This is a genomic window from Sinorhizobium sp. KGO-5 (assembly GCF_036245905.1).
In the GTDB taxonomy this organism is placed as follows: Bacteria; Pseudomonadota; Alphaproteobacteria; order Rhizobiales; family Rhizobiaceae; genus Sinorhizobium; species Sinorhizobium meliloti_A.
Genome location: NZ_BDIZ01000009.1, coordinates 1 through 55435 on the forward strand (window position 1 = coordinate 1; position 55435 = coordinate 55435).

Below are 55435 nucleotides of genomic sequence, written 5' to 3' on the forward strand. Positions count from 1 at the left end.
CGATGCAGTGCGACATAGTTGTCGCGGTAGGCGCGACCGACTTGGGCGTGCCGGACAATGTCGTGCGTAGCGGACGCACCGGTGACGTCATTCGTCCGGACCCAGCGGGTGAATGGTACGACCTTCCTGGGGCAAGAGCTGCGTTGGGCATCTGATGGACATCTTCACCCAAGCCGAGATCATCCTTCGCGACGCACAGTATGAAACCTGGACGTGGACTGGCTCGGCCAGCCCGGTGACGTGTTTCGAGAACGCGGCGCTGATGGGATTCGTCCACGTCTTCGACAGTGCAGATGCTCTCCTCGGCACCTGGCAGGAGAACCAGCAAGTCGCGCTCGCTCGGCATGCAGCTTCGTTGCGCGGCGCCGGAGCGAAGGCGTGGAACGTCTATTCGGTCTTTCTAACCCCGGATCAAGATGCTCACCGAGGGCGCGAGATCGAGCGCATCGAAGAGGACTTCTCTTTGACCCGAAAGATCGCGAGGGCCTCCATCACCACACCTGATGACGTCGAGAAGGCGCTCCTACCGCTGCTGTCGATACGCTCCAAGCCGTTGCTCGGCGCGTCTAACTTCGAAACGAGACTGCGGACCAGGCTGAAGGAAATCCCCCCGGATGCCGTTACCGCGTTTCTCAGCGAGACCACGCCGGCAGAGATCGCTCGCATCTTGGGAGCGACATCATGAGGCTCGATTTCATCGAAGTATGCGGCTTTCGTGGCTTCAGAGATCTCGTCCGGATCAATTTCGGACGGGGCTTCACCGTCATCACCGGTCGCAACGGCGTGGGCAAGAGCACGCTGTGCGATGCGGTCGAGTTCGCGATCACAGGCTCCATCGACAAGTACGCCGTCGAAAAGGCAGCGAAGGAGAGCCTCAGCGATTACCTTTGGTGGCGCGGCGAAGGTGTTCCCAACGCCCACTACGTGACAGCCTCGTTCGTCGACGATAGCGGGAACCCATTCACCATCACGCGGACGCGGGAAAGCGGCTCCGATCGCTCACCGGAGGAAATCCACACCGCGCTTTGCCGTGGACCTGCGCCAGACGACGCACTTCGACAGCTCACCCGGACGTCGATCATCCGCGACGAATGGATCGCCGCGCTCAGCCTCGATCTCACCGAAACGGAGCGATTCGATCTCGTGCGCTCAGCGCTCGGTGCGTTGGAAGGCTCGGAAGCCGGTAGCAGAGCCAAGGAGGTGGTGACTGCCGCGGAAGCCGCGCACGCTAAAGACGAGGCCGCCTACGAGTCTGCACGCTCGCGACTAGCGGACAGACTGATGCAGCAATCCGAGACACAAGCCGCGCTCAGCCGATCAGGGGACGTGTCCGGCGCGCTTCAGGTGATCGCAGCCGCGGCGCCGGACGCGCCCACCGAGCTGACGGCACGACTGGCTGCAGGTCGAAACGCGCTCGCAAACGGACGAGCCAGATTGGGTCGGATGGGCGAAGCGCTTCAACTCGGTCGGGAGATTGCGGAGGCGCACGCAGTCTACAACGCTCCGGAGGCTGTGGCGAACCGCCAGGCCGCATCGGCAGCGCATGAAGCTGCGCAGCGCGAGCACGAGGCCGCACAGCAAGTCGTCTCGGAAGCCGAACAACGCCTCTCGCGGGAAGAAGAGATGGACGCGATGGCGGCGTCGCTGAGTCTCCTCGTCGAACACGGCGAGCGCCTCGGGCTGCACGACGATCATTGCCCGCTATGCGCAGCCCATCGGACATCAGACGAGTTCGCCGCCGGCTTGGCCGCCGCGCGGCGACGGATTACATCACTGGCGTCGGGTGTTCAGGCCGCTCGCGATGCTCTCGCCAACGCGAAACAGAACGCGCGGCAACCCAGCCTCACGTTGCAGACAGCCACCGCCGCGGTCCAAGCTCATGCGAACGAGCTGCGGCGTCTGCGCGACCAGGAAGCGGCGCATGTGGATTTCTACAATCAGTGGGGGCTCGATCACCGCTTCATTCAGGATCCTGACGGGCTGGAGCAGGCTATTTCTCCGGAACGCGACCGGTTGATCGACCTCGAGCGCGCGCTACTCGTACTGGAGGCCTCGCAAGCGATCTCGCGAATGTCGTCGATCGAAAGCAACATATCGGCGCTGCGAGCTGAAATCGAGAAGCTGGCACAGGCGGTCAGCCAGTCACAAAATGCCGTCACAGCGGCCCGTGAAATCGAACGCTCTGTCAGACGCGTGAGCGGGGAAATCATCGATGAGCGCCTTGCTCAGATCAGTCCTCTGCTCAACGAACTCTATCAGCGCCTGCGACCGCACGCCGACTGGCGGACAATCGACTACAGCATCCGCGGTGACGTCCGACGTTTTCTTAGCCTCAAGGTGGGCGACGGGCTGAACCCCCAATTCGTCTTTAGCAGTGGTCAGCGTCGCGCCGCCGGTCTCGCTTTCCTTCTCTCGGTCCATCTTGCGCGGGCGTGGACACCGCTCAGGTCCCTTCTGCTCGACGACCCCGTTCAGCACATCGACGATTTCAGGGCCCTTCACTTGGTCGAAGTACTGGCCGCTCTACGATTGGACGGGCGCCAGATAATCTGCGCCGTCGAAGACCCCGCGCTGGCCGATCTGCTGTGCCGGCGCTTGGTGAGCACCTCGACGGAGGGAGGCCGGCGTCTCGACATCGACCTTGGACCGCTCGGCGCCACAAGCGTGGTCATCGACCAGGAAATCAATCCGATGCCGGTGGGTGTTTTACGTGGTTTCGCCACCGCATGACGGCTGAGAGCGCGCAAATCGAGCTGCCGGCGCCGCGCGAACGTCGAGCGCACGGCCCCTGGAGCGATCTGGCGCTCCACACCATTGGCTGGCGCGCGTTCCAGGATCTTTGTTCGCAGGTATGCGAGGTCGTGCTCGGCCGACCCGTAGAGATCTTCCGTGAAGCACAGGACGGCGGCCAGGACGCGGTCTTCCTCATCCCCTCGGGAACAGACGCACAGCCTATCGGCACGGTCCAGTGCAAGCATACGTCTGATGCCATGAGAGCCTTGAAGCTCAGCGATCTCACCGCCGAGCTTGAGAATGTCGAGGAACTGGTCAAAGCCGGTCAGGCGGACACCTACACCTTCATGACGAACATGAGCGTAGATGCGCCTGTCGCGGCCGCGATGCGCGCCAGGCTTCGGGCGCTCGGCGTGCGCAAGCCGCACGTTCTCGGTCGCCAGTATATCGTCCGGGTCATCAGGAGCAGCGCGCGGCTGCGGGCCCTCGTCCCGCAGGTCTACGGCTTGGGGGATCTCACCTCGATCGTGGACGAGCGCCTGAGTGAGCAAAGCCGGGCGCTGCTTGACAGTTGGATTCCAAAGCTCCGCACCTATGTGCCCACAAAAGCCCATCGCGATGCCGTCAATGCCATTTCCAACCACGGCGTAGTGCTGCTGTTGGGCAATCCATCAAGCGGCAAATCAGCGATCGGCGCGATCATCTCGACGATCGCTTCGGAAAATCCGGACAACACCGTTCTCGCTTTGACCAGTCCCCGCGATTTCGAGGCTGGATGGAATCCAAACGATCCGGGCCGCTTCTTCTGGATCGATGACGCCTTCGGCTCTAATGTGCTACGCGACGATTATGTGCAGGACTGGGCGTCGGCCTTCTCGAAGCTGCGGGCCGCGATCAAGCACGGCAACCGCTTCCTCCTGACCTCCCGCAAGCATATCTATGAAGCGGCGCGGCGTCGGCTCGGACAGCGCAACCTAGCCCAATTCGCTGATGGCAGCGCCGTCGTCGATCTCGGCGAACTGACGTTCGAAGAGAAGGCGCAGATTCTCTATAATCATGTGAATTTCGGCGAGCAGAGCCAGAGCTGGCGATCAAGCGTCAAGCCACACCTAACCGCAGTCGCCGCCGTTCGCGACTTTCTTCCTGGAATTGCCGAACGTCTTGGTGACCCGAATTTCACGAAAGGGCTCGCGCCTCGCGAAAGCTCCCTCGTTCGCTTCATGGAAGAGCCGACAGAGCATTTGATTGATACGGTCAACGCCCTGGATGATCAGCTTCAAGCCGCGCTCATCTTGGTTTACGTCCATCAAGCCGGTTTCGATCCCAACGACCACGATGTGTTGGCTGCTCAGACGGTCGCGGAGCTGACGGCGTACAGCCTCACTAAGATCCAGGATTGTTTCGCTGAGCTGAAAGGCTCGTTCCTGAAACTCTCCGGATCAAAATGGACCTTCGCCCATCCGACAATATCCGACGCGCTGACGGAGATTCTGCGCCAGAAGCCGCATATGATGGCGGCACTCATACGGGGCGCGACGATCGACACCATTCTCAACAGTTTCACGTGCGAGGGCTCGCCTCTCATTCGAGACGCGCTTGTCATCCCCACGACGCTCGACGATGCTCTGGTCGCCCGGCTCGGCCACACCCCCGATGAACGGCACCGCAATTGGATGCTATTCCACTTCCTGTCCTATCGGGCGAGCAGTCCGGTGTTCGCCAAAGCGGTCCAGCAATTTCCAGATTTACTTCGAAGATCCTGCTGGCGAACCGACGTCGCCGGCAATGATCCCCAGATCGCGGTTTACGCCCGAGCCCATCACCTCGGCGTCTTGCCGGACGATCTGCGCTGGGAGGCGGCTGACACCCTCGAATCGGCCGTGCTTACGAACCTAGATGCTTCCGTCTTCGACGAACCAGAGATGCTAGCGCTCATATCGCCGCTAAGACTGGTCGGCATGGGGCTGGCACTGCGAACAACTGTGCTACCTTCGCTCGAAGAGCGAATCGACGAGATCGTCGCCGACGCTGACTTGGACGAGGAGCCTGACAGTTACTTCAAGAAGCTTCTTGGCGTGCTCGATCGCATTGAGGCGATCGGTGTCGACGCGGATGCAACAGCCCTGATCGACGACGCGCGCAATCAGGTGAAGCAGTCAGTCAAGGGACTGGAAGAGCGCAAGAGCGAGCAGGAGAAAGGCTCAGAAGACGAAGCGGATTGGACGCACATCGTGACGCAAAAGAAGGAGGAAGCTCCGGCTCCCACTCGGGTCGCCACGAAGCGCTCGGTGTTCGACGATGTCGACAAATAGTCATGGAGATACCTAGCGGTTGAGCTCCAGCCCGTCAGACCCGCCCTTGACCAATTCGGACTACCAAATCGTGTCCGTAGCCACAGTGCACAGTGATTGAACGGGTCCGTTCACGAGCGCGTTGGACGGCTTGTTGCTAGGATGTTCACGTTCTGGGCCGAGAAGATCGCATAATGTATCGAGTGGAACGACAGAACGCCGCGGACGGCCGGAGGTGCTGACGTTCTCAGCGCGTGACCAGCTCAACGCGGCGCGCCGGAACTTGGGTCAGGAATGAGACGATGGCGGCTGCGATCTTGCTCCCGCCCTTTCAGAGGGCTTGGCATCGGCAAAGTCGCTGTCTTCATTGCAGATGACGCGGAGGTCGATCACTCACGCACGCTCCGCGGCGGCGCGTGTAACACAATCATCGAGGGTCGAGAGCGCTGTTACGGCAATCCGCCTCTGATCGGCGGCCGAAGCTTCCCTACGCCAGCTTGACAAGCACGAACTCCGAATTTCGGCGGTGGAGAAGCAGGCGGCTGAAGCGGCTACCTCAATGAAGGCCGTCGAGAACACGCTCAACAGCCTATCCATAGATACGCGTGTGATGCGTGATCCTACAGCGTGTCGAGGCCAGCCGGCGCGACGGTGCGCAACTGCGGCGGTGACTCATAACGGGCATCGTCCCGAAGGGAGGGCATACGGCCACCAGGAACCGTTCATCATCCCCCGCGTTTCTGAAGCCAGCGACATTGACAGGGGAACTCGCAAAATGGAACCGGCGGTCACGGTACTCGTCGTCGAAGACGAGGCAATGCTATCACTGGACTACGAGAATGCGCTCGCCGAAGCAGGTTTTGCCGTTATGGTGGCTACCAGCGGAGCCAAGGCGATAAGGCTCTTGAATGAGGACCACCCGGTACAAGGTGTCGTTACTGACATTCGTTTCGCGGAACCGCCTGACGGATGGGAGGTAGGCCGCGCCGCCCGCCGCATCGATGCGGGAATCCCGGTAGTATACGTTAGCGGCCATGCCGCCGCCGATTGGCCTGAAAAAGGCGTCCCCAACAGCATTATGCTGGAAAAGCCGTTCGCAATGGCGCAGCTGGTAACGGCAATGGCACAACTGTTGAACGATAGGCCACCGAGAGAGAGCTAGAGGGCAGATCGGACGAAAAGCTCTGCCCGGCTTCTCATAGCCCAGGCTGTGTCAGAGGCGGCACCTTATTTGCCGGATTTGGCTTTACCTTTGGCGCTGTTTCCGCCCTTGCCGCCCTTCGTGCCATTTCGGCGGGGCGACCCGAGAAACGGTGATGGAGCATCTCGGTAAAAAAGTAGCTTGAACGCCGTCACAGTTTCGCGAGAACGTCGACCTGCGGAACCGGGGTAGGTCCTTCGGTGCGATGCATCTGAAGCAGCTTCACTTCGACGTGCAGGCCTCGATAGGCTGCCATGCGAATGGCGTCGTTGAAGATCCGCATTGACTCGCGCAGATTGTCGGCGGCTTCACGTTGTTCTTCTGTAACTGTTACTGTGATAGCTCGGTTATTCCGTGCGTCGCTCGCGCGGTCAATGGTGCCTGGGTCGTCGGTCCGGTTTTCCAATCGGGCCGATGCTCGAAGCAGAACCAATTTGGCTCCGACCGGCCGGCGGCGAAACCAAAGCCACCCCATTTCATGCAGCCAGGACGCTCGCAGTAGTGGACATACGGCCCGGCTTCGTAATGGGGTTTCGCGCCCTGTTCGTCACTCATCCGCTTGATCCTCCTCCTCGGCCGGCGCCGAACTGCTGCTCGAAGGCGTCTTCCCAATTCGGATGGCAGGAGGCGCCAACGTGCTTCAAGGGCTCGAAATGGTATCGCGCCAGCAGCGCGGCCGAGATTATCCGCGCCATCTCCTTTCGCGCGCCTTCTGCCTTCAGCCGGTCGCGGTCGCAGGCGGCGCGCCGCAGTTCAAGCGGGATCGAGTAGAGCGTCTGCGTAACGTATGGCGCAATCGCCGGAGACCGCAGCACCGTTTCGACATCGAAGATGGCAAAGGCACCGAAGGATTCGGCAATTCCCTTAGCGAGTTCCTGGACGCCGCGCACCTCGACGGGACGGCGATACTGGTCGAGGCCGGCGTAGGCCCGCCTTTGGTGCGGAGGCATTACCGCAAGATCAACTTCAATCGCGGTTCCTATCTGATCGGCAAGTGTTCGCATGACGCGCGTCTTTCTAGTTTCCGCCCCTGATTGATGGAATGGCGCCGCATCGCCGTCGAATGTTCCTAATATGTTCTCGCTCTCCCCGGAGTCAATGCGGGTCTCTGGCGAGAACACAGCAATAGATCGAAAAGGCCGCACGAAATCGAAAGCGGCTTGCTCAGCGCGCCAATAGGACTAGCGTGCTTCCCCAACTTCGAAGCAAGGAAGCGTAGTGGCCGTCGCCTCTGAATTGGAAATAGGAGGCGGCGGCTCACCGCAATGCGACGGTTGACGCTCCTGTGCGTTAGTGGCCTGATGACCAAGGCATCCTCAAAGATGTCTCGCGATATCGCTCCGACCGATCCCATGCCGGCGCGTATCGACCCCTGCCTTGCGACGCTTGTCGATAAGCCGGCGAAGGGGCCGGACTCGGTCTACGAGGTGAAGTGGAACGGCTACGAGCTAGCTGTGCACATTGAGCCGGGCCGGGTCCGGATACTCACGCGCGGCGGCTACGATTGGACCGAGCGCTTTCCGACGATTGCCGACGACGCAAGGCGCCTTGCGGTGAAGACAGCGATCATCGATGGGGAAGCCGTTGTGCTCGGAAAATGGCCGGTCGGACTTCGGTATGCTGCAGCTGGCGCTGGGGCGCTTGCCGTCGGCGGTGGAGGCTGGAGCCATCGTCTTCTATGCTTCTATGCCTTTGACCTCATCTATCTCGACGGCCGCGATCCGCGCCGGTTGCCGCTGCGCGCTCAACATACAGGTTGAGCCCAATGCTTCGTCATGCCGATGAACATGGCTAGCCAAGGATTCCCGTCCAACGACATTTCTGAATCGATCACCGCACACCGATTCAAGAATTTGATGCTACGTTCGGCAACGCCAATCGGGGGGCCATCTGGCAAAGGGGTCACCTGCAAGACCCTCCTGAGAGCAGAACATTCCGGCCTGATCCCGTTTCCACTCCGCCCGCTGGGCGGAGCGAAGCAGGCGGAGCCGGAACGCGCTTCCCAATTTGCGCCGAAGAGAGGCCGGAGCCTTGTGGTAAACGGGTTTAGGTTGGCTGCCGTATTTCTCATTCTCCACGCCATGCGCCTTGGACGTGAAAATGAAGATTGCTTAGCCGCCTTCCGACACGCTGTTGGTCACAGCGTCAGCCGCTGGTTCGCCTGGCGTCATGCGTCTCAGAAGCCGGATCAGATCGCGCATGGTGTCTTGAGGCAATTCTTCGACAAGCTTCATCAATGTCAGGCGGTCTTCTGCTTCTTCAAGCGTCTTGCCCCACAAGTGCGGCGCTGTGTCAAAAATCAGGTCGAGAGGCATAAAGCCCATGATCTCACAGAGATGTATCAGGCGCGGGAGCGACAACCGAGCTTCTGAGCCTCGCTCGTACCTCCCGTAAACAGATACGGAGAGCCCTAGCAAATGCGCTAAATCGGCGCGGGAGATACCCTTGGCTTCACGCGTTTTCTTGAGCCAGGCCGAGATCTTTTCATCCATCTCCTTCGCGGTAAGGGTGCCGTCGAAACCCGGCTGGCGGAAGACCGGCCTGTCGAATTCCGGATCGGTTATTTCAACCAAACCCTGTGCACTCATTAAACTCATTGCATCAGTCACGGACCTTACCCTTTTTTCGATTCCGCCGTTCAGCGGTTACTATGCACCGCATTGAAGCATTTAGGAGCAGGCACCTCCGAAGAATCACAGTGCATTCCCCGCTTTTTTAGGGGAAATTTAGCTCACGGACTCCTCTTGAGGCGATGAAACAAAATGCTTCAGGACACGCCCCAGGATTCGGGCAGCAAATTCGGCTCTAGAGATTGTGAAGCAGCCGACAAAAAACCATTAGCGATTCTTTGCCGCTATCATCTTCCAGCCGCCGCCTTCCTCTTGAAAAACCGCTTCAATTTGCGTTTCGCCGTCAATCCACTTGAGCTGCGCGGAAAGCTCGCAAGCGATCTCCTTATCCGCAATTTGAATGCAACGCTTGACGATGACCTTGGATCCGTTGCCATGCCTGTTTAGATCCCATTTGGATAATGCGAATAGCTGGGTCTTGGCCTGATCGTCTGTAGGCCACGTATGCTTTTCGGGCGCGGCACTCGATGCATTCACTTGAGGCAAAATGCTCCTCGAGACGTTTGCCATCCCGAGCGTTGGACGGCCAAGATGAGGCGCAACATACACGCCGAGGACGCAGCCAACGGCCACGCCAAGGAGGAAGCCGCGGCCTAACATCGGTCAATAGCCGTTATCTTTGAGGAACTGGTCGATCGCGGCCTTCATGATGGCCGTCATCTTCACGTCGTTCTCAATGGAGGCCTTTTGCAGCCGCATCTTCGTGTCGTAATCTAGCGGGCAGTTGACGTAGTGCTTGGATTCCCGATCGCGCGCCCTCTTCAAGTCGCGTAAGCGAACTCTCGAATCCTCTCGCTGCAATGCTCTCGCGGTGGCCCGTTCTCGTCGAGCTTCTTGTGTCGGAGCGATCAGACGATTAGCGGGCTGATCAGCCTCAGTCCCGAGCGGAGCAGGCTCTTGAGGCTGATCTGCATTCCTGGTTTCTGTCGGCGTCGCAGCCGCTTTCATTGCTGAGTCCGCCTGTGTCGCAGCTTGCTCCACTGAGCGGCTGCGACGCGGCGCGACTGCAAAGTCAGAGACGGTCGTTTGACCCTTAGCCATTCGCTGCTACCTTATTCTTTCCCGCCAAGATCGCTTCGATGTCCCGAACCAAGCTCATCACTTCCGCTCTCGCTTTTTTCACCGACTCTGTGAGCTCGAGCATTTGCACGGTGCCATAGCCGTTTCGAATTTCGCGATAGCAATTTCGCTCCATTAGCTCGGTCTCGAGGAGATAGGAGTCGTAGCCCCCTTCCTGCAGGTTCTGCACGAACGGCCTGATTAGGCGGTAGGCTTCCAGCAGCTTCGCCGGCATGGTGATCCTGGTGACGAAGTTGGCGTGGGGGATTAACCGCCCCACCTTGTCGGAAATATCGGCAGTGTCGGCCGCTGCCTGTCCTGCCGCCTTGATCTCGTCCTGGTTCGGCTGGATCGGCGTCAGCACAATATCGGAGCCGGCGATGATCGTGTCCCTTAAAACCGTGTCCTGGCCGGGCGAGTCCATCAAAACGACGTCGAACTTGTTCGCCTCGTTCTCCAGGAGCTGCTGAACGGTGGTCTGACGGGCAGCGGTTATAAGCTCGATATTGTCAGGCAGGTTGTCCTTTGCGTCACAGCGCTTCCACCATTCCTGCAGATTTTGGCGGCCGTCTGCGTCGATGAGAAGCACACGCTTTCCCTGAAGCGCATACTCCCCGGCGATCAAGATTACTGCTGTTGTCTTCCCAGCCCCGCCTTTGCCGCTCACGGCAGAAATAAACCTTGGCAAGCGTCGCAACTCCTCTGATGGCCGAAAGTCATTCCGGCAGTTCGCCGTGTGCTTGCAGGGAGTTTCCGCGTAGGACCTGCACACGATGCGAACAATTGCTCATACGATGGGGAATCATCGCACCACCACACCGTGTAGTCAATCGAGCCAACTAAACCAAGCCTGCATGATGTGAACAATTTTCCGCACGATGTGAAACCACTGCAGAGTCGGCCCATAAACACATGATGTGCAATAATCGTGCTGCTAACTCGTGTGAAGTATCAACACGACATTGGCATGTGACTGCCGCGGTGCGGCGTCAACCCAAAAGCTCCGCCCGATCAGTGAACCCCGGAGCCGCGTAAGGCCGCCCTTGACGCTCGCACGGAAGCGGCAAGGGCGGAGAGCGGAGCATCCCTTGCGGCTGAGTACGAGGGGGCACAGAAAGGCCTTCGAAAGCGGATTTCGGAGGTGAACCCTGGTGAGCGTTCCCTCGTTCTATGACCGGGGCGAGTCCCGGTCCGCAGAGCAGAGGCCGAGCGCCGCGAGGGGCAGCTCGAAGTTGTTTGGTTGAATTTCCCCTTACAATTTGGAGAGGCAGGATACGGAAAAATGTGCTACGCCATTTCCTGCAATCGAGGGACGAGCCCTCGATCGACTGACGCAAGCGCCAGTAGGGGGCCAACGGCCAAATGGATGACGGGAAATTCAACGCTCTTCTCGAGCCGGTAAAGAAAGATCGCACTGTGCATGTCCGCGTCACGGGTGACGAACATGCGGCGATCGAGAAGGCCGCTGAGGATGCCGACATGACGGTATCCAGCTTTTTCCGGTCGCTGCTTCTGGAGGGGGCAGGGGTTCGGCCGATGTTGACTGGTGATGACCGCCTGGTGATGGCGGCTCTGCTCGAAGACATGCGGATGATCGGGATCAACCTGAACCAGGTTGCGAGGGCGCTCAACAGCGGCCGTAGCGTCCACCCAAGCGAATTGGACATCAACCTGGAGAACGTGCAGCGGGTTCAAGCGGCGGTGATGAGCGAGCTGCGTGCTCTGACGCGGCGAGCTGGTTATCAGCGTCGAGGGGAGAAGTAGCCTTTGGAAATTTTCTTCGGCGCATTCACCAGCGAATGGGAGCAGCGGCGCGCAGCGCTGCTGCACGAAATGTCATCTGGCGGGCGAGGCGCTTCGGCAGAGGAAGAGATGCGAAAGCGCCTGAAGCAATTGGCTCAACTCGGCGCTGCAGGCGGCGGCGGAGGCTCGGGCGGCAGTCGTGGATCCGCATCGAAGGGGAGGGGGGCTCATCGAGCGCAGGCGACGTCGGCGACAACGGTCGCCCGCCCGATGGAGGCGCGGTTAGCGGCCGTCGCAAAGGGGAGCCAGCCGGCAGTCGTTAAAATGGCGTCATATGGCGGCGGTGCTCGGGTCGGTGCGATGCTGAACTATGTATCCCGTGGCGGCGAGCTGAAAGTGGAGAACGAAAGCGGCAAGATCCTCGAGGGGCGGGAGGAATTGGCTCGCATCCGTGGCGATTGGGACCACCTTTTTCAGAACCGCGCAGAAAGCCGCGACATTGGGAGTTTTTCCGTCGAAACCGCGGCGCCCCACTTTGCCTCGGAAGAGGCATTGCACGAGCAGGTGAGGAGCACCCTGACGAGCGGCTTTGGCGACCGGCGCTATGCCTATGCCATCGCGAAAAATGACGGCGGCTCTGTGACCGTTCAGGGGCTTGTCGTATTGCGAAGCGGGCAGGGGGAGCGGCTAACGGGCGACGTGAAGGCGGCCGGCATCATCCAAGGCCGATACGACGCCAGCGCGGCCGCGGGCGAGGCTGCGGCGAAGTTCTCCTTTCATGGCTACGGAAATGGCGTCGAGTTCGGCGCCAGCCGCTTGCGCGGGCTGGTCGATCGGCATGACGACGTTCGCGACGATCGCGGCCAGTCGATAGCGAATGAGAAGGTCGCGGGCGACCTGGTGCAGAAGGAATGGCGCGGCGAGCTCCACAGCCGCAAGAGCCGCGACGTGATGCACGTTATCATGTCGGCTCGGGCGGGAACCGACGTTGCAGCGTTCGAAGGGGCGGTTCGCGATTTCCTGGCGCATCAGTTTGCTGGGCACCGGTATGTCTTCGCTATGCACGATCCGGCCAGCGATCCAAAAGAGGCGGGGGAGGGGGGAAAGCGTCCGCATGTGCATGCCCATGCGATCGTGGCGATGAAATCGGATTCCGGTGATCGCATCGAGACGACGCCTGCCGTGTTTCGCGAATGGCGATCCCTCATGGCAGAGAAGGCGCGGGAGCACGGCATTGAGATGGAAATGACCGACCGGCGCGAGTTTGCCAGCCCGCCGGCATTCACGCGCACCCAGGTCCGGCCGGTGAGCCGCGAAGGCCGCACAGAGCATGTCGGGACGAGCGAGGCTGCGCAGGCGCGATACGACGCCAAGCGTAGCGGCCGACGCACGGTCGCGAAGAGCGATCGGAGCCGGCAGTACATCATAAAGGTGCAGGAATCGTGGCAGAAGGTCGCTCTGACGGGTGGTGATCGTCAGACCATGGCCTATGCCACGCAGCACCAAAAGTATTTGGAATCAAGTGTTTCGACAGCGAAGACGGAAACGAGCGGCACTGTCATTCGCGCGGATTTTGGATCGGACTTCCGCAACAATTTGGCTACATTGCAGGAGATGGTTTTGGAGGGTCAGAAATTGCGCGAAATGTCACTAGCAGAGTTTGAGACCTACGAGAAGAAGGTCGAGACGTCCTTGTTCAAGTTGGAGCGGTCGGTCTCGGCAGACGATCGGGCGGATTTTGACGAGATCGCCGGCCTGGCCCGAGACTTCGTCAATCAGAAGCGTGAGCTGGTAGACCTTTACGAGAAGCGCAAAGAGGCGTTGGCGGAGCAAGGTGGCGAAGCGCCTCGCAGTGAGCCGCGTGATCCGGCCAACGACGAGTGGGACGCTGCGGTCGCCAAGCACGGCGAGGCTGTTGTCGAGGCCGGCAACGAGGCCATAATCGAAATCGAGCACTACCGAGAGGGAGTTGATCGGATCGAGGCCGGCGAGTTTTCGGCCGACCGCAAGGAAGGAATGCGGGCCGGGCTCAATCAAGCTCTGGAGCGGGCCGCCCAGTTGGCTGTCGAAGGAAACAGTTACATTCGGGAAGTTGCCGAGCAGGACCCTGGCTTACTGCGGGCAATTGAGCAGGAGGAGAACAAATACGAGGAAATGAAGGACCGGGCACCCTCGAATGCTGAGACGGTCGACGAACCGCAGCGTGATTTTCGTGCCGAGGAAGCAGATCGGCAGGTGATTGACGACGACGCGCGAGCCGCTCACGAGCTGGCTTCAACCGTCGATGCTACAAATGGCCTGCAAGATCGTCTAAATAAGGATCGGGAAGCCGCTCAACGCGGCGGAGAGACGACACGGACTGACCCTGCACAACAGCATATTCCGCGACTCGAGGAGCTGGAGCGGGAGCAGATCGAAGAGAGGGAACGCGACCGCGACGACCGGGAGCGTTAAAGGGATATGCTGAACGATAACCGCCAACAATACGTGATCCAGAGCAACGACCCCAAGGGCGACGAAGGGTTCGGGAAGTTCTTGGGTGTGATTATCGTGTTTGTGATGTTCTTAGGCGTTGTCCAGGTAGCCTATGACTCGGCTATGGCCCGGTATCGCGACGTGATCATTTGGTTAAATGATACCGCAACTTATCTTGCCGGCTTCTGGCCCTTCTAAAGCTCACTTCTTTCTCGACATCGGCGTCAATCGCGCCGATCTTATCGCCCGTACGTGCCTGCTTTGGGTGGGATTGCGTCGTTGCATATGAACGGGGGAACGACATTCGGGAAACAGCAGGAGGACTCCGTCGACTTGCAGCAAAAATCGGTCGCTTAGCGCCAGCAAGCTAGGCCCAATCGACATTCTCAAGATCGGCTGGTTCCAACGGCGCTGTCGCGCCATGCGGCGGGCGACACACCCACGGTTTTCTTGAACGCCCGGCTGAAGGCGGCCTCGGATTCGTAGCCGATCTCACGGCCCACCGCGGCTACCTTGATGGAACTATCTGCAAGAAGACGCGCAGCAATCTGCATACGCCAGAGCGTCAGGTACTGCATCGGCGCGTGGCCCACGACATGCGTGAAGCGTGCCGCAAGCGCTGCCCGCGACATGCATGCACGGCTCGCTAACTCGTTCAGCGTCCACGGATAGGCGGGCTGTTCATGGAGCATGACCAAGACTTTGCCGATTGCGGGGTCACGCAGCCCTGAAAGCCAGCCGGTCTCGTGGGCCGGCAGGGTCTCCAGGTGCTGGCGCATCACCTCGACGAAAACCAGCTCACTCAGTCTCAGCCGGATGGCCTCGCCGCCGACCCGCGGCTGACGCGCCTCGGCAAGCGTGAGGTCGATGAGGCGGCTCAATAGGCCCTCGCGCCCGCTGTGGGACCGCTTGATCCGCAACAGGCGCGGCAAGGTGGAGAGCACGGGATTGAAGGGTTGCATGTCGCAGCCGAGAAAGCCGCAGACGAATTCGCTGCACGGCTCGCCGCCGCCGCCTTCCTTGATCACGAAGGGCAGCCTGCCCGCCGCTATGCCCCGCAAAAAGTCCACCGTCGCTTTGACGTCAAATTCCGGCGGCTGGCCTGGCCCGCTGAGCATCGCATAGGGGTCGCCATGCGGCAGCACCAGCACGTCGCCGGCCTCGAACCAAGTGGACGTGACGCCCGGAATGCTTGCCCATCCCGCGCCTTTCAGGATGATGTGGTAGGACACAATATGCTGGGCGCGCGGCAGGATGAGAGAGGAGAACGCGTCTGCGTGCGGCACGTCCACGCCCCAAGGGAACGACGCATCCACCAGGAAGAACAGCGCGCCTGTCAGCTTGACCGTGCGCAGGACGTCCGAAAGCGGATCGGTGCCATGCGTCCTGAACTGGACGGGCCGCTCTGCTGCCGACGAAGCGCCGTCCGGCCGCTCCGCATCGAGCACCATGGACGATGCGGCAAGCGACAAAGACGTATGGTCATGGGCTTGCGCCATGCCCGGAGCATACCCTGTGTGGGCTAGCATATCCACCGGATGTGCCAGGGACTGAAGATCAGGGTGGAGGAAGACCATGACTACGCTTGAGGAAGTGCGCGGCCCGGCGGAGATCTATGACGCCCATTTCGTGCCAGCGCTGTTTGCCCAATGGGGGCCGGTCGTCGCCGCGGAAGCCAGGGTGCAGAAGGGCGACCGCGTGCTCGACGTGGCTTGCGGGACGGGCGCCCTGACGCTCCCCGCGGCCGAGATCGCCGGCCCTTCGGGCTCCGTCGTCGGGCTGGATGCCAATCCGGAAATGCTGGCGGTTGCGCGTCGCAAGTCAGGGCAGATCGAATGGCTGGAAGGAACGGCCGAGGCGCTGCCCTTGCCGAACAACGGCTTCGACGTCGTCGTGAGCCAGTTCGGTTTCATGTTCTTTAAGGACAAGCCGAAGGCACTGACCGAGATGATGCGAGTCCTGAGGCCGGGCGGGCGGCTGGCGGTTGCCGTGTGTGATGCAGTGGAGAACTCGCCGGGTTACGGCACCTTCGCGCTGTTGCTCGACCGGCTCTTCGGCAAGGAGGTGGGGGACGCCTTCCGCGCGCCCTTCAGCCTCGGCAATGCCGGGCGGCTGCATGAAATCTGCAATGAAGCCGGCATAGCGGATGCCGAGGTCGTCCGGCGCAACGGAAAGGTCCGCTTCAAATCGATCGATGCGTTGGTGTCGACCGAACGCGCCTGCGTGTGGACGCTAGGCGGCGTGCTGACCGACGAACAGTTCGAGCGGCTTCTCCAGGAGTCGGAGACCGCGCTCAAGCCCTTCGTAATCGACAGCGGAACGATCGAATTCGACATGCCGTCACTCATCATAAGAGCGCAGAAGCGCTAGGGCGGCGATGCCGGCATTGCAACACGGGAACAGGAGTCCCACAATGCTCAAAACAACGACACTGCAGCTTTGGGTACTCGCGCTCGCCGCCGTGCTTTGTGGATCTGCCGCGGCGGAGGGAGATTCATCGGCAGTGGCCGTGCTCGATCATCCCTTGCACGCCTTCGCGGCCGGCGATGCCGATGCCATATTGGCCGACTACACAGAGGACTCGGTCCTCATCACGCCTCAGGCCATTCTGAAAGGGCCAGCCGCGATCCGCCCGTTGTTCGAGGCGATGATCAAGGAGTTTTCGTCGCCGAATGCCGGCTCCACCATCCACGAGCGCCATGCCTTCGGTCCGATCGCATACATAATTTGGTCGGCGGAGACGCCGCAGAACAGCTATCGGTTCGCCACGGACACGATCTACGTCGTCGACGGTCGCGTCCTCTACCCGACCTTCGCGGCTGATGTGGTGGCGAAGTAGATTCCCGACCGGCCGGGCTGATCAGACCAGATCACCGACGGCCCCGCAGAGGTCCGGATTAAAGGAAAAGCGGTCATCGAGGGGAGAACTGCGGGCGTCGCCTTTGGTGGAAAGCGGAATTACCGGAGACGCTCCGCTGGGGTCTGGTTCGCCCCGACGAGCGGACTTCGATATGGAAAGGCCAGCGACACGCCTTGCATGAGGCGCTGTAGCCTTTCGGTTCAGCGATGTGATGTTTGCGAAGATTTCGGGATCGGGACACCTGCAGTGTGTGTATGCGTTCGTTTGGCAAGCATTTTGAAGCTGACCTTAAAGACCCATCCGGATAATCACATCTAATCAATGAATGGGAATGGCTCTATTTTCGCGGCAAATCGGTATGTCGAGAAGGATAGGTCCTGTGAACTTGCGAAATCGTTGCGGAGTATTGTTGCTCGCTGCCGCGGCTGTGTCGGCCGCTACCAACTCGGTGGCTGCTCCAATGGAGCCTGTGACTATCCAGGAGCAAGGTAGCTTCGCGATCGGCGGAACGGTGGTGAACACCCCCGGCACCTATGACAACAACAAGCGCACTTCAGACGGGCAGAGTTTTCACGGCGATCATCTCTACGCCTTCTACCAGGTGCCGGAGAATCCAAAGGCGCTACCGATCGTCATGTTGCACGGCGCCTTCCAGTCGGCGCGCAGCTGGGAGACTACTTCGGACGGGCGAGAAGGCTTCCAAACCATTTTCCTGCGCCGCGGCTTTCCGGTCTACCTCGTCGATCAGCCGCGTCGTGGGCGCGCCGGCAACAGCACCGTGGCGACGACGATCGAGCCCACGCCGAATGATCAGCTCTTTTTCGACCAGTTCCGGCTCGGCGTCTGGCCGAACTACTTTGACGGGGTGCAGGTCGACCGCAAGCCGGAAACACTGGACCAATTCTTCCGCTCCGTCACGCCGAACACCGGGCCCTACGACGCCGGCGTGATTTCGGACGCGATGGCGGCGCTGTTCGACAAGGCCGGCCCCGGCATCCTCTTCACCCATTCGCAGGCCGGCGGGCCCGGCTGGCTGACGGCGATCAAAAGCGAAAACGTCAAGGCAATCGTCTCCTTCGAACCGGGCAGCGGCTTCGTCTTTCCCGAGGGCGAGCTTCCGGAGGAGATGCCGAGCGCGGCCGGCCCGCTGAAGGCGGAGGCCGTGGCACCGGCGGACTTCGACAAGCTGACCCGTATGCCGATCGTCATCTATTACGGTGACAACATTCCGACCGAGCCGACCGAGCGTCGCGGTGAAGACAATTGGCGCGTGCGGCTCGCCATGGCCAAGCTTTGGGTCGAGGCCATCAACAAGCGTGGCGGCGATGCCCGGCTCGTGCACCTGCCCGAGATCGGCATCAAGGGCAACACGCATTTCCCCTTTTCCGATCTGAACAATGTCGAGATCGCGGATCAGGTGTCGAAGTTCCTGTCCGAGAAAAAACTGGACTGACGGCGATCACGGCGACGCGCCGTGAATATTTCGAGCATGGAACGGCTTTGAAAATCTGAAGGAGAATTCGTATGAAGCGCACGATTATGAAGGCCGCCGTTGTGGCGGCGATGACAGGGCTCACGGCTGGCGCGGTCGGGGCCTCCGACTACAAGCAGAACCCGTTCACGCTGACCTATGAAGGCGCGATCACGACGAACGAGCCCGGCAAGGTCAATATCATCCCGGTCACCTACAAGCTTAACGGCCTGGACATTGCCGCCAACGTCTATACCCCGGCAAAATATGATCCGAGCCAAAAATATCCCGCCATCGTCGTGGCGCACCCGAATGGCGGGGTGAAGGAACAAGTCGCGGGCCTCTATGCTCAGCGCCTTGCCGAGCAGGGCTACATCACCATCACCGCGGATGCGGCATATCAGGGTGCAAGCGGCGGCCAGCCGCGCAACGTGGATAAGCCAGCATACCGCATCGAGGACGTCCACGGCATGGCGGACTTCGTCACCCGCTACCCGGGTGTCGATGTGGCGCGAATCGGCCTACTCGGGATCTGCGGCGGCGGCGGATATTCGTTGGCCGCGGCGAAAACCGACAAGCGCTTCGTGTCGATCGCGACGTTGAGCATGTTCAATTCCGGACGGGTGCGTCGCAACGGCTTTGCGGATTCGCAACTGGACACGATCCAGCAGCGCCTTAGGCAGGTTTCGGAGGCGCGCGCCCAGGAAATGGCCGGCGGAGAACTTCTCTATGCCGGCGATGCCAACCTGACGGACGAGCAGATCGCCGCACTGCCATTTGAAATGTACCGGCAGGGTTACGAGTACTACTGGAAGACGCACGCGCATCCCAACTCGACCTTCAAATACACCATGAGCAGTCTGCTGGATCTGATGCGTTGGGATGCCACCGATCAGCTTGAACTGATCGACCAGCCGCTGCTGATGATCGCCGGCAGCAAGGCCGACAGCCTGTACATGAGCGAGGACGCCTTCGCCAAGGCCGCTGGGACGACAGACAAGGAATTGTTCAAGATCGAGGGCGCAACCCATATCGAAACCTACTGGGTTCCCAAATATGTGGACGCCGCGATGGGCAAGCTGACGCCGTTCTTCGCCCGGACCCTTGCTTCCGACCGCTCGTAATCCGTCGACCCGATTTTTCCCGCGCCCCTGGTTCGATAGCCGGGGCGCCGTATCCTCCCCCGCAAATCCCAAGGAGCCATGCGCTTTGATGAAGCTCACCAGAAATCTGTTCGTCGCAGTCAGCCTGTTTCTGTCAGGAGGGATCTCCACCATGGCTATCGCCCAGGATCAGACCCCCCCGGCGTCCGATGCGACGGCCGGCAAGCAACAGTCGCGCGCCCAGCAGCTCTACGGCGACATCGCACCGAAGATGGCCGAACTGACCGACGAGGTGCTGTATGGCGACATCTGGGAGCGGCCCGGTCTTTCCAAGCGGGATCGGAGTCTCGCGACGGTCAGCGCGCTCGTCGCCATGAACCGCCCCGACCAGCTCCGTTCGCACCTTGCCATCGCCAAGCGCAACGGCGTCACCGAGGAAGAGCTGATCGAAACGATCACCCATCTCGCCTTCTATTCGGGCTGGCCGAATGCCGTTTCCGCGATCGCCGTCGCCAAGGACGTCTTCAAGAAATGATGTCGAAGCAAGGGAACGCCATGAAACTCGCCGCCATGACCGCCGCTTCGCTTGTCCTTGCCGCTTCATCCGCTTCCGCTCAGTCCGATCAGGCGATCACGGTGACGCGGGCCGGCTCGCAACCGTCCACGGCAGGCACCGCCGCGAACTTCACCGGCTCCGTTCGAGTCGACGACCGCTTCAAGGGGAGTGGTGAAGCCCGCATCAGCGGCGCCACCGTCACCTTCGAACCGGGGGCGCGCACCGCTTGGCACACCCATCCGCTTGGCCAGACTCTTATCGTCAAGCAAGGCCTCGGCCTAGTGCAGCGAGAAGGTGGTCGGGTGGAGGAAATGCGACCTGGCGATACCGTCTGGATCCCGCCGGGCGTGAAGCATTGGCATGGCGCGAGCCCCTCGGTCGGAATGAGCCATATCGCCTTCTCCGAAGCGCTCGACGGCAAGACCGTCGAATGGATGGAGCAGGTGTCGGACGAGCAATACGGGCGCTGATCATCATCGCAGTGAAACAGCCGCAGGTCGCCAGCAGGCGACCCGCGGCCCAGCGTCATTATATCCTCGAATCCAGGCGAGCTTGCTCATGAAGAAATCCGCATATCCAGTCGCATTAAGCGCGCTTGCTGCCTGCGCCGCCTCTCTCGTCGGCTGGCAGGTCCATGCTGAGCCGAACCGCGTCCAATTTCCCAACCTCGATGCGCTCGTTCATTACACGACCGTTAGACGCGGCAATGTGATGGAGCACATCATGACCACGCCGGCGGCCATGGAGGCCGTCAAGAACGGCCAGCCCATCCCGACGGGCACTCATTTCGTGTTGGTCGATCATCGAGACGGCGAACTCTATCGCTACTTCGTCATGCAGAAGGGTGAAGGCTTCGGCGCCGATTACGACGAAGGCCGCCGCACCGGCGACTGGCAGTTTCAGTGGTTCTGGCCGGACAAGTCGATCAACATGGACGAAAACACCGCGCGCTGTCAGTCCTGCCACAGCGGCCAACAGGACAGCGACTACCTCTATACGGCCTATCGCATCCCCCGTTTCGACGGCACGCCGGTCGAGTGAACCGGGAGGTCGAGCGCTTGAACCCGATATTTCTGATGCGGCTGGTCTTCGATCTCGTTGCCGCCGGTCTGCTGCTGTTCGCCTTCTCGTACTGGTGGCTCGGCAACGTCGCGCACGAATTGGCCGGAACCGCCATGTTCCTGCTGGTCATCGTGCACAACGTGTTCAATCGTCGCTGGTACGGTACGTTTGCGAAAACCCGTCGCGAGACGCGCGGCCTGCTCAATATCGTGGTGACGATTCTGCTGCTTGTGGCGATGCTGGCGTTACTCGTAACCAGCGTGCTCATCTCCAATGCGCTATCCGGCATCATGTCGGCCTATGGCGGCTTCACCGTGCGGCAGATCCACACTCTGGCGGCTTATTGGGTTCTCGTGATCGTGTCCGTCCATCTCGGACTGCGCTGGCCGATGCTCATGGGCGTGGCACGCAAGCTGTCCGGCATCGCGCAGCCCAATGCTCTACGCACGCTTGTTTTGCGCGCCGTCGCCGCCCTCATCGCGATCTACGGCGTCTGGAGTTCGTTCGAATTGGCGATCGGCACGAAGCTCTCGATGCAGGCGACGCTCGACTGGTGGAATTTCGAGGAATCGGTCGCGGGCTTTTTTGTCCACTGCATCGCGATCGCCGGGCTATACATTGTCCCCACCCATTACCTCATGAAATGGCTACAAAGCAGGAAACGCCGGACTACCCACGCCGATCGGCAAGCGCAGGTACTTCCCAACGGTTGATGCTTGCCAAGGAGCACCAGACGAATGCCGGGTCACCCCGATCAGTCATCCGCCGAAGAAGCGCTTACTGGCGCGGAGCGTAAGGGATTTCGGCTCGCCGTCATCGGCCGAACCGGCGCTCTGGTTGCGTTCGCCTTCTTCTATCTGACGCTCTATGCATTTCCCAACAATGTTTATGTGGCAGGTGTTCTCCTCCTCGCCGCCGCGATCGGTCTGATTCCGCTGCGATTGGCCCATAGCCGGTATGAGCGTATTGCCCGCTTTGCGCTGTTCGGGCTCGATGCGGCAGCCGCGAGCGCCACCCTTGCTTTCGCGCCGCTCAGCAGTGGCGGCGATGTTCCCCAGAATCTCGTTTTTCTGTCCAGCCGAACCGAATATTTCTACGTCATTATAGCGGCCTCCATTCTGGCGCTGTCGCCGGCATTGGTCATTTGGACGGGACTTTGCGCCGTCATCGGTCTCGCCAGCGCCACAGCGTGGATCATGTTGGGCATGGAGCGCATCGTCAGTCTTGGGGATCTGCCATCTTCGCCCTCGCGCGATGATGTTTTTGCCGTGCTCCTCAGTCCTTACTTCCTGGGCATTCCCGTACGGGTGATCGAGGGCCTGGTGATCCTTCTGGTGACGTGTATTGCGGCGCTGGCGGTCCACCGTGCACGAAATGTGGTTCGGGCCAATGCCGCCGGCGAAGTTGAACGAAACCGGATCCAGCGTATTTTCGGGCGTTATGTTCCGCCGCAGGTGGCCGAGCAACTCATCCAGGCCGGGCAACTGGCGCCCCAATTGCGGACAGCGAGCATCCTATTCGCAGACATCGAAGGCTTCACGCGCCTGTCGGAAACATTGCCGCCCGAGCGCGTGATCCGGATGCTCAACAGCTTTTTCGGTGCTGCGACCGCGATGGTCGACCAGCGGGGCGGGGTGGTTGTGAACTATATTGGCGATGCATTCATTGCTGCCTTTAACGCGCCACTCCCAGCCGATGACCATCCGGACCGGGCGGTCCATGCAGCCCGCGACCTGCTTTCTCTCGTTTCCGAACAGGTTTTCGAAGGTCACCAGCTTCGTCTAAGGATCGGTGTCGCCACCGGCCCGATAGCCGCGGGCACCGTCGGAGGTGAAGCCCGCCACACCTACACCCTCTATGGTGATACCGTGAATTTGGCGCAGCGGCTCGAGGCGCTGAACAAGGACTTTGGAACCGATTGCCTTATCAGTGGCTCCACCTTCGATGGCCTGCATCCGGCCTGTCGAGATGCCGTGGCAATGGGGACGCTACAGGTGCGTGGCCGCGAGAGATCAGCCCGAGTCTATGCTCTCAGTGGGCAAACGCGGCATTCGAGTGTCCGCTAAGGTGCGTCATTCCCGGCATTGCATGAGCTGATCGGCGCTTCCGAGCGAGAGACATCAACCCATGCGGTAACGCAGATTTTCGACGAGTACGGTTAGAGCGGGCGATGAGTGCCGCCGGCTCGGATAGTAGAGATGGTAGCCTGGAAAGTAGGGACACCACTCCTCCAGAACCCGCACCAGCCGGCCGTCAGCTAAATAGGGAAGCACGTGATCCTCGGGCATGTATGCTACGCCGAGGCCGTCCAAAGCCGATGCCAATCTCATTGCGAGGCTGTTGAACACAAGCTGTCCATCTCCTCGCACCTTCACATCGCGCTCATCCTTTTCCAGACCCCAGGGGAACACCCCGCCATAGGTGGGGAGGCGTATATTGATGCAATTGTGATCTGTCAGGTCCTGCGGGGTTTTGGGAAGCGGATGTCGTTCGAAATAGCCCGGAGACGCGACAAGCGCCATGCGCATGTCGGGGCCGATACGAACGGCGATCATATCCTTTGCGACCTGTTCACCCATGCGAACGCCAGCGTCATAACCTTCGGCCACGATATCGGTCAGGCCATAGTCTATGATGATCTCCACCTGAATGTCGGGATAGTCAGGGAGAAACCGTTTGAGGGCAGGTTGCAGGAGCGATATCGCGGGATGTTCCCCGGCGGTAATCCGGACGGTTCCAGCCGGCTTGTCCCGAAGTTCGCTGAGCGCCGCGAGTTCGGCTTCGATCTCGTCGAAGCGCGGCGCGATCGTGCGCAGCAGGCGCTCGCCGGCTTCCGTCGACGCGACACTGCGCGTGGTGCGGGTCAGGAGCCGCAGACCCAACCGCTCTTCAAGATTGCGGATGGTTTGGCTTAGCGCCGACGGCGAAACGCGGAGCTTTGCAGCGGCGCGTGTGAAACTGCGTTCTTTGGCGACGACGGCGAAGGCGGCCAGATCGTTGAAGTTTTCCATGACTATTTGTTAGCTCATCTAAAAGGCTCATGCGCATTATAGCGGCTAATCGTAAGCTGCTGCATCCCTTATCTTCTTCGCATATCGCGCGGTCCATACAGGCCGCAGAAGACTCGGCTGAACAGGGGAGATCTCTGCTCGGTCGGAGAAGCTGGGAAGGCATGACGATGGAAACGAGAAAACTTGGAGCGCTGGACGTGTCGGTCATTGGCCTCGGCTGCATGGGCTTGAGCTATGGTTATGGGCCGGCCAGCGAGCGCAGCGACGCGATCCGTCTCATCCGCGCGGCCCATGAGCGCGGTGTCACCTTCTTCGACACCGCCGAGGCTTATGGGCCTGGCATCAACGAGGACGTCGTGGGCGAAGCGCTGCAGCCTGTTCGCGAGCAGGTCGTGATCGCAACGAAGTTCGGGTTCAGGGATGGCGTGCCAGCCAACGGGCTCGACAGCCGTCCCGACCGCATACGACGCGTGGCGGACGAGGCGTTGACGCGCCTCCGGACCGATCATATCGACCTCTTCTACCAGCATCGCGTTGACCCTAACGTGCCCATCGAGGAGGTCGCGGGCACCGTCCAGGACCTTATCCATCAAGGCAAGGTGCGCCACTTCGGGCTTTCGGAGGCTGGCGTCGACACGATCCGTCGCGCCCACGCGGTGCAGCCGATTGCAGCGCTGCAGAGCGAGTATTCCCTATGGTGGCGTGAGCCGGAGACCGAGATCCTGCCGCTCCTCGATGAGCTTGGCATCGGCTTCGTGCCGTTCGCGCCGCTTGGGAAAGGATTTCTAACGGGCAAGATCGACCAGAACGCCACCTTCGGGAAAGACGACTTCCGGGCATCCGTGCCACGTTTCTCACCGGAGGCGTTGAAGGCGAACCAGGCACTCGTCGACCTTATCGGATCGATTGCCTCCGCCAAGAAGGTGACGCCAGCGCAGATCGCGCTGGCATGGTTGCTCGCCCAGCGTCCGTATATCGTGCCAATCCCCGGCACCACCAAGCTCCACCGGCTCGAGGAGAACCTTGGGGCGGCAGACCTCGTGCTGACTTCCGACGAACTCGCGCGCATCACGCGGTCGCTCGCCGGCATCGCCGTGCAAGGCGACCGCTATCCCGCCTCGCACCAGCATTTCGTCAACCGCTGAGGCGGGCCGTTCAAGCTCAAACTCAAGAACCGCCCGACATAATAGAAGGACGAGCAGGCATGACAAACAGACGGACGTCGGAAATGGGTCGCCGTGGTTTCCTGAGCACAGCGGGAAGTCTCGCGGCGACGCCGCTGCTCGTCGGCACCGGTCCACAGGCTTCAGCCCAGGAGACCGCTCAAGGGACGGGCGTCAACAGCACTGCATCAAAACTGAGCGGCCGGCGGAAGCTGGGCTTGCTGGAAGTCTCGAGCCTCGGCCTTGGCGTTCAGAATATGCACCGCACCTATCAGACGACAATCCCCTCCCGGCCGGAGATGATCAATATCATCCGCACGGCCTATGAGCGCGGCGTCACGTTCTTTGATACCGCCGAGGCCTACGGCCCGCATGAGTGCGAGCGGATTCTCGGCGAAGCCATCGCGCCGTTCCGAGACAAGGTCGTGATCACCTCAAAATTCGGCTGGAACATAGACCTGGAAACCGGTGAGCGGCGCCCCGGCCTCAACAGCCGTCCGGAGCGTATTAAGCTGGCGGTCGAGGGCATGCTCAAGCGTCTGCGGACCGACCGCATCGACCTTCTCTACCAGCATCGCGTCGATCCGGAGGTTCCGGTCGAGGACGTCGCCGGCGCCGTCAAGGACCTCATGGACCAAGGCAAGATCCTGCACTGGGGCCTCTCCGAAATGGGGCTCGACACGTTGCGCCGCGCGCACGCCGCGCTACCCGTAACGGCTGTCCAGAACGAGTATTCGATGCTGTGGCGCGGGCCGGAAGATCAGATGATCCCTGTCTGCGAGGAGCCCGGAATCGGCTTCGTGCCGTGGAGCCCGCTCGGTGTCGGCTTCCTGACGGGAGCGATCGATGAGCGGACGCGCTTCGCCGAGGGAGACATTCGCGGGATCGAGACCCGCTTCTCGCCCGAGAACCTGCCAGCGAACCTGACGCTCGTGAAACTGCTGGGCGACTGGGCCGACAGGAAGCAGGCCACCGCCGCGCAGATCGCCTTGGCATGGGTGATGGCCCAAAAGCCCTGGATCGTTCCGATCCCCGGCACGACGCAGATGCCGCACATGCTGGAGAATATCGGCGCTGCCTCGATCAGCTTCACGCCCGAGGAGATCGACGAACTCAATTCAGCCGTAGCGGCGATTGAGGTGCGCGGCCAGCGCTTGCCAGACGCCGTTCTGGCGTTCTCGAACGTCGAGGCGCCTGAGAAGAAGTAAAGGAATTATCGCGATGAAACACAGACATATCGGAAGTCTCGAGGTCTCGGCCCTCGGCCTTGGCTGCATGGGCATGACCGGCGTCTACGGTGGCAGTGCGGACAAGGGCGAGATGATCAAGCTTATCCACGACGCACATGATCGCGGGGTGACGTTCTTCGATACGGCCGAAGCCTATGGTCCATTTGCCAACGAAGCGCTGCTTGGCGAAGCGCTTCAGCCAATCCGCGACAAGGTCGTCATCGCCACGAAGTTTGGCTTCGACATCGATCTTGAGACAGGCGCGCGCAGCGGCGGCACCAACAGTCGGCCCGAGCATGTCAAGGCGGTGGCGGTGGCGGCGCTGAAGCGCCTGAAGACCGACCGCATCGACCTCTTCTACCAGCATCGGGTCGATCTCAATGTGCCGATCGAGGATGTCGCCGGGGCTGTGGGGGATCTAATCGCTGAAGGCAAGGTGAAACACTTCGGTCTTTCCGAGGCTGGCGTCCAGACCATCCGCCGCGCTCATGCTGTCCAGCCCGTAACGGCGGTGCAGAGCGAATATTCGCTATTCTGGCGCGGCCCGGAGGCTGACCTTCTGCCTGTGCTGGAAGAACTCGGCATCGGCTTCGTACCGTTCAGCCCTCTGGGCGCCGGCTTCCTGACCGGCAAAATCGACGAGAACACGAAGTTTGAACAGGGCGATTTCCGCAACCTGGTGCCGCGCTTCTCGACCGAGGCGCGCAAGGCCAACATGGCGCTGGTTCGTGTGGTCAACGGTGTGGCGGATCGCAAGGGTGCAACGCCGGCGCAGGTCGCGCTTGCCTGGTTGCTGGCGCAGAAGCCGTGGATCGTGCCGATCCCCGGCACCACCAAGCTGCATCGTCTGGAAGAAAACCTTGGTGCACTCGACCTCGAACTGACGGCCGACGAGCTCACCGAGATCGATGCCGAAGCTTCCAAGGTAGAGGTTCAGGGCGAACGCCTGCCCGAAGCCGTACTGAAGATGACCGGACATTGATTAACGTCCCGGAGGAAAGCCATGGCTCCCGACGATCCGACACGAAGGGAAATCCTGATGTCCTCGTTGTTACTACCTCTCGCAGCAGGGGGAGCCGCGTCCGTTTCCCCGGCTGCGGCTGCCCGAATAGAGGGAACGATACTTGTTGCGTATTTTTCGCGGAGCGGAAACACGCGTGTCGTCGCGGGTCAGGTCAGCAGGGCGCTGCGAACCGACCTGTTCGAGATCGTACCGGAAAAGCCTTATCCCGAAGACTATTTCGAGACGGTGGAGCAAGCGCAACAGGAGAGCGGCCGTGGCTATGAACCGCCGCTTAAAAGGACGGTCGCCGATGTCGCCCGCTACAACGCCGTATTCCTCGGCTTTCCAATCTGGGGTATGACCGTTCCACCCGTAGTCCGCTCGTTCCTTACCGCCCACGACTTCTCAGGCAAGACGATCATACCTCTTGTCACGCATGGCGGCTACGGACTGGGAGACAGCTTGTCGGTTCTGGCCGGACATACACCGCAGGCGCAACTCGCCGATGCATTTTCTATGCAGGCACCGCAAGAGAGACAGACGATAACCCGAGTGATGGATTGGCTTGGCAAAGTCCAACGGTGAACATCGCATGTTCAACTCACATGCCCGCGTCCCGCGCCGACAGTCGTATGCGCGCTCCTGGCAAACAAAGCGCGACCCCAGCAATAGATAAACGTGAGGACAAGACCGACCTTGGTGACCGGCAGCGCTCGTCGCAGCTTACGAGCCACTTAAATCCCGGCAGGGACGACGGACCGACGCAGCAACGCGGGTGCCATCTGAATGGTCCGCTTGGGGGCAACATAGAACACGGCCAGCGTTGTCCTCGGGCGGCAGCTTTGGTGAAGGTTTTTCGATGCGGGCCGCGGCGCGACTGTGGCGGCTGGGCCTGTGTCGGCCCGCGTTGAAAAACCTCCCAAGGAGGAGGCCGCGGGGGCTGGGTGGTGCGCCTATGGGGAAAGCGTGCGGCTGCGGTTGTTCAAGGTGGCCATCGGTGGGAGCGTCAGCCGCAGAAGGGTTGCCCCGAAGGCTTGCAATGAGACGATCGGGATCGAGGTCGCAGGTCTTTCGCAGGCTCGCATCGGCGGTTTTGCAGTGTGCTGGGTTGCTTGGGGCAGACCGGCGCCACCCCGGAACGCATCGCAGATCCCGGCCGGCCTTGGCTGATGTGACATGCGTTTCGTCATGCGGCGTCCTTTCGGGGTGGCGCGCGGGATCTGGGTTGCTGGCCACGGCGGAATATCTCGACGATGCGCATCGGGCCGCCGCAGTGCGGGCATGGCTCTCTCAGGGTGAGCGGGGTTCTCGCGGTGCGTGGCGCGTCATCCTGGAACGGCGCGTCCACCCCGAGCAGTGTGCTGATTTTTGCGACGTTGGCCTTGCGCCCCGCGCCGGCAAGCAGGCCGTAATGGCGGATGCGGTGGAATCCGTCGGGCACCACGTGGATCAGGAAGCGGCGGATGAACTCGTCGGTGGCCAGCCGCATCACCTTCTGCCGGTCACCGGTCTTGATGCGGTAATCCTTCCAGCGGAAGGTGACCGCCTCGGCATCCGCGCTGATCAGGCGGCTGTTGGAGATGGCGACGCGATGGGTGTAGCGGCTGAGATAGGCCAGCACGGCCTCGGGACCGCCGAACGGGGGCTTGGCGTAGACGACCCAGTCGCATTTGCGCAAGGGGGCAAGCCAGGCGGCGAAGGCATCCGCCTCCGCGAGCTCGGCCAGATCCCCGAAGAAGGCCAGATCGCCGGATTGATGCAGTGCCATCAATCCTTCGACAAACAGCCGCCGGAAGAGACGCGACAGCACCTTTACGGGCAGAAAGAAGCCGGGGCGGCATGAGATCCAGCGCGTGCCATCCGGGGACAGCCCACCGCCGGGCACGATGATGTGCACATGCGGGTGATGAGTCAGCGCCGATCCCCAGGTGTGCAGCACGCTGGTCATGCCGATGCGCGCGCCAAGGTGGCGGGGATCGGCGGCGATGGTGGTCAGCGTCTCCGCCGACGCCCGAAACAGCAGGTCATAGACCGCCTTCTTGTTCCAGTAGGCGATTTGCGCGATCTCGGCCGGCAGGGTGAAAACCACGTGGAAATACTCGACCGTCGGCACGGGCGGCCATCCAGTCCCGCGCCGCGGGTCCCTGGCACTTGGGGCAGTGCCGGTTCTTGCAGGGATTGTAGGCGATGTGCTTGTGGCCGCATTTGGCACAGGCCGCCACATGCCCGCCGAGCGCCTCGGTTCGGCAGGCTTCGATCGCCGCCATCACCTTGAGCTGGGCCAGGCTGACATGCCCGGCATTGGCCCGCCGCCACGCCGGGCCATAGGCACGGAAGATGTCGGCGATCTCCAGTCTTGGCCGGATCACCGCACCGGCGCTACTCCAGTCCTCGTCGGAGCGTTTGGTCCTGCAGCTTCTTCAGGGTCTCGAACGGGCTGACGGTGTCGCGGATCGTCTTGGTGGCGACATGGGTATAGCGGGCGGTGGTCGTCAGCTTGGCGTGTCCGAGAAGGACCTGGATCACCCGAACATCGGTGTTCGCTTCCAAAAGGTGGGTGGCAAAGCAGTGCCGCAGGGTATGCAGCGTCGCGGGCTTGGCGATACCGGCCAGGCTCTTGGCGGCGGTGAAGGCGCGGTTGAGCTGTCGCGGCGAGATCGGATTGATCTTCGGCTTGCCGGGAAACAGCCAGCCCTGCGGCCGCGCCTCACGCCAGTAGTCGCGCAAGAGTTCCAGCAGCGCGGGCGACAGCATCACCTTGCGGTCCTTCTGCCCCTTGCCCTGTTCGACATGGATCAGCATCCGGTCGCTGTCGATGTCGCTGATCTTCAGGTTGCAGACCTCGGAGGCGCGCAGTCCGGCGCCATAGGAGATGCTGAGCGCCGCCCGATACTTCAGGCCCGGCCCCGGAGCGGCCATCAGCAGGTCGGAAACCTCCTCGATGCTCAGCACCACCGGCAACTTCCGCGGCTGCCGCCGGAATTGCATATGCCGCTTCATCTCCTCGCGGCCGCAGGTGGTGGCGAAAAAGAACCGCAGCGCCACGATGCGGGCGTTGAAGGTCGTCGGTGTGACACCCGCGTTGGTCATGTGCAGTTGGTAGGCGCGCAGGTCATCGGCTGTGGCGGTGTCCGGTGACCGCTTGAGAAACCCGGCGAAATCCTTGATCGCCCGAATATGCGCCTGCTGGGCCTTGTCGCCCAGCCCACGGATGCGCATGTCTTCGATCATCCGCTCGCGCAGCGGGGTGGTCCTCTCCTCCGTCATGGGAACCTCCTGTCTGAAGATTGAGAACACCCAATCGTCAGCCAGGACGGCAAAGCCGCAAATGCACGGCGTTCAGATCATTGCTGCACCCTCACCACGGGCGCCAGTGCCGCGCGAGCGGCTTCGTCCATGGGTCGGAAGCGGTTCCGCAAGCTATTCGGCCGGCACACCAAGTTCAACGGGGTCAGGCACGGTCGCGCTGAAGATGTCCAAGATGTTGCGACGCTTGGTCGGAGACTTGTCGCCAAGCTTCTCAGCCTTCATCTCGACCACTTCCTTGAGCTGCGCGGCCTTTGGTTTGAGGCCCTCCTCGATGGCCTTTATCCGGGCTTCCATTGCATCGAGGCTTGCAGATGCTTCCGCACCACCAGTGTTTGCAGCCTTAGGCTTCGGGCGCAGCGCCTTTTTATTGACGGTGCGTTTGGCAGGTGCTGCAGCTTTCTCGTCTGCCGCAGGATCTGCCTTGACCGGAGTCGCCTGCGCCGCGGCGGCCGTCAAAGGCTTGTCCTCTTTCGCTGGCGCCGGCGAGGGAATCTCGACGGAAGGATCTCCCCCCTTGGCATATTCTGGAGTTGTCGCCGGCACGGGCTTCGGTGCCAGATAATCGACTTCCGGCACTTGCGGAATGTTGGCCTGAGAAAATGCCTCGGCAGATTTGAAGGGCTGTGTTTGGAAGAAGCGAAGCTTTTCACCAAAGATCGGCCGTTGTCCTTCGATGAGCAGGATCATCTTGGTCTCCGGCATTTGCCGGACTTCCTGCGGCATCATCAGATCGCGCTCGCGAATCTGCTCCACCTTCGTGCGGCGAGGCAGGCCCATCAGTTCGATCGTGCGGGATTCCGACTGGTAGCGGATCGTGCGCTTTCCGAGCGCGCGGGATGCGTACTCGGCTGTGGCCTGGTCGTTGGCGCCGAGGACGAGCTGATAGCCACAATTGCCGAGCAACGAATGTCGGGAGGTTTCGCCGTAGATCTCGTCGAGGTTCTTCAGATCCTGGATGATGAAGGCAAGCTTGATGTTATAGCCGGCGACATAGGGCAGTTTGGTCATGATCTCGTCCATCCGCTTCAACTGCCGGAATTCGTCGAGCAGGAAATAGACGGGGAGCGAATTGGGATCGTGCTCGAGCGTGAGGATATCCATCACCTGCTGCACGAAAAGCGTGAGGAGAGGGCGCAGCAGGGTGATATCGGTGATGTTCGGCGCCAGGTAGATCGAGATCGGCCGGCGCTTCATGGCGCGAAGATCCATGTCGGTGACATTGGTCGCGGCGACGATCCGCTCGTTCTTGAAGGGCCGCATCGCCTTTTGAATGTCCAAGAGAGCAGACGCGGCGGCGCGTTCCGATAGGGCGATGTAGGAATTGAAGCTCTCGACGGTGAACTTCGAAAGGTAGGGCTCTTTCTCCTTGATGTATTTCATGAGCGCCTGGAGATCGACGCCGCTATTACAAAAGGAATTGACCTCGGCGAGGTTGCGCCGGTCTTTGTAGAAGGGGCTTTCCGTGATGTAGCTGATCACGCCGGCAAGGACCTGTTGCGCGGTCGCTTGCCAGACGGAATTTTCCGATTCCGTGTTCTCGGGCACAAGAATGCTGGCGATGTTTTGAATGTCGGTCGTGCGATTGCCGCGCTCCGGCCGGATAAAGTCCAGCGGGTTATAGCTGTTGGTCTTTTCGGAGCCAGGCGCGAATAGGAAGACTTGGCTGCCGTTCTGCCGGCGATAACCCGCCGTCGCCTTGAACACTTCGCCCTTGAGATCGGTGACGATCATCGAGCCTTCGTGCATCAGCGCATTGGGGATCACATAGCCCGCGCCTTTACCCGAGCGCGTCGGGCCAATGATCAGATGATGCCGATCGTCCTTGGTGCGGAGTATGCTCCGCCCGACCCGGCCGAAGATATGGCCCTGTTTGCGGAACCACTTCGCGCGTCGTAGCGAAGCCATGTCCTGAAAGGCGGCATCCCCCAAAGGGCTGCTCGTCGGTTTCAGTCCGATGTAGGCGACAAGGCCCGCCACCAGCAGCGCCGGCACCATCGAACCAAGCGCGACCTTCTGCAGGGCAGGGCTCGTTTTGTAATGCCAGAACTGTTGAATCGGAGCGAAGGGATTGCTCGTGATCGTCGTTTCGAGGATCCGACCGTCCTTGTAGAAGAGCTGAAGCCCCAGGCCGTACCCGAGCATCCAGACAACGAACGCTATCCCGACGCAAAAGAGCAGGTAGAAAGCCTGGAGCTGCTTCGTCATGACTCATCCCGGGCGAAGAAGATCTCAGAGACGCCGCGCTTGCCTCCTTCGCGGCGGAGCTGGATGACGATCGGGATAACCATCTGGATATAGGACATCAGATCCTGTTTCGAAAAACCCGCCGACATACCGGCTTGCTGCATCATCATGGCGAGCTGTTCATAAGCGCCCATCGGCGTATCGGCGTGAACCGTCGACATGCTGCCGGGATGGCCGGTGTTGATTGCCCGGAGGAAGGAAAAAGCCTCTGCACCCCGAATTTCACCGACGAACAGGCGATCCGGCCGCATGCGTAGGGATGACTCGAGCAGGCTTTGAATGGTCACGTCCGCTGTGCCCTGGTCGCCCTTCGACGCGATCAGATGAACGGCATTTGCTTGCGGTGGGAAGAGCTCTCGCGTGTCCTCGAGCGTGATAATCCGCTCATGCGGATCGACGCTCTTCAGGCAGGCATTGAGGAAGGTCGTTTTGCCGGAGGAAGTGCCGCCACTGATCAGGATAGAAACCCGCTTGGTGATGGCGGTATGGATGAAATCGTAAATCCGATTGGCGCGCAGATGCCCTATCAGCTCGCGATCGATGTCGCTGAGACCGCCGACGGCGACAGAGACCTTATCAAGCGAACCGTTGTCGCGATACTCCTCGAGCGTGAAGTTATTGACCACCTGCTTGCGGATCGAGATCGAGCCGCCTTCGGGTGCCGCCGGCGGCAAGACGATCTGGATACGCTCGCCGGTCGGAAGCGCGGCGCTGAGGATCGGCTTGGAGCGGCTGATGAACTGGTTCGTCGCGGCGGCAACACGCTCGCCGATGTTCTGGATTTCTTCACCCGTCAGGGCGTCGATTAGATGATGCTCCATATAGTCGGCGCCAAACCGTTCCACATAGACATGGCCCGGTTTGTTGATGGCGATTTCCACCACCCTCGGATCGTCAAGAAACTCCCTGATCGGTTCGAGAGCGCGGTTGAGGAAATAGTGGGGATCGTGTCTGATCGTAGTGGTGTTACCTGCGGCGACGTTCACGTTGAATCTCCTTCATCGCTTCGGTGACCGGGTCGTCATACATGGCGCTGAAATCGAGGTCCTGGCGTACGTAGACAAAGATCCGCTCGCCCTGGCTGACGCTAATCGTGGGAGGAATACGCAGGTTTTCGCTCAAGGCCTGGTTCGCCATATCCGAGAAGGTCTCGGCGATGGTTTCGCGGGCGAGCTCCTCGCCACGTTGTGCCTCGCTGTTGTTGTCGCCGAACGCCTCGTCGCTTCCGTAGCCGGTCAAGAAACTGGCGCCGGCGCCGACGACCGAAAGCATGATTGCGGAGCCGAACCTCTCGCGCCACTTGTTATCGACATGGCCGGTCAAGCCCGAGCGCCCCAAGCTATCCGTGCCGATGGAGTTAAGGCGCACCGACACACCATCATCGCGAATGAGGCGGGTCCAGATGACGAAAATACGCTTTTGCCCGCGGGTGATCTCGGACTGGTATTCGCCAATGAGGCGCGTCCCAGTCGGGATGAGAACGCGTCTCCCGTCGAAGGAATAGACGTCCTGCGACGTGATCGCGCGAATCTGACCGGGGAGATCGCTGTTGATCGCGGTCTCGAGGATGCCCGGGATCAACGTTCCTTCTGGGATCATGGCGTCGATGCGTTCGATCTGCCGCGCCTTAGCGCTCCGATCGGCCAAACTCGAGGCCGCGGCCAGGTACTTGCTGTTGCGGTCTTCGCCAGCAACGCTGAGGCCGGACTCGTCTTCGCCTGAAAAACCGCCGTTGCCGTTGCCATTGCCTTTCTGATCAAGCGAGATCAGCCCCGACTTATAGCGTTCGGGAAACTCTTCGACAGCCGCAATTTCGGGCGTGGCTTCAACGATCTCTGGTGGCGGTGGAACCTTAAACTCCGTGGTATCGGCGGGCTCTTCTTCAACTGGCTCCGGAGGAGGGGGCAGATTGATGACTGCAGGCTCTATCTCCGGCTTCGGCTCTTCTTGCTCACGCACGAATGACGGCGGTCGGAAGGTGGTCGTCTCAAACTCTTCATCGCTATCGGCGACGTCACGCGGCTTTTCTCCGGCCGTGGCAAGCACGAAATAGGCGGCGACAGCGCCCCCCAGGAGTAGGGCAGCCATGCCGATGGTTTGATTCCGTCCAGCGTGTCTGTTGCTGACGGCCGTTTCATCGGCCGCCGTCATGGCCTCAAGTTCAGGGCTGCGCTTCATTAATTGCCGCTCCTCCTACGTTTCGTCGCCTTGGTGTCAGGAGCCGGACCGAGAATGGCAGGATCCGGAGCGCCGAAGTCGGGCTTGCGAAGGTTAAAGAGGCAGGTCCATTGATTGCCCTCGCGCAGCGTGTATTGCGTCGCGACACCATCGACGACGATGTATTCGCCCTCCTTCCGGAAATTGCGCAGCGTCTCGGAAAAGTCGGCCTGGACGGCAAAAATCGCCGGGACCCGGCTGCCGAACTTGAAGAAGGTCTTTTTCCCGTCGTCGAAGATCACCAAGGGCTTCAACGCCGGATCACCGGAAAACGAATAATCGATGTTGACGTTGGCCTTATCGACTTTCGACATGTTCGGGTAGGCCGCCCGGTACTCAGCCTCTTTGCGGAGCGCGGCATTTAGATCCTTCTCGGGATAGACGAAACGGATTCCGAACACCTGCTTGCCATCGGACGGAGCATGGTCGTTGAGCTCGAGGAAATAGATCCTCTTGCTGGTCACAACATTCATGTTGGTGGCGACGTTCTTTGCGATCGGCTTTACGAACAGAATGTTGCCCTTCTCGGAAGGGGCAACCTGCCAACTGTCGGTGTCGCCAAGCGAGATCGTTTCGAACTTTTCGTCCTCGTCAAAGATGATCATGGTGGAGATGCCGTAGGTGGCAGAGACCTTCACCACGTTGTTGGACTGGTAGACGACGCTGGTCACGCGCGAATCGAGGCTGCCCGGGCGGGGGGCCTGCGCAGCATGGGCGTGAGTCATCATCGCGGCGGCGCAGGCCGCGGAAAGCAGGAGGCGTTTGATCATTCCTCACCTTCTGGCGTAACCGTTTCTTGATCGCGACGGTAGTTGTAGACCTGGAAGCCCAAGGGGTTCTCAAAGCGCCATTCGTTGGTCGCCGGCGTGTCCGTATAGCGATAGCGAACGACCGAAATGAAGTGGCGGACGATCGAATCCGTGTCCGATTTTTCGGTCGTGGAGAAACGGACCAAGGCCGTGCTCGCATTGGAGAAGGTGACGGACTTGATGTCGACCGTGACCTTCTTGTTCTTGCCGAGGACCTTTGCCGGATTGCTGGGATTTGCCGCGCTGTAAAGCTCCTGCAGCTCGCGGGCCGCATCATCAGTAGAGAGCAGGGCGGCGATGCCGAAATTCTGCTCAATCGCGAAGGGGTCGTAGCCTTCGCGAGATCGGATATAGCGCACGACGTTCGCCTGCGTGACCGCCTGTTGGTCGGTCAGCTTGGCAGACCTGGTTAGACCGGTTTTTACCTCCATATAGCCGGTGTTCTTATCGACCTCGACGATGTAGGGCTCAAAGCTCTTCAGCGGAACGAGCATCACCAAGGCGGTCAGCGACAGCAGGGTAATTGCGCCGAAAATCAATGTGACGAACCATGCGAGCGAGCGCGATCGCTTGGCTTTCTTGACGATCTCCTGTTCCCAACGATCGCCGTCCTGAAAATAGCTCCGAAGAGCTGCGTCATTCGTTTCTGCCATTCGATCTAGCCCTACATCTAGCCCTTAAATTCGCGTCTCAGCGAGGCATGCTGTTGCTGCTAATGCGGTTTTGCATCGCCTCAGCAGCGGCGTTGCGAATATTGGTTCTCATGCCTTCCTGGGTACGTGCCCTGGCTTGCATCCCGGCGTTGCCAATTGACCCCGCCAGTCGTTGTCCGCCCGACAGGGCGGATATTGGTCCTGATATGCCTGCAAATCGGCCGACGGCGCGCGCGACGTTGCCAATCCCGGCGGCCACGCCACCGGTGATGCCCTGCGCTAGAACCTGAATATTGAAGAGGACAAATGCGCCTGCGGCGCAGAGCAGCAGGAAAGCGGAAATGTCGCTAAGATCAAGTTGCCGCTGGTTTGCAGCGCTCGTGACCTTTGTCAATTCCGGGTCCATTGCTGCGATCAAGAATGCAGCCACGACATAGACGAATAGTGGGATCAGCGCATACATCAGCACCTGCTGGAACCAGGCGACGCCCATGCCTCTTGTCTGCTCGAAAAGCATGCAGCCGATGAAGATAGGTGCGGTGCCGATCAGCACCCACATCATCACCTTGGCAAGGAGTAGGATCGCCAAAGCCACAGCAATGAAAACCGCCACTGCAAACATGATCAGAAAACCGATCATGGACGGCAGCACCGCAAAATAACCAGACTGTTCTGCGAAGGCAGAAGCAGCCTCGTTTGCCGTTTTCCAGATCATCGAAAGGCCGTTTGTCGGCTCTGTGATGCCTGTCCCGGTGGCGGTAAGGATCGCCCGGCCGACGTCCTCTGGCGTGTTATTCAGCCAGGAATAGAAAAGAGTGTTGAAGTAGTCCCACTCTCTGACCAGCGCCAGAATGATCAACATCCGGGCGACGCAACCAATGATCTCGCTGACGCTGACGCGGGCCGTTCCCATGAAGAGCTGGAGGCCGTAGTAGCCCACATATGCAATGAACATGATGGTGAGGAGCGGCACGATCTCATCGCCGACTATCCCGTAGGCTCTCGAGGAGAAATCCGCGCCTGTCTGTTCAATTCTGTCCAGCAGATCGCCTAAGAAATCGTGCATCGTTGCCAACCATCCTCACTCAGTCGCCATCGCCTCGATCGCAGCGAAGGCGGCCGCTGCGTCACCGTTGACGCTCATCATCGGGCCGCATTCTCGGCGAGCATCCGGCGCGTAAGACGTCAGGTTGGCAGGTCTCTTGCAGGGGGCAGTCTTCTCCTTCGCCGCTGTACCGCAGCCGGCGAGGCCGGCCGCGATCAGGAGGGGAAACAGAACCTTTGCGGTCAGGGTGATTTTACTGGTCACTGTAGGTGAGCGCCTTCTTCGAGTTGGAAATGTCCGTCAGGCGCCGCTGGTTATCGGCCTGAAGCGAAGAGACGGCGCCGTTCATGACACCGATCAGTTCGTTGATCGTCAGGCCTGCCTGGACCTGAAGCTGTGTGTTCTGATCGATCGAGCCCTTGATGTCCTTGGCCTGACCGATGTTTGTGCCCGCCTGCTCGAAAGAGGTGCGGCGCGTTTGGACTGCCTGCTGCGACCCGTTAACGAGCGCCGCGACACCGAGAACGGTGTTGACCATCTCTTCATAAGACTTGTCGCCCGAAAAAGAGCTGCCCGCCTGCCCGGACAAGTTCTTCACCAGTTGCAGGCCGTTGATGAAGGTCGTTGCGACCTTGGCAACATCGCCGCCCATGCTTCCGAAGTTCGGAACGCCGCCAGACATCAGGCTATCGAAGGACGGCATTTGAGAGACGCTGAAGCCATTGCCGACGGCAAGGTTCTGCATCTGATTGGCGTCGCTACCGCGATCGCCGGTCACCGCCTCAAGGGTGTCCTGGACCGTTTTCAGGACTTCCTTGTTCGTGCCGAGAATGTCATCGGTGGTTTTCGAGGTTCTCTGTGCAATCTCAAGATTTGCAGCGTCGATGACCGGGACTTGCGCGGAAGCTGCGGACGCAAGGGCCACCGAGCACGCCGTTAAAATCAAACGTTTCATGGCAGTTCTCCTCATTGAGCGGTCAACATCAGATCTACGTTGGCTTCGCGCTCCCGCTTCTGGACGCAAGCCTTTTCTGTCGGGCTCCAATCAAGCCCCTCGCGAGGATCGCAAACACCGGTCGTTTCGCGATCCGCCTCGTCGTCATCCTTCTTGACGTCGCTCGTACGTGATGCGCCTGAAAGGTTGCCGACATTGACCGCACTTCGAGAATTCATGAGGTCCGCCATTGTCGTGCCGAGGCGGATGACCTGATTCATCATTTCGAGGTTTGCGTTTCGCGCGCCCGAGTTATGGTCCCAACTGTCCTGAATGGTCCCGCTGGACATGGCGCCCAACTGCTGCAGCCAGGAGGCAACATTCCCGCTGCTTTCCCCTATCGCCTGGGACGTCGCCATGGAGTTGATGGTGGAATCCCGCATGCCGGTGAAGGCTGTAGACCCGCCGCCATAGTTCACAGGGATGTTGGCAACGTCGGAGCCGCCGAAGGCGGGGAGCCACTTTTGGGTGATGTTTGCGACATACCCTTGCGTTTCCTTAAATGGCGGAATACCGCCATATTTCTGGACGTTGCCAGGTCCAGCGTTATAGGCAGCCAGTGCGAGATTCGTGTTGCCGTTGGAGCGCCGGAGCTGTTGTTTCAGATAGCGCGCGCCGCCACGAAGATTGTCTTCCATGTCATAAGGATTGACTCCGAGATCCTTTGCCGTACCCGGCATGAGCTGAGAAAGCCCAATGGCGCCAACCGGCGATTTCGCACACGGATTGAACCGGCTTTCCTGGTAGACAAGCGCCATGAAAAGGCTTTCGTCGACGCCTTCTTCCTGGGCCACTCGCTTCACGAGGCCGGTGATTTCCGGGTTGGCCGTTGCAGCGGAAGCGGCGTCACCGCTGCGACCTGGACGATACATCGAGCAGGTTACGCTCTTGCTGACCGTATGACGGTCACTATCCGTCTTCTCGATTTCCGTCGTCGTCTGGTCGCGTTTGGTGTCAGTCTCGAGCAACTTGCCGTCAAGCACCGGCACCTGAGAGTGCGCCGTTCCGAAGGCACCAAGCCACAGCGCAGAAATCACCCACAAAGCAGGACTCTTCCTCATTCGGCCTTCTCCCATCCGCAAAATTCAGCCAGCCAATTTTCAGGCTCGTCGCCATATTGTTCCCGAAGCGCCGCGCACTCCTCGACGGTCTCCTTGCGGCCGGAAAGCACCTTCACGAGATCGGGCATGGCGGAGAGATCGAGCCGAGCGATGACCGAGTCATTGCCGTGCTTGATCAGAAAAGTTCGCTTTTCGGGCGGAGTGTTCTTGATGAAGTTGAATTCCTTGACCGTCAGGCCAAAGCGCTTGATGTAGCTCTCTTCGTCGGCCCGCGGGTTCGGAAAGTGAATGTTCGTCGCCGACTGCTCGATCAGCGTATTCGAGGCTTTTGCCTTGGCGATATCCGCCGCGGACTGGGTGCCGAAGCCAACAATGCCGTTGAGCTTGCGGATGGTTTTCATCTTGTCGACGATGAACGCCGAAAAGGTCTCGTCCATAAGAAGCTGCCAGCCCTCGTCCATGAAGAACATGACGGGGTTTCCGTCGAGCAGCTCGTCGAGGCGATGATAGAGGTACATCAGCGCCGGCGTGCGGAGCTCCTCGTTGCCGAGGATGTTCGTCATGTCGAACCCAAAGACGCTGCGACCCGAGAAAGACAGGACGTCGTGCTGAGCGTTGAAGAGCCACGCCTTTTCACCTTCGATCCAAGGACGAAGGCGAGAGTGAAGGTCATTGGCATCCGCCCGCGACCGACCCACAAGCAGGGCGGCCAGGTTCGCTAGGTTCCGTTCCGCCGCAGGTTCCTGCATCAGGCGGACGATCGCCCGCTCAAGCGTATCCTCGTCTTCCTGAGTGAAGTCACTGCGATCACCGGAGCGCAGCATTGCCTTCAGGAGGCGAAGGAGAAATTCGCGGTTTGGGCCGGTATTTTCGAGCTGCAGCGGGTTGAAGCCGGTCGGCGTTCCCGGTGACAGCACCTCATATGAACCGCCAATCGCCCTTACGAAGATTTCCGCGCCGCGATCCTTGTCGAAGAACACGCCTTTCGGCGTCGGTGAAACGCGCATCGCCTGTGCGAGCAGGAAGGTCAAAGCGACCGTTTTACCGGAGCCGGTTGGTCCCGTGACGAGGAAGTGCCCGATGTCGCGACGATGGAAGTTGAACCAGTACGGCGTCTGCGACGTGGTTTCGAGGATCGTGATCGGCAGTCCCCAATGAGTGCGATCGGCCTGGCCCGTCGCGAAATTGTGCATGGAGGACAGGCCGGAAAAATTCGCGCTCGACAACATCGCTTTGCGAGCAATGTAGCTGTGATTGCCGGGCAGTTGCGCCCAAAATCCCGCTTCGAGGTTCAGATCCTCGCGAAGCCAGGTGAGATTCATGTCGGTGAGGCAAGCACCGAGCTCGGAAACGGTGCGGCTAAGGCCCGGGAGATCGCGGGAGAGGCATAGGAGCGAAAGATGGTGGAAACCGAAGACGGCTTCCTGGTTCATCAGGCTATTGAGCGCATAGTCGATATCCTGTTCGACTGAGCTACCGGACTCGTCCGAGGCTCTGATCTGCCTCTGCAATCGACTAATACGTTCTTGAGCGATCGGCTTGTCGGCGATGGTGAAGGATTGCGTCAGAATGAATTCGTGGTTCACCTGCAGCAGGCCGTCCAGCATTCCCGGCCCGGTGAAGGGCGGATATTCCTTGATGGACAGCAGCGCCCCAAAGCGGGTGTCTTCGTCGACAGCCGCTTGAGCTTGCATCGTCCGCTTGCTGAAATGCAGTCGCGACGTTCCAACATAATTGCGAATGCCCATGCGGGGCAGGCGCATCTTGCGCGGCACGCCGCAGCTCAGGATCGCATTAAAGAACTCGCAGGGTTCGGAGTAGGGCTCGCCTTTCTCCTTCTCTTCACCCCCTTCAATGTTGGCCTCGTCGTCATTCCTGCGACGATAGGTAATTCCGAGCGCCCGGGCTCCATACTTGTGCAGATCGCGCACGATGTTGCCGATCAGCTCCTCGAGCTCCGTAACATCTTCGCGCGTTTGCTGGACGCGAGCGTCCTTGTTGGCCCTGTCAAAGAGCCTCTTCAACGAGTCGCCAACGCCGAGGGCGCCCCGCATCCCAGACCGCACGACCGTCAGGTATATTTCGTTTGTGAACATGCGCTTATGGCGCAGCTGCCCCATGTAACGCTCGTTCAATAGGTCGCAGAATGGTTCATCGAACGCGCCACCGATCTGCGTTTCGAGCTCTCTTCGGATCACGGTCGACCAAAGAGAATAGCGGCTCGACCCCAAGGCACGGATCATTGTGTTCTGGACGACCGACCGCATGTTGAGCTCAGCCTGGTCCTCCGTCTGGAAGAACAGTCCATCGAGTTTGATGACGCTTAGAAGCGATCCGTTTTCCAGCCCGATCACTGTGTCGGAGACGTGTCTGAGATACGGAATATGAGTCGACATGGGCCGCTCATTGCTGGCGACCCGGCCGAATCCAAGCTCTTCTTTGACGACTTTCAGCATGGTCACGGTCCGTAAGAGTTGGTGCCCCAAAAGCGCCTGTTGGGCGTGCGGGGCGTCTTTCGGGACGTCACCTGCATCACATCCAGGATCCTGTTGTCCCAGGTGCAGAGAGAGAACAGGACGAGGTAAGCAACCGGCGCGATGAGCAACGCCAGGAGGTCGTTCGTTGCAAGCCAGCCGATAATGGTGACGCCAACGATCAGCACCACCGCCATGTAGGGCACGCCCCAAAGCGTTGGGGACCGGGTTAACCCGATCACCAATGGCGTCAGAGCTGGTTTTTCGTCCTGAAACCCACTCATCGGTCACTGGCCGACCGCCGAGATCATCTCGTCGACGATCGCCGGTGCGCCAAACACCAGACCGATGCCCATCACGACCGCGCCGGCTGTGAACCATGACAAGCGACCGGCGAATGCCAGAAACCCAAGGCCAATTACGGCGATGATCGCGAGCAGCCGACCGAACGGGCCGGTGATGAAATCAACGATCATCTGCACCGCCGTCTGAAGCGGCCCGAAGGCGCCGCCTGCACTCTGCGCGAGAGCAACATCAGCGCCCGCGACTTGGAATGCCGCCACAATGCCGAGCGTGGCTGCGAGCTTCACCGCCTGAGACTTCCTCGTTTGCATTTCAAATTGCATGTTTCTCTCCTTCAAAAGTGCATGACACCGCCGACAAACTTGCCGGTCTTCTTCACGGCGATGACACCGGCGTCGCCGCTGTCACTCGCATCCGAGACCGCCTGCGGAGCGGCGGCCGGCCTCGCCTTGCCTTTTGCCGACGGCATTGGCAGCCCGAGTTGGTAGTTCACCACCTTGGCGACGTATCCGACTGTTTCCTGGAACGGCGGAATGCCGCCGTGTTGGTAGATCCGCTGTTCGCCGCTGTTGTAGGCAGCCGCGACGAGGAGCGGGTTCTGAAACTCATCAAGCAAAAAGCGCAGGTACTTCATCCCGCCCTCGATATTCTGAGCGGGATCACAGATGTCCTTGACGCCGAACCGCGCAGCCGTCGCAGGCATGAGCTGCATCGGTCCGCGCGCGCCCTTTGGGGAATTGCGGCTTTGGTCAAAGCCGCTCTCCGCCCAGGCGATGGCCGTCGCGAAGACTTCATCGACGCGATATTTGCGCGCCGTCTGTACAACCAGAGACTTAACCTCTTCCGAGCTGAGCGGAGACGGACCGCAGTCTTTGGTGTTGTCATCGATCTGCCGAACTGCACCAAGTTGCTGTATTGAGCCCGCGGGAACTTGCGGTTCATCAACCCTGTTCGGCACGTCGTTGGAGGAAGCGAAATTGCTCAAGACTGCATCAATATGATGCATGCCCCCAAAATCATGGGGGCTTTTGTCAGCTTTGTACTGAGCCGCATTTTCCTGCTTCACAACGCCATCAGCGCCTAGCACGAACTCCTTCTCTGAGCCGCGCCAGCGCTCATCGAAGTTCGTTGCAAGCTCCGCCTTGCGCTCGATCGTCCAAGTGCCTTTTTTTGTTATAATGTCTGCAGATTTCGGCCCGTCTTGGGCGTAAGAAATCTGAACCCAGCTCGTGCACAAAAGGGCGCTCCCGGTAAAAGCGGTCCAGCCCACAACGCCTGAAAATCTAGCCCTTTTATCCATCGCCGCGCGCCTAACTTGCGGTGTTGTGATCGAAACGAAAACCAACTAAGCTGGTGAAGGTGACGCATCGATTTGGTTCATCGATACAACTTTTCGAGGCAGACTTAAACCCCCTATTGCAGGGGAACGATCGGAAGCAATATGGGTAAGGGCTAGAAAATGAAACGGACCATCATCGCCGCACTCGTAAGTTGTGCAACCGCAACACCTGCGTTATCCGTCTCGGACATCAACAAGGATTACATCAAATCGCTGGCAGCGCCGGGCAAGACGGTTCTCGTGCTCGAATATTACGACGGAAGCGGAAAGGTCGCCGATCGGAAGGGCTATGCAACAACGGCCGGATTTAAGGCCGTTTCACCGACCGACTTTCGCGTGGATGACAAGACAATACTGCACCTTTTTGGCCTGGAGCCATGCAAGGGCGAAATGGTCAATCGCAGTGAAGACTTCGCCGGGAGCTGCACCGATTATGCGCAGCAACAGCTTCAGATCCTGTTACAAAACCCGAAGGTCGTGTTTTGCCGTGCCTTTGTGAGCGAGCAAGGTTCGCCCGTCCAGAACGCCACCTGCTACGGCTACTATAATTTCCCCGGTAGCCTCGACTCCGTCGATATGCTCGAGGAGCAGCTTTTGTCGCTCGGCGCGCTCCGCCTCGCAAAAAAGCCAGATGGGACTCCCGTTCGTCCGGATCTCTCCAAAGCTGAGGAGATTGGCCAGAAGGGGTCATTCGGAATGTGGGCCGATCCGAGGGTGAAGGGTCAATGAGAAGGGCTCTTTCCCTTCTGTTGGCTCTCTTGCCGACATCCGTATCCGCAGCGCCCGCAGGCTATTTCGATCTTCTTCCTGGCGTCACCCTGGAAACTGGCGACACGTGGGTTTCCAATGGTGAAAGATTCCGCCTCTATGGCGTCCAGTCCTGTTTGCGCGGCACTGCCTATACGGACAAGCACGGGCAGAAACGTGACTGCGGCGAGGCGTCCCTTGCCGTGCTGGCGGCCTATATCAAAGACACCAAACCTGTTTGCGCCCCGGTGGTGAAGAAGGACGGTATCGCTTACGTCGTCTGCTACGCCACAGTTGGGAAGCAGCGGCTTGATCTGGCAAACGTCCTAATCACGAGCGGATACGCCTTCGCGGCCCTCAACGGTGAGGGCATGCCCTATCACGTCCCCTATGCCGTGGCTGAGAAACTTGCGCGCGATAAGCGTGCCGGCCTCTGGCAGTTCGAAGACGTCCAGCATCCGGCCATTCTCTTGAGCCGCGAGGTGAATGCGCGAACCAAGAAGGCAGATCAATGAAGCGATACCTACTTGCAGCCGCCGCGCTCGCTACGATCCCCCACGCAGCGACAGCCGCGGATCTCATCAAGACTCCGGCCGCGGCGGCTCGGCCACCGCACAGATTGAGCGAAGCTCCAATCTACCAAAATCCGGTCTACAAAGGCCGGGTCGCCGTGATGGACGGCCGCACTCTGTGGTATCCGCAATATGCGCAGCGCGTTCGCCTCGTCGAGATCGACGCGTGCGAGCTCCCACAGTGGGCGATTGATCCCAAGTGGGTGGATCGCGAGCGGCAAAAGGCGCCTTCACCCGTTCCGTGCGGCCCACTTGCAAAGGCTTGGCTCAAGAGGACCATAGGCAGCAGACCGATCGAATGTACCGTCATAGCGTATGGCAATGACGGTATCCCCCAGGCCCGCTGCACGTCAGCCGGCCGCGATATTGCGGTCGAGATGCTTCGTGTCGGATGGGCGCGTGTCGCGTCGCCCTATTCATACAACAGCCAATACCTGGTCTATCAGCAGCACGCGATGGCGGCCCGCTATGGCATGTGGGCGACTTACGTCCTCGACATGAACGAGTGGCGTCGCAAGGCCGTCGACAAGACGCTAGACCGCCAGCCGATCGCTGATTTCAACCTGCTTGTCGAACGGGAAAGAGAAATATCGCCGCCCTTCATCGACGCGCGGAAAAAGCCCAAGAGGACTGACCGATAGTTGCCCGACTTCGCACATATTGCGAGCTCATTCGCAACCGACCCGCTGGCGAGCTTAATGCTCGCCATTCCCTTATCGTTTGCGCTCATCGTCGTTTCGGAAAGAATCTGGTGGGTGCACGGTCCGTTCGCCCTGGCGCTCCTGGTCGTTTCGATCCTCTTTCTCGATCAACGTCATCTGGCGCTGGACAGCTTTCTCGTCGGCCTATTCGCCTTTCCGCCCGCTTTGCCGGGACATTCCCAACCAACCGATGCTCTTCCGCATCGGGACCTTCTGGTTCTCAGTGTTCGCGCTCATTGCCGCCGTCATCTACGCAGCGGGCGACCGAGTGCAGCACGTCACACCGCTATTCGTCGATCGGGCGTCCCGAGCCGCAACATCATGAGGGCCACTGAATGAAACACCTGCTTTACGCCGCAGCCGGTCTTGCTGCGCTTACCTTCGCCCCCACAGGAGCAAAGGCAGAAGATGCTTCCTGGGGCTGCCAGGTTCTCCTTTGCGCTGCCTCGCAAAATCCGTCCTGGCAGCGCGTTCCCTATTGCGTGCCCCCGATGAGGAGGCTGATCGCCGCAATGTCGAAGCCAGGATTTGATTGGCCCATTTGTCACGAAGCGAAGGCCGGCGAGCCAGGCCGGGAAGAGTTCGAGGACTGCCCTGCAGGGTCGCACCCCACCTCGAGCAATGATGGAGACGATAACGGCTTACGACGCAACGAGCAGGATCAATGCGTCCGGATCGTCGACAGATGCGAGAACCGAAACGAATTCAGCCGCCTTTATGGCGACGAAGAAGCCAACCAGCGGAATAGAGTTACAGTCAACGTTCTCACCAGCGGCAGCCGCAACGACAATTTCTTGAATCGCAACAACCGCTACAACGGTTGCAAGGTGCAGGTAACGTCCCCCCGGCCGCGCCGTGCTAACGACTGGTATGTCGACATCCCGAATGACAAGGGCGTCAAGGAGCGCTTCTGGTTCAATCTCAGGACCTAAGCATCAGAGGAAACATTCAATGCACCAGAATGCCATAATCGCGATCGCAGCTACCCTCGGTTTAGCGGCTGGCGCCGGCGGCACCTACATTGCCACGTCCGAGCCGAAAGTCGAAGCTCAGGCCATCTCGAAAGCCGAACTGGTTGCGGCTATCTCCGCTGATCCATCTCTTTGCCCTATTCCGACCGTTGAAGCGCCGACAGAAGCCGAAGCATTGGCCGCCTACCGCAAAGCACATGCGGCGTCTCCTCTCGTTTGGGATCGGAATAATCTGCCGGAAATCTCTCTGGCACTCGGCCAATGTGACAAGGCCGGGGCAGGGCCAGGTGTCGCTTGCATGACCTCGGTCAAGATGGGACCCGAAGCGCGGCGTATTGATCGAATTGTCGGCTTCGCTAAGTCAGCATCCGGCGAGTGGATCGCCACAATCAACTAAGAAAGAAGCCGCCCAACAAGGGCGGCTTTATTCTTCTGCCTTCACGCTCGACCCAGCACATTGCTAGGCCAAGGCACAGGCCTATTCCGGAGGTTCGGTCGTACTCAAGACGGCATCCATTTCTTCCGGCTTGAGCGAGCCTCGCGCCGCGAACAAATTCGCGTCCAAGTAGGTCAACTTTTGCCATCCTTGCTGGTCGTTGCACGGCCGATAGTTGGGCGGCGGGATCTCTATTCGCCTGCGAACTCTGGCAAAACTTTCGCAAGTATGTTCTAATAAACTATACTTAGGGTTTAAGCGTTGGAGGGGAACGTGCCTGGACCCGCAGAACAAGCAGCGACCGATCAAGCTGCTCAAGTCACCCAAGCTGCTGATGAAACCAAGGAAATCATGTTCAAGTGGGTCGATGTGGTCCTCGGCCAATCCGGGGATCTTTGGACGCTGACGCTTTCGATCCTAACAGCGACCGTTCTGGTCGGGTTGCATTTGTACAACCGGGAGGAGCCATCGAGCGGTGCTTCGGCACTTGAGCCAATCCCACGCTGGTTGAATATCCTGCTTGGGTTGTCATTTGCCTGCTGTCTTCTCTCTCTGATCCTCGCCTACATGCTCAAAGGGGCGGTGATCGTGACTCTTCAAGATGGCTTGGACGACGGCAAGTTCGACATCACATCTTATCCGGCGCTGAATGCACTCGGCCAAGCGATATTGCTGTTTGTGGGTGCCAGCGCATTCGTGTGTGCGGCTGGACTCCGTCCTCGCTTGGTTTTGAAATCGCTATACAATGTCCTATCGGGGAGAGGGTGACATGCGCCGCCGTGACATGCTCGTTGGCTCCACTGCTCTTGCGGCAATCACGCTTGCTTCGACGTCTCGGGCCCAGAACACGATAGTAGGTGACATCATCCTGCCGCTTACGCGCGAGCGCCTGTTGTCCATCCTTTCGGATCCGGGACGCTTTTCCCTCGCCGTCGATACCCTCCGACTGACCCTGATGCTATCGCATCCAGCGACAGAGATGGCGAATGTGAATTTCGATGAGGTCAACGCGGATTATCGGCAGCGCCTGATGCAAGTCCGCCAAAGTATTGAACGTGTCGCAGCCGAGACAGCCAACCTCCCGGATCTTCTACCCCCTCTGTCAGACCAGCTCGAGGAGGCGGTCAGGCGAGCTGCGACAAGGCTTGTGGAAGTTGGCATTGCAGCGGGGGCAGCACTTCTTCGAGAGATGATCGACAGCTTCTGGAGTTTCCTGTTCGTGCTTGAGAGGATTTCGGGAGCGGGCGCTGTCGTCGACTGGATTTGCGGCTCGTTTCCCTTCAGCGTTTTGTGCTGAAGGGAACGTGCTGTCAAAACGGGTAGAACGATGGATTTCCACGCGTGAAATAACCTCCCGAGCACATGAGGAATTGCGGGCCGAGTTGGCGGCATCCATCGACACGCCGGCGAGCGTCAGCAGATCGCGGCCGAGCTGGAGCGCGCCGTCGCGCAGCACCAGCAGGAAGAGGCCGCATTCGATTGGTGATCAGCGTTGAGCCGCCTCACTAGGCGGCTCTCGATCTTTCCTGAGTGTGACTGTGGCGGCGGCCGGCGCCAACTTCATATTCGCAGGGGCGATTTGTCCGCACACGATAGAAACCGCTTCAAGCTCAAACCCGCCAGTAAAATGTAAGGCGGCATGGCGAGCGAATAGTGACCGCAGTTCAGTTCCAAAACATTCGGCCTGGCTCCGGCGTCCTTCAGTTTCTGAATGAGGCGTCTCGATAGGTCGGGCAACACCACCTTGTCCCTCGTAGCCAACACGACGTGAAGTTCGAGATCGGGCCGTGCCAGATTATGCGCGTAATTCTCCAAGTTGAGCGGACCCCATGCCCTTCGGAGATCGGTGAGCTCAATTACAGGCTCAAGGCTATCGCGTATCGATCGGGTCGCGCGCCCCGTCCAAACCATGTCTGCGAGACTTCCCGCCGTCAAAAATAACGAGGCGTTCGATACAGCCGGCTCATGCGCAGCGATCAATCCCGCAACCCAGGAGCCAAGGCTCATGCCGAGAACAGAGACCTCTCGATAGCCTTCGCTCTTTAGCCAGCGGATGAGCTTTCGCCCATCCCATACGGCCTGCTTTACAGACTGGATCGTTCGACCGAGATTCGAACTAAGCATATAATCGGCGTACAGCGAGTCGGGACGGCTGCGCTCGAAGTGATAAGGCATAGCAATCTCGACAACCGTGATCCCACGCTGCGAGAAAAACTTGGCAATCTGACGATTTCGGGCGCTGGCATTCCAGTGGTGAAAAATCACCAATGCCTGATCGAGCGAGCCGCTCTCGGTGATTTTTGCCCAAACGACGTTGTTCTCTTCGACGTCAGTAGAAATGTCTGATGGAAATTTGAGCCACCCATCGTGCCTTTCAAAGCCCTGACCACTCCCGCTCGGCGGTTCGAAAAAGCTTGGATCGGACACGGCCTTGTCCGCCAGGACACAAAATTCATCGACTGTTTCGACCTTCTTCGTGCTTGGAAAGGCGCGACCGGCGTCAAGGACGAAAGCGGTTGTTTTCTTCGCTTCCTCACCGCGTCGGGCCCGCCGCTCGTCCCAACGATCAAGGCAACTATGATACACTTTGATTGCTTCCCAACTCGTTTGCGCGCCACCGCCCGAACTCTGGATCAAAGAGGCCGTACGTCGCGAGCAGCGTTCCAGTGCCCAGGAGGATCGAAAACCCGTCAAATGCATCGATCAGCAAGTAGCTGGCAAAGAGTAATGCTACGACCGCCGACATCGTCCACAAGGGCGCATGAAAGCGCTTTCCGAACCGGATGGAGCCGTACAGAAAGCCAACACAGGACGAAATAGCGACAAGGAGACTGCTGTAATGGGTTGGCATTCGATAGCTGAAGCTGTTGCTATCGTTTCTCTGCCCGTTCAAGACTGAAGACATATCGTTGGCTAGCCAGGTCAGGATATCTTCGCCGTTCGAGGCCAGGTAAGCGCTTTGAGCCTTCATGCATATGGCGACTAGAACACCCAGGACCGTACACCGAAAGATTCCCCGCATCACCCTGAGGCCGATTTCGCCGCCCGCGCGTCGATATTCCTCCAGGCGCATCTTCGATCCCTCTTCAATTTTCCAAAGATCATGGAGGATCGTATGAAGCAGGATGAGGCCCGCGAAGAGCAGATAAAAGCAAAGACACATGTAGAGGTAAGCGAGACCAGTGAACACAATGGTCATCGGCACCGATATGACTTCAGGGCGCACAATGGCTAACTTGCCCCAATCTACCGCATAGTTGCCACCGCCGTTGATCAATGGGATCAAGCACACGCCGATCCACTGGAAAAGACCGGCGAACAACACACAGATCAGAAAAACGGCCCAGTATGTATACGAAGAAGCTTCAACGTTGCGCGCCCAAGCATCGTCGCTTTCCATCTTCTCGCTATGCCCTGTCAGCCTGAGGCGTCCTTCGTCTTTCCAGAAGACCAGCAGCTCCGTCACGAGCGCAAAAAACAGGGGCAAAAGCACCATGAAAAGGAATGTCCAATTCGGCGCCCAAAGAAACCCAACCTGCTTAACGACACCATCCGCGCGGCCATAAGTGGCGCTGTGGATCCCCACAATGTACGACAAAAATCCAAGCGCGGAGGCACCAGCAAATACCGAGGCGGGCAAGTTCAAGGGCGATCCACGGGTGAAAAGCGCCTCCGATGTTCTTGCCAAGTTGAAACCCTGTCGGCCCGCAGGCCGTGTCTGATTATCGACCATCACAGGCGGCGGCATGTCTGGAACCCGCGGCGCCGTGCTGCTACCCGCCTTCTTTGAATCTCGCCTCTTGGCGGTTAGCCGTAATTGCGCCGCGCTGAGCTCCATCTGCCATTCGCTGGTCGCTTCGGGATCGTCGCACCCAAAGATCCGCGCCAGCCAACGAATGTTGGAGGTGCTAATCCCCTTCTCGTTCTCTTGAAACCAGAGCTGGACCGTCCGCAAATCGACCCCGATCCGGTTGGAGTCGATCTGTGAAATCGCCTCTGCCAAAAGCTCCGGCGTCCATGGGCCTTGGGGAAACCCGTCACTGCCTAATGGCCGGCCTGCTCCCGCAGCGGCTAACTGCTTGAACAGTTCCTTGAAATCGCTCCCGTCCTTGGGCGGTGCGACAAAAATCTTTCCGTTCTTTTCCAAAGGCTTATAGGCCCAAATTTCGTTTCGGTTCGTATCCTATCGTGCCTTCAGCCTCAATCAATGGTCTTAACGCCCGCAATGCAACTTGATCGGTGAGGCATTCCATCATGCTATTGTTGTCGTCATCCAGTTCGCGTTCGTCCCGTGACACCGGCGCCATTTCTCTGAGCCCGAGCGCGGCTTTGAGTGCGTCAGCGCCGGATCGCAAGGTGGGACAAAAAGAAGAGGGCGGGGCGGAAACTGCCATTTCCCTTTGCGAGTTGATGGAGCGGCATATAGCGGCACAACTGGCGACCGCGGACGCCGTTCGTGCGTGGGATGAACCCAGGGTGGCCAGCAAGGTTACGAACGTAGCCTATGCAAACCGACTGTTAGATGTTGCGCGGGATGAAGAAGCCTGCCGGCTTGCGATCATCAATTACAGGCCGCGGGGCGATCGGGAATCGAGGCTGAAGCTGGCCTATATGGCAGCTTACCTCATCGCGACACGTGGCACCCTGCAACCCAGTCAGATGAATGCCGTCTTGGAACACACTCGCGGTCGGACAAGCACATCGGTTTCCTGAGTCTTCTTTACACCGGTATGCATTCGGGGAGGGCCGCAGGTTCAGGCTTTTTTGCGTGAACGACGTTTCCACTTGGTGGCTAGCGCATCGACGTTGTTCCGAAGGTTGGCGGCATCGATTGCGGCGGGATCGTAGTCTGCACTGCCCCACCATTCGACAAGCTCATCGTGACGCTCGTGGTTTTTGTTGGCAAGCGCTTCGCGGAATTCCTCATATCCCCACGGACCGCCAACATCCTCTGGAGGGCAACGCCCGACGGCATCGAGGAGGAATGGATCGTTGAGGTCGGCGATAACTGGAAAGGTCTTTTCGATCTTGACGGTATGCGTCCAGCCATCGCCGAAGTCGTAGAGGTACTTGAACGACCTCGCGCCGATATCTTCGATCGCGGAGAGAAGGGTTGCTTTGCGAGCGTCGATAGGGTCGTCAAAGCCGCCGTCTGGAATGCCGAAGCCGACGTCACGGATGCGAAACTCGTAGAGATGGCTGTTGCTCCAGCCGTAGGCCGCCTGAAGAACCTCATGAAGCCGATCAAACCGAATGCGGAACGGCACGACGACACGCCGCATCACCAGAGGTTCAACGTCGTCGAGCGTCACTTTCAAGCGGACGAGGTATGCAGCCATTATGCCGCCCGCAACCGAGGCGCCGCCACGATATTCGCCCAGTGCCAGGGAAGGAGTTCATCGATCCGGCTTGCCGGTTGATCGGCGATCCGGGCCAGGACGTCGGCAAGCCAAGCCTGCGGATCAATACGGTTCAATTTGGCTGTGACGATCAAGCTGTACATGGCGGCGGCCCGCTGGCCACCACGGTCGGAACCGGCAAACAGCCAGGCTTTTCTTCCCAAGGCAACGCCGCGCAACGATCGCTCGGCACAATTATTCGACAAGCAGATGCGGCCATCGTCGAGGAACCGGGTAAAGGATTCCCAGCGGTTCAGCAGATAATCGAACGCTTTAGCCAGGTCGTTGTCGCGAGACAGCTTGGCACGTTGCTCGCGCATCCAGATTTCCATGTCGTCGATCAGCGGCTTGCTGAGCTGCTGACGGGATGCTCTGCGCTCATCCGCAGTCTGGCCGTTGATCTGGCGTTCGATCTCGAACAGTGCATCGATCCGCTGCACCATCTTCAGAGCGACAGGCGAGATGACGGCGGCGCGTTTGCCTTGTGCTTTTCGACGTGCATTGGCTTCCAGGTCGGCCAGCGCGAAGAACGGCCGCCTTGCATGTGCCCAGCACGCTGCCTCATAAATCGGGCCCGGACTTCGATCGGGAAGATAGAGCTGCGTATAGCCGGTATAGGCATCCGCCTGAAGGATACCGCTGTAGTTGGCCAGATGTCCTTGTGGATGTTCGCCGGCGCGGTCCCGGGAATAGTAGAACATCGCCGACGGAGGTGCAGGTCCGCCAAATGGGGCATCGTCCCGGACATATGTCCAGATCCGACCCGTGTCGGTCTTACCGGCCGCCAGTACCGGAACCGTGGTATCGTCGCCATGGACCCGTTCGGCAGCAAATGTATGGGCTTCGATCCGCCGCAGCAGCGGGTCAAGGACATGGCAACAGGACCCGATCGCATCAGCCACTGTCGACAGGCTGATCGGCACACCTTCCAACGCAAAGCGTTCGACCTGGCGATTGAGGGGAATGTGCTGTCCGAACTTGTCGCAAAGGATCATCGCCAAAAGGTTCGGGCCCGCCCAGCCCCTGGGGATGACATGGAATGGGGCCGGCGCCTGGCTGATCTTCTCACAGTCGCGGCAACTGAACTTTTCGCGTACCGTCTGAATAACCTTCCAGGAACGCGGAACGCTTTCCATCGTCTCGGTGATGTCTTCGCCGAGTTTGCGCAACCGCTCACTGCCGCAGCAGCTGCAGGCGACCGGACCCGGCACGACAACCCGCTCGCGCGGCAGGTGATCAGGAAAGGGTTTCTTGACGGGCCGCTTGCGGGTGAAGCCGGCGACAGCAATCGGAGCGGCCGCGGCAATCGCCATTTCGGCTGCAAGCTCATCCTCGGTGGCCGTCGCCTCGGCGTCCTCGAGCATCAGTTCGATTTGCGCAATCAGCCGCGAGGTCCGTTCCGACTTTTGTCCACGCAACTGCCTTTGAAGCTTTTCGATATGGACTTTTTGGCGAAGAATGATCGCCTGATCGTCGGCTTCCTTGGCCTTGGCAACCGCCAGCTCGGCCAATGCAGCGGCACGTTCCGCACGTGCTACGACCAGCTCGGCCTCGAGAGCAGCGGCATAATCGGGATGCTGTTCCGAGCCCGTTTCCATGCTCGAAGTGAATCACAAAACCACTGATTTGCATAGCTTTTCTTCGGATTTCCACCCGCAAGTCACCGCAAATACGCGCTATCCGGCGCTCGTCGGACGCCATGTCTGTTGCGGGTTTCGCCAGTCTATTCCAGACAGAAGATAGGAGAGCTGCGCAGACGAGATCATCACTGCTCCGCCCTCAACATTAGGCCAGATGAACCGCCCGCGCTCGAGCTTTTTTGTAAACGTGCAACTGCCCTGGCCGTCGTGCCAGATCACTTTCAAATGATTGCTTCTCCGGCCTCGAAAGCAAAACAGATGCCCACAGAATGGATCTTGTTTCAAAATCTCCTGGACTTGTAGTGCAAGGCCAGGGAAGCCGCGCCGCATATCCGTATGGCCCGTCGCAAGCCACACCTTAACCCCACTATCAAAAGGGATCATAGCGCTCCCGATCGTTGCAGAACTTCAAGCACGCGTGACAAAGTCGCCTGATCAAAGCCGACGCCAACTCGCACGCTCCGGCCATGACCGACATCGATTTCAATTCGACAAGGCTGCAATCGAGCCGTACAGCCTTCCGGGAAATCCGGAGTCGCCACCTTGACCGGAACAAATCCCACTCGGGCCCCGGCGTTCTCAACAACACCAAACTCGCGACGCCATCTGTAGACCAATGACCGATCAATCTCGTGGCGACGAGCAACGTCCGACACCGACGTGTCGCCGTTCAAAGTTTCCGAAACAATTGCCTCTTTGTCGACACGGGTGAACTTTCGGCGCCGCACACTCCCGGCCAAAATCTCAAGATCACGAATAGACACGTCGTTATCCTCGTGGTTAGCAACGTGGCGAAACGCCAGCCTCACGAAAACAACCTCAATTCCTCAATGAAACAAGGCGGCTCTGCCCGTAGGGATACTTACACCGGATTGCACAATAGTGTGCTGAGACCACACTGCTGTCGATTATGTCGGGGCGGTGTCCCGTA

General features: G+C 59.7%; 58 protein-coding genes and 1 pseudogene. 29 read left to right on the forward strand and 30 right to left on the reverse strand.

Features of this window, described 5'->3' with window-relative positions:
• The first annotated feature begins 154 nt into the window (after positions 1-154).
• The 4 genes from BHD07_RS26240 (at position 155) to BHD07_RS26255 (ending at position 6186) form a co-directional block, all read left to right on the forward strand.
• Complete coding sequence (locus tag BHD07_RS26240; protein ID WP_338283767.1) at positions 155-685, forward strand: hypothetical protein; 531 nt, start codon at positions 155-157, stop codon at positions 683-685.
• Entirely contained in the window at positions 682-2730 is a 2049-nt protein-coding gene (locus BHD07_RS26245) for an AAA family ATPase (protein ID WP_338283769.1), read from the forward strand. Before BHD07_RS26240 ends, BHD07_RS26245 begins: the two co-directional genes overlap by 4 nt.
• Positions 2727-5045, forward strand: a complete 2319-nt coding sequence (locus tag BHD07_RS26250; protein WP_338283771.1) for an nSTAND3 domain-containing NTPase — start codon at positions 2727-2729, stop codon at positions 5043-5045. Before BHD07_RS26245 ends, BHD07_RS26250 begins: the two co-directional genes overlap by 4 nt.
• A gap of 754 nt (positions 5046-5799) precedes the next feature.
• The gene (locus tag BHD07_RS26255; RefSeq protein WP_153313000.1) at positions 5800-6186 is read left to right on the forward strand and encodes a response regulator; all 387 of its coding nucleotides are present in this window, start codon (positions 5800-5802) and stop codon (positions 6184-6186) included.
• A gap of 190 nt (positions 6187-6376) precedes the next feature.
• Here the strand turns inward: BHD07_RS26255 and BHD07_RS26260 are convergent, their stop codons facing one another.
• From BHD07_RS26260 to BHD07_RS26270, 3 genes are read right to left on the reverse strand one after another with little or no spacing between them, the layout of a single operon-like run.
• Positions 6377-6658, reverse strand: a complete 282-nt coding sequence (locus tag BHD07_RS26260) for a hypothetical protein (RefSeq protein ID WP_192923382.1) — start codon at positions 6656-6658, stop codon at positions 6377-6379.
• Positions 6556-6780, reverse strand: a complete 225-nt coding sequence (locus tag BHD07_RS26265; protein ID WP_234889435.1) for a hypothetical protein — start codon at positions 6778-6780, stop codon at positions 6556-6558. The genes BHD07_RS26260 and BHD07_RS26265 overlap by 103 nt, the downstream gene beginning before the upstream one ends.
• On the reverse strand, positions 6777-7229 hold the full coding sequence (locus BHD07_RS26270) for a hypothetical protein (protein ID WP_153313001.1): 453 nt from the start codon (positions 7227-7229) through the stop codon (positions 6777-6779). Before BHD07_RS26270 ends, BHD07_RS26265 begins: the two co-directional genes overlap by 4 nt.
• A 318-nt stretch (positions 7230-7547) precedes the next feature.
• Here BHD07_RS26270 and BHD07_RS26275 point away from each other — a divergent pair, with 318 nt between their 5' ends.
• Positions 7548-7985, forward strand: coding sequence for an ATP-dependent DNA ligase (locus tag BHD07_RS26275; RefSeq protein ID WP_192923379.1), 438 nt, complete (start codon positions 7548-7550; stop codon positions 7983-7985).
• Between the two features lie 351 nt (positions 7986-8336).
• Here the strand turns inward: BHD07_RS26275 and BHD07_RS26280 are convergent, their stop codons facing one another.
• The 4 genes from BHD07_RS26280 to BHD07_RS26295 all read right to left on the reverse strand — a co-directional run bounded on the left by BHD07_RS26280 (position 8337) and on the right by BHD07_RS26295 (position 10602).
• On the reverse strand, positions 8337-8822 hold the full coding sequence (locus BHD07_RS26280) for a helix-turn-helix transcriptional regulator (RefSeq protein WP_153313011.1): 486 nt from the start codon (positions 8820-8822) through the stop codon (positions 8337-8339).
• A gap of 240 nt (positions 8823-9062) precedes the next feature.
• A complete protein-coding gene (locus BHD07_RS26285; RefSeq protein WP_318851721.1) occupies positions 9063-9455 on the reverse strand; it encodes a hypothetical protein in 393 nt (130 codons plus the stop codon).
• A 3-nt stretch (positions 9456-9458) separates the two neighbouring features.
• A complete protein-coding gene (locus tag BHD07_RS26290; RefSeq protein WP_153313004.1) occupies positions 9459-9896 on the reverse strand; it encodes a hypothetical protein in 438 nt (145 codons plus the stop codon).
• Entirely contained in the window at positions 9889-10602 is a 714-nt protein-coding gene (locus BHD07_RS26295) for a ParA family protein (protein WP_153313005.1), read from the reverse strand. Before BHD07_RS26295 ends, BHD07_RS26290 begins: the two co-directional genes overlap by 8 nt.
• A gap of 674 nt (positions 10603-11276) precedes the next feature.
• Between BHD07_RS26295 and BHD07_RS26300 the strand changes: the two genes are divergently transcribed.
• Genes BHD07_RS26300 through BHD07_RS26310 form a run of 3 tightly spaced genes read left to right on the forward strand, consistent with a single transcriptional unit; the run spans position 11277 to position 14330 of the window.
• A complete protein-coding gene (locus BHD07_RS26300; RefSeq protein WP_153313006.1) occupies positions 11277-11678 on the forward strand; it encodes a plasmid mobilization protein in 402 nt (133 codons plus the stop codon).
• A 3-nt stretch (positions 11679-11681) separates the two neighbouring features.
• Complete coding sequence (locus BHD07_RS26305) at positions 11682-14111, forward strand: conjugal transfer protein TraA (protein ID WP_153313007.1); 2430 nt, start codon at positions 11682-11684, stop codon at positions 14109-14111.
• 6 nt (positions 14112-14117) lie between these two features.
• Positions 14118-14330: a hypothetical protein gene (locus BHD07_RS26310; RefSeq protein ID WP_153313008.1), complete on the forward strand. Its 213-nt coding sequence runs from the start codon at positions 14118-14120 to the stop codon at positions 14328-14330.
• Positions 14331-14518: 188 nt separating this feature from the next.
• Here the strand turns inward: BHD07_RS26310 and BHD07_RS26315 are convergent, their stop codons facing one another.
• Positions 14519-15631, reverse strand: a complete 1113-nt coding sequence (locus BHD07_RS26315) for an AraC family transcriptional regulator (protein ID WP_338283777.1) — start codon at positions 15629-15631, stop codon at positions 14519-14521.
• Positions 15632-15707: 76 nt separating this feature from the next.
• Here BHD07_RS26315 and BHD07_RS26320 point away from each other — a divergent pair, with 76 nt between their 5' ends.
• From BHD07_RS26320 to BHD07_RS26360, 9 genes are all read left to right on the forward strand, one after another.
• Positions 15708-16502 carry a methyltransferase domain-containing protein gene (locus BHD07_RS26320; RefSeq protein ID WP_318851723.1) on the forward strand — a complete coding sequence of 265 codons (795 nt, stop codon included), beginning with the start codon at positions 15708-15710 and terminating at the stop codon, positions 16500-16502.
• Positions 16503-16545: 43 nt separating this feature from the next.
• Complete coding sequence (locus tag BHD07_RS26325; RefSeq protein WP_192923368.1) at positions 16546-16971, forward strand: nuclear transport factor 2 family protein; 426 nt, start codon at positions 16546-16548, stop codon at positions 16969-16971.
• Between the two features lie 481 nt (positions 16972-17452).
• Complete coding sequence (locus tag BHD07_RS26330) at positions 17453-18445, forward strand: alpha/beta hydrolase (protein ID WP_153312939.1); 993 nt, start codon at positions 17453-17455, stop codon at positions 18443-18445.
• Positions 18446-18516: 71 nt separating this feature from the next.
• Complete coding sequence (locus BHD07_RS26335; protein WP_318851724.1) at positions 18517-19587, forward strand: alpha/beta hydrolase; 1071 nt, start codon at positions 18517-18519, stop codon at positions 19585-19587.
• Between the two features lie 151 nt (positions 19588-19738).
• Positions 19739-20101 carry a carboxymuconolactone decarboxylase family protein gene (locus tag BHD07_RS26340; RefSeq protein WP_234889434.1) on the forward strand — a complete coding sequence of 121 codons (363 nt, stop codon included), beginning with the start codon at positions 19739-19741 and terminating at the stop codon, positions 20099-20101.
• Positions 20098-20592, forward strand: a complete 495-nt coding sequence (locus BHD07_RS26345; protein ID WP_192923373.1) for a (R)-mandelonitrile lyase — start codon at positions 20098-20100, stop codon at positions 20590-20592. The genes BHD07_RS26340 and BHD07_RS26345 overlap by 4 nt, the downstream gene beginning before the upstream one ends.
• An 88-nt stretch (positions 20593-20680) precedes the next feature.
• Entirely contained in the window at positions 20681-21163 is a 483-nt protein-coding gene (locus tag BHD07_RS26350; protein WP_338283783.1) for a cytochrome P460 family protein, read from the forward strand.
• A 17-nt stretch (positions 21164-21180) separates the two neighbouring features.
• The gene (locus BHD07_RS26355; protein WP_014528361.1) at positions 21181-21897 is read left to right on the forward strand and encodes a DUF4405 domain-containing protein; all 717 of its coding nucleotides are present in this window, start codon (positions 21181-21183) and stop codon (positions 21895-21897) included.
• Positions 21898-21921: 24 nt separating this feature from the next.
• A complete protein-coding gene (locus BHD07_RS26360; RefSeq protein ID WP_338283786.1) occupies positions 21922-23250 on the forward strand; it encodes an adenylate/guanylate cyclase domain-containing protein in 1329 nt (442 codons plus the stop codon).
• Positions 23251-23304: 54 nt separating this feature from the next.
• Here the strand turns inward: BHD07_RS26360 and BHD07_RS26365 are convergent, their stop codons facing one another.
• On the reverse strand, positions 23305-24195 hold the full coding sequence (locus BHD07_RS26365; RefSeq protein ID WP_014528363.1) for a LysR family transcriptional regulator: 891 nt from the start codon (positions 24193-24195) through the stop codon (positions 23305-23307).
• A gap of 167 nt (positions 24196-24362) precedes the next feature.
• Between BHD07_RS26365 and BHD07_RS26370 the strand changes: the two genes are divergently transcribed.
• From BHD07_RS26370 to BHD07_RS26385, 4 genes are read left to right on the forward strand one after another with little or no spacing between them, the layout of a single operon-like run.
• A complete protein-coding gene (locus tag BHD07_RS26370) occupies positions 24363-25340 on the forward strand; it encodes an aldo/keto reductase (protein WP_338283789.1) in 978 nt (325 codons plus the stop codon).
• Between the two features lie 59 nt (positions 25341-25399).
• Complete coding sequence (locus BHD07_RS26375; RefSeq protein ID WP_338283791.1) at positions 25400-26566, forward strand: aldo/keto reductase; 1167 nt, start codon at positions 25400-25402, stop codon at positions 26564-26566.
• 13 nt (positions 26567-26579) lie between these two features.
• The gene (locus tag BHD07_RS26380) at positions 26580-27569 is read left to right on the forward strand and encodes an aldo/keto reductase (protein ID WP_318851727.1); all 990 of its coding nucleotides are present in this window, start codon (positions 26580-26582) and stop codon (positions 27567-27569) included.
• Between the two features lie 21 nt (positions 27570-27590).
• A complete protein-coding gene (locus BHD07_RS26385) occupies positions 27591-28175 on the forward strand; it encodes a flavodoxin (protein WP_153312959.1) in 585 nt (194 codons plus the stop codon).
• A 601-nt stretch (positions 28176-28776) separates the two neighbouring features.
• Here BHD07_RS26385 and BHD07_RS26390 read toward each other — a convergent pair.
• The 15 genes and pseudogenes from BHD07_RS26390 to BHD07_RS26460 all read right to left on the reverse strand — a co-directional run bounded on the left by BHD07_RS26390 (position 28777) and on the right by BHD07_RS26460 (position 43936).
• A pseudogene (locus BHD07_RS26390) lies at positions 28777-29959 on the reverse strand (IS91 family transposase).
• A 10-nt stretch (positions 29960-29969) separates the two neighbouring features.
• Positions 29970-30857 carry a tyrosine-type recombinase/integrase gene (locus BHD07_RS26395; protein ID WP_153312951.1) on the reverse strand — a complete coding sequence of 296 codons (888 nt, stop codon included), beginning with the start codon at positions 30855-30857 and terminating at the stop codon, positions 29970-29972.
• A 153-nt stretch (positions 30858-31010) separates the two neighbouring features.
• Complete coding sequence (locus BHD07_RS26400) at positions 31011-33104, reverse strand: type IV secretory system conjugative DNA transfer family protein (protein ID WP_153312953.1); 2094 nt, start codon at positions 33102-33104, stop codon at positions 31011-31013.
• Entirely contained in the window at positions 33101-34129 is a 1029-nt protein-coding gene (gene virB11 / locus BHD07_RS26405) for a P-type DNA transfer ATPase VirB11 (RefSeq protein WP_318851728.1), read from the reverse strand. The genes BHD07_RS26400 and virB11 overlap by 4 nt, the downstream gene beginning before the upstream one ends.
• Entirely contained in the window at positions 34110-35321 is a 1212-nt protein-coding gene (gene virB10 / locus BHD07_RS26410; RefSeq protein ID WP_153312955.1) for a type IV secretion system protein VirB10, read from the reverse strand. The genes virB11 and virB10 overlap by 20 nt, the downstream gene beginning before the upstream one ends.
• Positions 35321-36130 carry a TrbG/VirB9 family P-type conjugative transfer protein gene (locus tag BHD07_RS26415; protein WP_153312956.1) on the reverse strand — a complete coding sequence of 270 codons (810 nt, stop codon included), beginning with the start codon at positions 36128-36130 and terminating at the stop codon, positions 35321-35323. Before BHD07_RS26415 ends, virB10 begins: the two co-directional genes overlap by 1 nt.
• Complete coding sequence (locus tag BHD07_RS26420; RefSeq protein WP_153312957.1) at positions 36127-36822, reverse strand: virB8 family protein; 696 nt, start codon at positions 36820-36822, stop codon at positions 36127-36129. Before BHD07_RS26420 ends, BHD07_RS26415 begins: the two co-directional genes overlap by 4 nt.
• Before the next feature lie 37 nt (positions 36823-36859).
• Positions 36860-37888: a type IV secretion system protein gene (locus BHD07_RS26425; RefSeq protein WP_318851729.1), complete on the reverse strand. Its 1029-nt coding sequence runs from the start codon at positions 37886-37888 to the stop codon at positions 36860-36862.
• A gap of 15 nt (positions 37889-37903) precedes the next feature.
• The gene (locus tag BHD07_RS26430; protein ID WP_318851730.1) at positions 37904-38131 is read right to left on the reverse strand and encodes a hypothetical protein; all 228 of its coding nucleotides are present in this window, start codon (positions 38129-38131) and stop codon (positions 37904-37906) included.
• Entirely contained in the window at positions 38121-38822 is a 702-nt protein-coding gene (locus BHD07_RS26435; RefSeq protein ID WP_153313016.1) for a type IV secretion system protein, read from the reverse strand. Before BHD07_RS26435 ends, BHD07_RS26430 begins: the two co-directional genes overlap by 11 nt.
• 11 nt (positions 38823-38833) lie before the next feature.
• The gene (locus tag BHD07_RS26440; protein WP_153313013.1) at positions 38834-39922 is read right to left on the reverse strand and encodes a lytic transglycosylase domain-containing protein; all 1089 of its coding nucleotides are present in this window, start codon (positions 39920-39922) and stop codon (positions 38834-38836) included.
• Positions 39919-42378: a VirB4 family type IV secretion/conjugal transfer ATPase gene (locus BHD07_RS26445; protein ID WP_153313014.1), complete on the reverse strand. Its 2460-nt coding sequence runs from the start codon at positions 42376-42378 to the stop codon at positions 39919-39921. Before BHD07_RS26445 ends, BHD07_RS26440 begins: the two co-directional genes overlap by 4 nt.
• Positions 42379-42380: 2 nt before the next feature.
• Complete coding sequence (locus BHD07_RS26450) at positions 42381-42680, reverse strand: type IV secretion system protein VirB3 (protein ID WP_153313015.1); 300 nt, start codon at positions 42678-42680, stop codon at positions 42381-42383.
• Positions 42681-42683: 3 nt separating this feature from the next.
• Positions 42684-43022 (reverse strand): TrbC/VirB2 family protein, encoded by a 339-nt coding sequence (locus tag BHD07_RS26455; protein WP_015241462.1) that lies wholly within the window; start codon positions 43020-43022, stop codon positions 42684-42686.
• 11 nt (positions 43023-43033) lie between these two features.
• Positions 43034-43936, reverse strand: a complete 903-nt coding sequence (locus BHD07_RS26460; RefSeq protein WP_318851734.1) for a lytic transglycosylase domain-containing protein — start codon at positions 43934-43936, stop codon at positions 43034-43036.
• A 222-nt stretch (positions 43937-44158) separates the two neighbouring features.
• Here BHD07_RS26460 and BHD07_RS26465 point away from each other — a divergent pair, with 222 nt between their 5' ends.
• The 7 genes from BHD07_RS26465 to BHD07_RS26495 all read left to right on the forward strand — a co-directional run bounded on the left by BHD07_RS26465 (position 44159) and on the right by BHD07_RS26495 (position 48762).
• A complete protein-coding gene (locus tag BHD07_RS26465) occupies positions 44159-44767 on the forward strand; it encodes a hypothetical protein (protein WP_153313708.1) in 609 nt (202 codons plus the stop codon).
• A complete protein-coding gene (locus BHD07_RS26470) occupies positions 44764-45300 on the forward strand; it encodes a thermonuclease family protein (RefSeq protein WP_127641017.1) in 537 nt (178 codons plus the stop codon). The genes BHD07_RS26465 and BHD07_RS26470 overlap by 4 nt, the downstream gene beginning before the upstream one ends.
• Entirely contained in the window at positions 45297-45998 is a 702-nt protein-coding gene (locus tag BHD07_RS26475) for a thermonuclease family protein (RefSeq protein WP_318851731.1), read from the forward strand. The genes BHD07_RS26470 and BHD07_RS26475 overlap by 4 nt, the downstream gene beginning before the upstream one ends.
• 395 nt (positions 45999-46393) lie before the next feature.
• The gene (locus BHD07_RS26480) at positions 46394-46990 is read left to right on the forward strand and encodes a hypothetical protein (RefSeq protein ID WP_153313706.1); all 597 of its coding nucleotides are present in this window, start codon (positions 46394-46396) and stop codon (positions 46988-46990) included.
• Positions 46991-47009: 19 nt separating this feature from the next.
• Positions 47010-47426: a hypothetical protein gene (locus BHD07_RS26485; protein WP_153313705.1), complete on the forward strand. Its 417-nt coding sequence runs from the start codon at positions 47010-47012 to the stop codon at positions 47424-47426.
• A 312-nt stretch (positions 47427-47738) separates the two neighbouring features.
• On the forward strand, positions 47739-48233 hold the full coding sequence (locus tag BHD07_RS26490) for a hypothetical protein (protein WP_164829387.1): 495 nt from the start codon (positions 47739-47741) through the stop codon (positions 48231-48233).
• Between the two features lies 1 nt (position 48234).
• Positions 48235-48762 (forward strand): hypothetical protein, encoded by a 528-nt coding sequence (locus BHD07_RS26495; protein WP_127519377.1) that lies wholly within the window; start codon positions 48235-48237, stop codon positions 48760-48762.
• Between the two features lie 263 nt (positions 48763-49025).
• Here BHD07_RS26495 and BHD07_RS26500 read toward each other — a convergent pair whose 3' ends face one another.
• Positions 49026-50051 carry an alpha/beta fold hydrolase gene (locus tag BHD07_RS26500; RefSeq protein WP_318851732.1) on the reverse strand — a complete coding sequence of 342 codons (1026 nt, stop codon included), beginning with the start codon at positions 50049-50051 and terminating at the stop codon, positions 49026-49028.
• Positions 50041-51612 carry an RcgA family putative transporter gene (locus tag BHD07_RS26505; RefSeq protein WP_127629572.1) on the reverse strand — a complete coding sequence of 524 codons (1572 nt, stop codon included), beginning with the start codon at positions 51610-51612 and terminating at the stop codon, positions 50041-50043. The genes BHD07_RS26500 and BHD07_RS26505 overlap by 11 nt, the downstream gene beginning before the upstream one ends.
• A 263-nt stretch (positions 51613-51875) precedes the next feature.
• On the opposite strand from BHD07_RS26505, the gene BHD07_RS26510 reads away from it, so the two are divergent.
• Positions 51876-52178, forward strand: coding sequence for a hypothetical protein (locus tag BHD07_RS26510; RefSeq protein ID WP_153313710.1), 303 nt, complete (start codon positions 51876-51878; stop codon positions 52176-52178).
• Positions 52179-52219: 41 nt separating this feature from the next.
• Here the strand turns inward: BHD07_RS26510 and BHD07_RS26515 are convergent, their stop codons facing one another.
• The 4 genes from BHD07_RS26515 to tnpA all read right to left on the reverse strand — a co-directional run bounded on the left by BHD07_RS26515 (position 52220) and on the right by tnpA (position 55268).
• Entirely contained in the window at positions 52220-52804 is a 585-nt protein-coding gene (locus BHD07_RS26515) for a plasmid pRiA4b ORF-3 family protein (protein WP_013845602.1), read from the reverse strand.
• On the reverse strand, positions 52804-54462 hold the full coding sequence (gene tnpC, locus BHD07_RS26520) for an IS66 family transposase (protein ID WP_017268732.1): 1659 nt from the start codon (positions 54460-54462) through the stop codon (positions 52804-52806). The genes BHD07_RS26515 and tnpC overlap by 1 nt, the downstream gene beginning before the upstream one ends.
• 78 nt (positions 54463-54540) lie before the next feature.
• The gene (tnpB, locus tag BHD07_RS26525) at positions 54541-54888 is read right to left on the reverse strand and encodes an IS66 family insertion sequence element accessory protein TnpB (protein ID WP_013845604.1); all 348 of its coding nucleotides are present in this window, start codon (positions 54886-54888) and stop codon (positions 54541-54543) included.
• Positions 54885-55268 carry an IS66-like element accessory protein TnpA gene (tnpA, locus tag BHD07_RS26530; protein WP_080659428.1) on the reverse strand — a complete coding sequence of 128 codons (384 nt, stop codon included), beginning with the start codon at positions 55266-55268 and terminating at the stop codon, positions 54885-54887. The genes tnpB and tnpA overlap by 4 nt, the downstream gene beginning before the upstream one ends.
• Between the last annotated feature and the right edge of the window lie 167 nt (positions 55269-55435).

What these genes read in the sequence shown, in the direction of transcription:
- BHD07_RS26330 (WP_153312939.1), top strand. Translation starts at nt 17,453, where the DNA reads ATGGAGCCTGTGACTATCCAGGAGCAAGGTAGCTTCGCGATCGGCGGA.
- BHD07_RS26515 (WP_013845602.1), bottom strand. Translation starts at nt 52,804, where the DNA reads ATGGCTGCATACCTCGTCCGCTTGAAAGTGACGCTCGACGACGTTGAA.
- BHD07_RS26435 (WP_153313016.1), bottom strand. Translation starts at nt 38,822, where the DNA reads ATGAAACGTTTGATTTTAACGGCGTGCTCGGTGGCCCTTGCGTCCGCA.
- BHD07_RS26350 (WP_338283783.1), top strand. Translation starts at nt 20,681, where the DNA reads ATGAAGAAATCCGCATATCCAGTCGCATTAAGCGCGCTTGCTGCCTGC.
- BHD07_RS26425 (WP_318851729.1), bottom strand. Translation starts at nt 37,888, where the DNA reads ATGCACGATTTCTTAGGCGATCTGCTGGACAGAATTGAACAGACAGGC.
- tnpB (WP_013845604.1), bottom strand. Translation starts at nt 54,888, where the DNA reads ATGATCCCTTTTGATAGTGGGGTTAAGGTGTGGCTTGCGACGGGCCAT.
- BHD07_RS26315 (WP_338283777.1), bottom strand. Translation starts at nt 15,631, where the DNA reads ATGGCGCAAGCCCATGACCATACGTCTTTGTCGCTTGCCGCATCGTCC.
- BHD07_RS26385 (WP_153312959.1), top strand. Translation starts at nt 27,591, where the DNA reads ATGGCTCCCGACGATCCGACACGAAGGGAAATCCTGATGTCCTCGTTG.
- BHD07_RS26375 (WP_338283791.1), top strand. Translation starts at nt 25,400, where the DNA reads ATGACAAACAGACGGACGTCGGAAATGGGTCGCCGTGGTTTCCTGAGC.
- BHD07_RS26275 (WP_192923379.1), top strand. Translation starts at nt 7,548, where the DNA reads ATGTCTCGCGATATCGCTCCGACCGATCCCATGCCGGCGCGTATCGAC.
- BHD07_RS26250 (WP_338283771.1), top strand. Translation starts at nt 2,727, where the DNA reads ATGACGGCTGAGAGCGCGCAAATCGAGCTGCCGGCGCCGCGCGAACGT.
- BHD07_RS26325 (WP_192923368.1), top strand. Translation starts at nt 16,546, where the DNA reads ATGCTCAAAACAACGACACTGCAGCTTTGGGTACTCGCGCTCGCCGCC.
- BHD07_RS26245 (WP_338283769.1), top strand. Translation starts at nt 682, where the DNA reads ATGAGGCTCGATTTCATCGAAGTATGCGGCTTTCGTGGCTTCAGAGAT.
- virB10 (WP_153312955.1), bottom strand. Translation starts at nt 35,321, where the DNA reads ATGAAGCGCAGCCCTGAACTTGAGGCCATGACGGCGGCCGATGAAACG.
- BHD07_RS26510 (WP_153313710.1), top strand. Translation starts at nt 51,876, where the DNA reads ATGGAGCGGCATATAGCGGCACAACTGGCGACCGCGGACGCCGTTCGT.
- BHD07_RS26270 (WP_153313001.1), bottom strand. Translation starts at nt 7,229, where the DNA reads ATGCGAACACTTGCCGATCAGATAGGAACCGCGATTGAAGTTGATCTT.
- BHD07_RS26340 (WP_234889434.1), top strand. Translation starts at nt 19,739, where the DNA reads ATGGCTATCGCCCAGGATCAGACCCCCCCGGCGTCCGATGCGACGGCC.
- BHD07_RS26440 (WP_153313013.1), bottom strand. Translation starts at nt 39,922, where the DNA reads ATGAGGAAGAGTCCTGCTTTGTGGGTGATTTCTGCGCTGTGGCTTGGT.
- BHD07_RS26450 (WP_153313015.1), bottom strand. Translation starts at nt 42,680, where the DNA reads ATGAGTGGGTTTCAGGACGAAAAACCAGCTCTGACGCCATTGGTGATC.
- BHD07_RS26485 (WP_153313705.1), top strand. Translation starts at nt 47,010, where the DNA reads ATGCACCAGAATGCCATAATCGCGATCGCAGCTACCCTCGGTTTAGCG.
- BHD07_RS26285 (WP_318851721.1), bottom strand. Translation starts at nt 9,455, where the DNA reads ATGTTAGGCCGCGGCTTCCTCCTTGGCGTGGCCGTTGGCTGCGTCCTC.
- BHD07_RS26240 (WP_338283767.1), top strand. Translation starts at nt 155, where the DNA reads ATGGACATCTTCACCCAAGCCGAGATCATCCTTCGCGACGCACAGTAT.
- BHD07_RS26380 (WP_318851727.1), top strand. Translation starts at nt 26,580, where the DNA reads ATGAAACACAGACATATCGGAAGTCTCGAGGTCTCGGCCCTCGGCCTT.
- BHD07_RS26290 (WP_153313004.1), bottom strand. Translation starts at nt 9,896, where the DNA reads ATGGCTAAGGGTCAAACGACCGTCTCTGACTTTGCAGTCGCGCCGCGT.
- BHD07_RS26395 (WP_153312951.1), bottom strand. Translation starts at nt 30,857, where the DNA reads ATGACGGAGGAGAGGACCACCCCGCTGCGCGAGCGGATGATCGAAGAC.
- BHD07_RS26400 (WP_153312953.1), bottom strand. Translation starts at nt 33,104, where the DNA reads ATGACGAAGCAGCTCCAGGCTTTCTACCTGCTCTTTTGCGTCGGGATA.
- BHD07_RS26415 (WP_153312956.1), bottom strand. Translation starts at nt 36,130, where the DNA reads ATGATCAAACGCCTCCTGCTTTCCGCGGCCTGCGCCGCCGCGATGATG.
- BHD07_RS26345 (WP_192923373.1), top strand. Translation starts at nt 20,098, where the DNA reads ATGATGTCGAAGCAAGGGAACGCCATGAAACTCGCCGCCATGACCGCC.
- BHD07_RS26255 (WP_153313000.1), top strand. Translation starts at nt 5,800, where the DNA reads ATGGAACCGGCGGTCACGGTACTCGTCGTCGAAGACGAGGCAATGCTA.
- BHD07_RS26445 (WP_153313014.1), bottom strand. Translation starts at nt 42,378, where the DNA reads ATGCTGAAAGTCGTCAAAGAAGAGCTTGGATTCGGCCGGGTCGCCAGC.
- BHD07_RS26455 (WP_015241462.1), bottom strand. Translation starts at nt 43,022, where the DNA reads ATGCAATTTGAAATGCAAACGAGGAAGTCTCAGGCGGTGAAGCTCGCA.
- BHD07_RS26265 (WP_234889435.1), bottom strand. Translation starts at nt 6,780, where the DNA reads ATGAGTGACGAACAGGGCGCGAAACCCCATTACGAAGCCGGGCCGTAT.
- BHD07_RS26365 (WP_014528363.1), bottom strand. Translation starts at nt 24,195, where the DNA reads ATGGAAAACTTCAACGATCTGGCCGCCTTCGCCGTCGTCGCCAAAGAA.
- BHD07_RS26320 (WP_318851723.1), top strand. Translation starts at nt 15,708, where the DNA reads ATGACTACGCTTGAGGAAGTGCGCGGCCCGGCGGAGATCTATGACGCC.
- tnpC (WP_017268732.1), bottom strand. Translation starts at nt 54,462, where the DNA reads ATGGAAACGGGCTCGGAACAGCATCCCGATTATGCCGCTGCTCTCGAG.
- BHD07_RS26310 (WP_153313008.1), top strand. Translation starts at nt 14,118, where the DNA reads ATGCTGAACGATAACCGCCAACAATACGTGATCCAGAGCAACGACCCC.
- BHD07_RS26335 (WP_318851724.1), top strand. Translation starts at nt 18,517, where the DNA reads ATGAAGCGCACGATTATGAAGGCCGCCGTTGTGGCGGCGATGACAGGG.
- BHD07_RS26420 (WP_153312957.1), bottom strand. Translation starts at nt 36,822, where the DNA reads ATGGCAGAAACGAATGACGCAGCTCTTCGGAGCTATTTTCAGGACGGC.
- BHD07_RS26465 (WP_153313708.1), top strand. Translation starts at nt 44,159, where the DNA reads ATGAAACGGACCATCATCGCCGCACTCGTAAGTTGTGCAACCGCAACA.
- BHD07_RS26475 (WP_318851731.1), top strand. Translation starts at nt 45,297, where the DNA reads ATGAAGCGATACCTACTTGCAGCCGCCGCGCTCGCTACGATCCCCCAC.
- BHD07_RS26495 (WP_127519377.1), top strand. Translation starts at nt 48,235, where the DNA reads ATGCGCCGCCGTGACATGCTCGTTGGCTCCACTGCTCTTGCGGCAATC.
- BHD07_RS26480 (WP_153313706.1), top strand. Translation starts at nt 46,394, where the DNA reads ATGAAACACCTGCTTTACGCCGCAGCCGGTCTTGCTGCGCTTACCTTC.
- BHD07_RS26300 (WP_153313006.1), top strand. Translation starts at nt 11,277, where the DNA reads ATGGATGACGGGAAATTCAACGCTCTTCTCGAGCCGGTAAAGAAAGAT.
- BHD07_RS26360 (WP_338283786.1), top strand. Translation starts at nt 21,922, where the DNA reads ATGCCGGGTCACCCCGATCAGTCATCCGCCGAAGAAGCGCTTACTGGC.
- BHD07_RS26470 (WP_127641017.1), top strand. Translation starts at nt 44,764, where the DNA reads ATGAGAAGGGCTCTTTCCCTTCTGTTGGCTCTCTTGCCGACATCCGTA.
- BHD07_RS26280 (WP_153313011.1), bottom strand. Translation starts at nt 8,822, where the DNA reads ATGAGTTTAATGAGTGCACAGGGTTTGGTTGAAATAACCGATCCGGAA.
- BHD07_RS26370 (WP_338283789.1), top strand. Translation starts at nt 24,363, where the DNA reads ATGGAAACGAGAAAACTTGGAGCGCTGGACGTGTCGGTCATTGGCCTC.